Origin of the sequence: Flavobacterium sp. 22659 (assembly GCF_052044235.1) — a bacterium.
Taxonomy (GTDB): Bacteria; Bacteroidota; Bacteroidia; order Flavobacteriales; family Flavobacteriaceae; genus Flavobacterium; species Flavobacterium johnsoniae.
On sequence record NZ_JBQEMU010000024.1, the window covers coordinates 1 to 57671 of the forward strand.

Here is a 57671-nt window from a genome sequence, read left to right on the forward strand (position 1 = left end):
TAAACACTTTACGCGCTAATCTGCCCAATGCCATGGTTACTACCTATACCTACATTCCGCTTGTAGGGGTAAGCACCATAACTGATCCGAAAGGACAGACCACAACCTATACCTACGACAGTTTTGGAAGACTTGAATTTGTAAAAGACAACAAAGGGAATATCCTTTCTGAGAACCAGTACAATTACAAACACTAAACCAAAAGCATCATGAAAAACTTCTTAAAACTTCTTTTGGTTTTGTTTCCTTTATTGGTAAAAAGCCAGACACAAAGCGAGAATTACATTAAAGCTGTAAAATACAAAGTGCCCAGCACCACACCTATAACATCACCTTCCATTTCTCAGGCTTCGCAGGACATCACCTATTTTGACGGACTGGGCAGACCCGTTCAGCAGACTGCCTCACAGCAGTCCAAATCCGGCATGGATATCATCACTCATATCGAATACGACGGTTTTGGAAGACAGGCTGAAGAATACCTGCCTTTTAAAGCAGAAACCTCCAATATGACTTTTGACCCTTCGGCCAGAGCAAAAGTGATGTCTTATTACGGAAATCCTAACCCGGCTCTTAACGGAAACCCAGCCCTTGAAGCCACCTCTTATCCTTTCAGCAGAAAAGAGCTTGAAGCCTCTCCTTTGAACAGGGTGCTCAAACAGGCCGCTCCAGGAAATGCATGGTACTCTGGATCAGGACATGAAATAAAAATGGACTATCAGACTAATGCCTCTGCAGAGGTAAAACTCTTCTCTGCCAATACACAGTGGAATGCGGCATCAGGATTATATGATATTACCCTTTCTCTTAACGGCCATTATACTGCCGGGGAGCTTTATAAAACCGTTACCTATGATGAAAACACAGCTTCTGTTCCACTTGAAACAGACGGTTCAACGGTTGAATTTAAAAACAAAGAAGGACAGGTGGTATTAAAAAGGACTTATGATGTCCAGGTAAAGCACGACACTTATTATGTTTATGATATTTACGGAAATCTCACCTATGTTATTCCGCCTAAAGCGGTTGATTTAATAGAAGGCTCAGCAGGCCTGCAGGCAGATCTAACCTCAAATATTACTGTAACTCGGGAAACTTCCCTGCATTTAACGGCTTCAAACTCTATTAGATTAACAGATGGTTTTCATGCTCAGGCAGGAAGTACTTTTTCGGCTGTGATTAACAACGGCGCTCAGGCTGTTTTAAATAATTTATGCTATCAGTATAAATATGATTACCGCAATCGTCTGGCTGAGAAAAAACTGCCGGGAAAACAATGGGAGTTTATTGTCTATGATAAACTTGATCGTGTTACGGCCTCAGGACCTGCCTATTCCCCGTTTTCTGATTTAAGCTCTGCAGGATGGATCATTACCAAATACGATGTTTTTAACCGCCCGGTTTATACCGGATGGACGGCCTCTGCAATAGTAAATTCTGCACAGAGGGCCTCCATGCAGAATGCTCAGAACAATGCCTCTGTAATTAACGAAACCAGAGCGGCTTCTGGAACCTTGGACGGAATACCGGCTTATTACAGCAATACGGTGTCTCCTTCTGATTTTAAGCTTCTCTCGGTTAATTATTATGATAATTATGTCTTCCCGGGCGCCCCTGCTGTACCGGCATCCATAGAAGGACAGGATATATTAAACAGCACGCAGGTCAAAGGACTTGCCTCGGGTTCATGGACAAGGGCACTGAATTTGAGCACTGAAACGCAAGGTGAAACTGCTGTTACTCTTTATGACGACAAGGCAAGACCTGTCAGGGCATATCTGCAGAATCATTTAGGAGGTTATACCTATACCGATACCAAACTCGATTTTTCAGGAAAAACACAGTACAGTATCACCAGACATAAAAGAACAGCAGCAGATGCTGAATTCACTGTCAAGGATGCTTTTACCTACTCGGCACAGGACCGATTAATGACCCAGACCCATCAGATAAACAACGGACCTGTTGAGCTTATTGCCGATAACACCTATGACGAGCTGGGACAGCTTATCTCTAAAAAGGTTGGAAACAACGCCCAGAATATCAATTATACCTACAACATCCGCGGATGGCTCACAGGTATTAATAATGTATCTTCTCTCGCACAGACGGACGGACCCAAAGACTTGTTTGCCTTTAAGATCAATTATAATGCCCCTTCTTCTTTCAGCGGGGTAAACGGACTCTATAACGGAAACATATCTGAGACCCAGTGGGCCACAAACTCAGATAATGGTATTGTAAGATCTTACGGCTATAAATACGATAACCTGAACCGTTTAAAAGAAAGTATTTCTGCTAAAGCAGGCTCAGTAAACAATGCTTACAATGAAAATTTATGGTACGATAAAAACGGAAATATTACCGGTCTTATCCGTAACGGAAACAGTGAGAGTGCCCAGCAGATCGACAATTTAATCTACACTTATGCCAATGCTGATAACAGCAACCAGCTGGCTAAAGTAACAGACAGCAGTAACAAGGCACTTGGTTTTACTGATGGAGCCAATACAGGAGATGATTACAGTTATGATCTTAACGGAAACATGGTATCTGATGCCAATAAAAACATCACCTCTATTACTTACAACCATCTTAATCTTCCCGCAAAAGTAACCTTTGCCTCTGCAGGAAATATTGTTTATATTTACAATGCGCAGGGACAAAAATTAAAGAAGATTGTAAGCGAGGCAGGAAAAACGGTTATCACTACTGATTATCTTGGAGGGTACCAGTATGAAAACGGCGTACTGAAGTTTTTCCCAACAGCCGAAGGTTATATCGAGCCTTCTGCAGGTTCTTATAAATACGTGTACCAGTATAAGGATCATCTGGGTAATATCCGTTTAAGTTATGACAAAAACCTTGTCATTCAGGAAGAAAACAATTATTATCCGTTTGGTTTAAAACATATAGGATATAACAGCGGGATTAACTCAACTAATACTGCTTTAAAGTATAAGTACAATGGAAAAGAGCTTCAAGACGAGCTTGGGCTTAACATGTACGACTATGGAGCACGTAATTATGACCCTGCTCTCGGACGTTGGATGAACATTGACCCGTTGGCAGAAACATCAAGAAGATACAGTCCTTATACATATGCTCTAGATAATCCTGTGTTTTTCATTGACCCTGATGGTATGCAAGCTACATATAATTGGGAAGAACATGACAAAGGCAATAAAGGAGTTTATACTGACGGTGATAAAAATGTATCATTTGATGAGGCATTGTCACAAGCAACAGCAGAAAGTAGTTCAAATGATAGTGAAGACCCTCCAAAGAAGAAAGAGCCAGGTTTCTTTAAACAATTGTTATTAGCAGTTCCTGTTTTAGGAGCTACAATTGAAAGTAGTGACAAAATGGGAGAAGGAGATTATTTAGGAGCCGCATTAAGTTTTGGAGTTGGTGTAATGGATTTATTTACTTTAGGAACTGCTAATAAATATAAGACAGGTACAGCTGGGGTTGTCGCAGGAGTTGAAGGAATTACCGCTAAAAATGTTAGTAAAAATGCTGGAAGTCTTGTTAAGATACTACATGTTGAAGATGACGTAATGATGTTTTCTTCAAAGGTTGGAAAAGAAACAGTTGAAGGTATCTCAAACTTTACAGTAAAAGAGGGTAAGTTATACTTGAATCAGTTACACCTTCAAGGCTCTTCTGCTGGTAAAGTAGGTAGAGAATCTTTATGGGATATGGCAAGAGATTTAGGACGTCAATACAACGTAAAGGAAGTAATAATACAAGGAGGTAGAAGAACTACAGGTAAATATAAAGGACAAATACCGTCACCAATAACAATTAAAGTACATTAAATTATGGCAAAAGTAATATTAGAAAGCTGGAGAGAAGGACTTGAAAAAATTTCACTTACAAAGTTACAAATGGATAAATTAGGAATGTCGTTAAAGGAATCAAAATCAAATGTAGATGCTCTTTTAGAAGATGATAGAATAATTTTAGAGATTGATGACGAAAATTTAGCAATTGAATTTTTTAAGGAAGCTGAAAAAATTGGAGTTAATTGCAAATTGTTACCTAATTAAAATAAATTCAATACTATATAAAGCCATTCCATAACGGAGTGGCTTTTCTCTTTATAAGGAACATTAAAGTTTAAGTTTAGCACGTATTTGCTCCTGAGTCCTAGACATAATGTAAATCATAGCTTCCGAGCTCCTCCCTGCCTGTATCGGCTATTTCACTAATAAATTGCCAGATTTGAAGCGTCAAATTACCTCCCCGCACTATAAACTGTACACATATTACAGTCGATACACTCGATGTGATAAACGAAAAATCTCTTAATTCTTGACACAGATAAGACACAGTCTCATTTTGGAACACTTATTTATCCACAAAAAAAATATTTTTCAAAAAAAAGTGCCAAAAAGCTACACTTTTGAAAGTTTGATAGTATTTATTGTAAAGATGCTTGATTAATCTCCTTGTATGGAGTTCCTGTAAAAAGGTTAGAGCATTAAGTGACCAAATATTATTTGCCGGAGATACTTTAGGATATAAAGAGCTATATAGTATATATGCTTTAAGCGGTCATAAGGAAGAGTATTTATGTACATCTATATTAATGGCAAACAAATATGGTTACAAACAGGCTTGTTATGATGTTTATTCCATTTTATATGGTATGAATGAGTTTGTTAACAAAGAAAAAATAGTTAACAAAGAAAAATTAACTTTTCTTGATAACGAGACACAAAGATTCGCTTTTAAGTATCTAAAAAAAGCAGCAGAACAAGGACATCTTCAAGCAAAAGAGAGTTTATTACTTTATGATAAGAATGGTGGATTTCTGAAAAAATAAGTAGGCAAAACAAAGAAAAAAATCTTTCACTCTCTAGCGTGTTCAACAAAAAACTGCGCAAATGTCACTGGTTTTGCGCAGTTTTCACTTCTAATCCTGCTTTATAAAAATCAATTCTTCATTATAATTCGCAATGCTTACCAAGGCATTACAAATATATTTTGAAACCAAAGCGCCTCCTTCAAAATTAATTAATTCAATATCATCTTCGGGTGTATGATATTGCGGATGCCCGCCTGTGTGAAATCCTATGGCAGAAATCGAAGCTTTGTAAAAAGAAACGTGATCAGATCCGCCAACATCACCAGCGAATACAACTGGGTTTAGCCCGCTGTTATCTCCTAATTTTTTCATGAGTTCTATTCCATTTGGAAAAGTTCCTGCACCGCCCATATAGATTTGTTTCTCAGCATTTAATCTTCCTACCATATCCATATTCAACATTACTTTTACGGCCTCTTTTTTGACAGGTAAGTGATTCACAAAATATTTAGAGCCTAATAAACCTTCTTCTTCTCCGCTGAAAGAAATAAAAATAATACTCCTTTTAGGTTTAATTTTTAATTTCGAAACTTCTTCTAAAATACATAACAAAGCCGAAACTCCCGAAGCATTATCATCTGCACCGTTATGAATGGCTATGGTATCTTTTTTCTTGCTTCCAGATCCTTTTCCGCCCCAGCCCCAATGATCGTAATGTGCACCTATAACAATAAATTCATTTTTGAGTTTTTCATCAGAACCTTCAATAAATCCAAAAACATTTTGGGTCGAAACACTGTCGGATTTCATTTTATTGATTCCTTCTTTTACAAACACTTTAAAAGGCTGATCATAAGTATCATTGAACTTTTGCAAACCATATTTTTTAAAGTACTTTTTGATGTAAGCTGCTGCATCGTTATTTCCTTTCGTTCCTACGAAACGGCCTTCTAATTTATCTGAAGAAAGATATTTATCGTGTTTATAAAATGTCTGTGCTAGATTATTTTTTTGCGCATTGATAGTAAGGCTAAAAAGTAACAAACCATAAGCAAAGTTTATCTTTATAAAAAATTTCATAATTATAGTTGTCTAAAATTAGCAAACGGATGAAACGGATTTGCTTCGGAAAGCACAAATGCACGCAGATTTTTTTTATAAATCTGTATTTATCAGCTTTTTTTGCGAAGCAAATCCGTTAAATTCGTGTGCCATAAAAATTTATTTTAGTTCAAAAATCTTATCCATTAAAATCCATTTTTCTCCAGATTTGGCTTGGGGAAGTGCTTTTTGGAATTTCCACATTAAAGTTTCCCATTCCTGCACTTTTGGATTTTCTGCATCTAGTTTTGCTTTTTCTGCGAATGAGAAATTATCATCGGTTTCCATAATCATAAACAAACGATCGCCGACATTATAAATCTCTAAATTGATAATTCCAGAATCTTTAATGCTTTTCTGAATTTCAGGCCAGACATTTTTGTGGTAATCGATATATTCTGCAATTAAATCCGGGTGGTTATTTAAATCTAAGGCAAGACAGTATTTTTGCATAATTTCTGTTTTTATTTTAATTCAAATGCGGTGTGTTTAATGAACTTTCGATTATAAGTGTACAATATATGAACTTTTTTATCTGAAGTCTGGATAATGGCCGGATAACTAAATTCGCCTTCTTTTTGATTTTCCAGATCAAATAATTTCTTCCAGTTTACACCATCTTTAGAATATTCTACATCCAGAACATTTCTTCCGTTAAACCAGTCTTTTCCCATTTTTAGAGGATTGTTTACCAATAAAAATGATTTATTTGATAATGTTACAGCATCAACTCCAGAATTAGAATTTACGACATTTATGCTGTCTGTTTTCTGCCAGGTTTTTCCGTTATCTTCAGACCAGCTTGAAATTAATTTATTATGTCGGCTTCGTGATAAAATCTGAATTTCTTTATCAGAATGAACTAAAAATGTGGGCTGAATAATATCAAAATTTTTCTTGTCGTTGATATCTGCAATTGTCCAGCTGTCTGTTCCTTCTGTATAGGTTTCTATAAAAACCCTCCATTTATTATCGTCAACACTTTCGGTACTGCTGCCGCATAAAATAACGCCTGGAGTTGTTTCGATGGGCTTGTTTCGAATTGGCCCTAAAATACCTTTGGGAAGATATTTTGAATTACTCCACGTTTTTCCATCATCTTTAGAAACAATCATAGCACCAAACCATTCTCTTGGATTTTTTCCCACTTTGTAAAACAAATACAAATTCTGGCTTTTGCTTTTAAACAAAACCGGATTCCAGCAAGGCAGTGTGTCTCCGTCTTTAATTAAAGGTTTGATAAGTTCTTTAGGAACTGACCATTTTTGTTCTTTATAAGATGAAATATAAATGCCGACGTCTTTTGCTCCTTCGTATTTCCCGCCAAACCAGGCTGCTAAAAGTGTATTGTTTTCTAACTCTACTAATGTTGAGGCGTGGCTGGCTGCTGTAACAGGTTTCTCTGCAATATAATTTTGAGTGATATTAATTGCTTTCGGTTCATTTTTAGTTGAGGTACAAGAAACTAAAATCGAAATCAATAAAAATGCTGAATAATATTTTTTTAAATTCATAATCTAACTTTTATATAAAACAAAAGGAGAGTTTCCTCTCCTTTTGAATTTTTAAGTAAAGAGTGTGTGTCTCTTTACTCAACCAAATTAATTATTTAGTGTCCCACCAAAGTTTTGTTCCTCCGGTATCAGGGCCGCCTAGTTTTGTAACACCATCCTGAACAGCTTCTTTGTTTGAAGAATATTCGTTTGTTGTATAAATAATTCTTTTCATTAAAGATTTACCAACACCAACATCTGGATTATCTGTGTTTAATACTGGATATATAACTTTAGCATCGCTTCTTCTTAAATCTGCCCAAGCTTCCCAAGATTCAGGGAAAATAGCTAAGTATTTTTGAACTGCAATCTGTGTACGCTGATCAGCAGCAGATGCAGACCACGCTACAGGCAATTTAACAGGGATATCTTGTAAATCTAAAGTTGGATAAAGTGTTAAAATATTAGGTAATGTTGGTAATGTAGAACCATTGATGTAAGCATTAACTGCAGCTGCATCAGTAATTCCCCATTGAGCTAGAGATAATCTAATACCTGTTTCGTACAATGTTTTGGCATCACCGCCCATGTTCCATCCATTTAAAGCACCTTCTGCTCTGGTTAAATAGTTTTCAGAAGCCATAAAGATTTCAATGTTTTTTGTTTCACTAAGGTTATTAGCTGCACCATTTCCTAAAACATCATTATTAAAGGCTGAGAATTTAGTAGTTCCAAATTGATCTTCTAAACCTCCAACCGGATTACCTCTATACACTTTAGTTGCAGCGGCAGCATCAAGCGGTGCAAACCATTTTGCTAAACGCGGATCGTTATATCCAACTAAGATACTTTCCATAGAAGCTGTCATTACATAACCCCAGCTGTTTACAATCATGTTTAAATTGTTTGGAGTAATGTTACTTGCTTTAAAGAATGCGCTTTGATCATTTGTCTGCATAACTCCTGCAGCAACCGCAGCTTCTGCCTGAGTTTTAGCTTTTGCAGGCTCTTTATCAGAAATTCTCATTGCTAAACGAAGTCTCATACTGTTTCCAAAAACTCTCCATTTGTCTACACTTCCTGCGTAAACTCTGTCGTTTGGAGAAAGAGATGCAACTGTAGCTGTAGAAGAAGTAGACAATACTGCGTTTGCTTCATCTAACAATTTAAAGAAATCTTCGTAAATAAACTCTACACTATCGTAAGGTACTTTTTCTTTTCCGTTACCTGCTTCAGTGTAAGGAATTGGTCCATAAGCGTCAACCATTTGGTTATACATAAAAACTTTCCAGATTTTAAGTACCGCCAATGCTTCTGCATTTCCTTCAGATGCTTTAACAGCATTTGTTAATGCCGGAACAGCAACAGTGTAAAATCTTGTCCATCCTCTGCCCTCATATCCATTAACGAAAGCATTTCTTTCAGTACCATATCCACAGTTTAAATAGTGGATAAAAGTTGAAGACAAAATACCGGTTGCAATACCCCACGTACCTTGGTCATCTACTCCTGGAGACGAATACGATCCGTTGTGAATACCTGCATACAAAGCAGAAGCAAATGCTGGTCCCGCTAATGTAGCATCAAGCTGATCTTCTGTCAACGAATTAGGATCTTTGTTTATTTCATCAAAGTCTTTTGTACAGCTTGACAAAATAGAAACTGCCATCAATGCAACTCCTAATGTTTTTATTTTAAAACTATATTTCATGTTGTCTCTTTTTTTAATTAAAATCCAAATTTCACATTAACTCCATAATCTCTCGTTGAAGGAATGTTGAAAGATTCTATACCTTGCAAGTTTCCAGTTCCTGAACCTGCTTCTGGATCAAAATATTTAGCTTTATTTACGAAGAAGAATAAGTTTCTGCCTACTAAAGAAAAATCAATGCTTGAGAATCCTGAATCACCTAATAAACGTTTTGGTAATGAATAACCAAAAACAAGCTCTCTTAATCTGATATTTGTTGCATCATAAATAAATGGTTCTGCAACAGGAGTTCTTTGTCCGATAGCTGTCCAGTATTGCTCAGCTGTAATACTTGTAGTATTTGGAGTAAAACCAGTAGAAGTTTCAACCCAACCGTCAACAACGATTCCACCTTGTCTTCCTGCTAAGGTAACATTACTCACCCCTAAACCAGCTTGTCTTGCCTGAGTGTATGAAATAACTTCACCACCAATTCTGAAATCAACTAAGAAACTTAAAGAGAAATCTTTGTATTTGAAGTTATTTTTCAAACCACCAGTCCAGTCTGGATTAAAGTTTCCTGCATGAAAATCAAAACCATTTGTAGCTAAAGGAATACCTGCACTATTTACAAGAATTTTCATTTCACCAGTGTTCAAATCAAGACCTCTTTGGAAACCTTTGATGTATAGATCACCATATTCACCGCCAACAACAACTTTACTTCTAACTAAACGTCCTTCTCCAAGAACTAACTCATCTCTACCTTCGTAGATTGATTTTACTTTTGACTTATAAGAAGCATAGTTAGCAGTAATATCCCATGTAAAGTTTTGTGTTTGAATTGGAGTTGCTGTAAGTGTTACCTCAATACCTTTATTTTCAATATCACCACCGTTTACAACAGCTCTAGAGAATCCAGAAGACTCAGGTGTATTGATGTAGAAAATTTGATTCTTAGTTAATGAATTAAAATAAGTAAAATCTAATCCTAAACGGTTGTTGAAGAATCTCACGTCAGCACCAAATTCTGTAGAAGAAGAAATCTCAGGTTTTAAGTTTGGATTAGCCTGTGTGCTTTGTCCGTATAACATACCTCCATTCCCTCCAATATAAGAGAATCTTTGCTGTGTTTGATAAGGATCTGTATCGTTACCAACTTCTGCATAAGAAGCTCTAACTTTTGCAAAACTGATTGTTTCTGGTAGTTTAACCATATCTGAAATAACAGCAGACAAACCGAAAGATGGGTAGAAATAATCGTTTGGTAAAGTTGAAGACCAGTCATTTCTAGCTGTTACGTCTAAGAATAAATAGTTTCTAAAACCAATCTGACCAAATCCATAAACCGAATTGATTCTTTTTTCTGAAGCAGTTGAAGTAGATTGAACTGTTTGTACATTAGATAATGCAAAGAAGTTTCTTTTACTTAAAACACCGCCAGAATTTAAAGCTGAACTGTTTTGTTGCAATGCGTTTGCTCCAGCATTAAGTCCAATAGAAAAATCTCCGAATTTTTCATTGTAAGAAAGTAAAGCATCAACGTTTAACTCGCTAACAGTTTCGTAAGATTCACTGTATGAACCCATGTTGCTGTTAAATGCATTTGTAGCATATCTGTTTCTTACGTTTTTGTTCGTCATTTGGTCTAAACCAGCTCTACCTTGTAAACTTAAAGTTTTTGTAAATTCATATTTAAGAGACGCTAAACCAATAAATCTGTTTCTTTTATCTGTACGAGCGTCATCTCTTAAAGCTGACCAGAATGGATTTCCACCAGGAGCTCCAGTTTCGTCAAGAAAATAGTTTACTTGTCTTTGTCCGGCAGCATCAATATATTCATAGTTTTTGTAATCGTTATAAGCGATACTACGAGGTAACAAATAAGCAGATGTACCAATAGATTCTTCTCCTGTTCTTAATAAATTATCAATATCCTGAACAATGTAGTTTGTTTTTACATCTAATGATAATTTATCAGAGATTTTACTAGTCAGTCTTAAGTTAAGATTGTGTCTGTCCATTGCATTTCCTCCCACAATACCTTCAGCACGTGTGTTAGTGTAAGAGAAATATCCTTGTGCTTTTTCGTTACCAGCTGTTACAGTTAATGTGTTAGCTAAGTTGTAACCTGTTTTGTAAAAGTCGATTACGTTGTTTGGCTGTGGAGAATAGCTTTGTGTCGCCGGCCCTGTATAATTTGGGTTACGAACCAACTGCCATGCAGAAACCTGACGTCCGTCTAACGGTGCTCCCCAGCTTGAACTTGAATTAGAAACATAATTTCCATTTGTTCCTTGTCCGTATTCATTTTGTAAGTTCATCAAATTATAAGCAGAAGAAGCCATAAAATTAGATGATAACGAAACTGAAGTTTTTCCTGCTTTACCAGATTTAGTTGTAATTACAATTACACCATTTGATGCTCTAGAACCGTAAAGAGCAGCTGCAGAAGGTCCTTTTAAAACTGTCATCGAAGCAATATCCTCTGGGTTAATGTTCGAAATACCATCTGGCTGTGTTGTACCTCCTGTATCAATATCAGGGTTACCTGTTGTAGTACCATTACTAATTGGTACACCATCTACTACATATAATGGCTGGTTATTACCATTAAGAGATCTGTTACCTCTTAATGTAATTCTTGAAGAAGAACCAACACCATTTGATGTTGTAGAGAAGTTAAGACCCGCAACTTTACCCGATAGTGAGTTGGCAACGTTTAATGATCTTGCTTCTGAAAGCTCTCCTACTGCAACGTTTTGAGCTGAATACGTAATTGCTTTTTTCTCTCTTTTAATACCAAGAGCCGTTACAACTACCTCTCCTAATTGTTGGGTTGCTGCTCCCAAAGCCGCATTAATTGTAGTTTGAGTTCCTACGGCTACTTCTTTTGAAGCTGAACCAACATAAGAGAAAACCAAAACTGCTGATTGATTTGGAACTGTAATCGTGTACTTCCCATCAAAATCTGATGAGGTACTTGTTTTTGTTCCTTTAACAACAACATTTGCTCCAGGGATCGGAATTCCGCTTTGAGCATCTGTTATCGTTCCTTTTACTGTAGTTTGTGCCTGCATACTTTGGAATCCAAATAAGCAAATCACTAACAGTAATTTTAGTACGTCCTTGATCATATTTAGTTGTTTTTTGAGTTAATAACATGTTAAACTTAAGAATACATTTTGTTAACAAAATATAATTTCGACAAATGACAAGTTTGAAAAGGTGTTCGTCATACATTTATCTTTTTAGGGTACGAAAACGTTTTAAATTGTAGTCCTAATCCTCTATATTTCCTGACCTTACATCGAATTAATCTAAGTGATTTATCGTTTTTTTAACAGCATTCTTTTTTAATTATCTTAATCGTTAAACATATTATCCTTTTTAACTCTTTTTAGTTCAAAACCTTAAATTTCGTTTTCAGTAAATCTGTCGAATTTCCGCCCACCATAACTTCAAAATCTCCAGGCTCTACAACACGCTTCATTTCTCTGTTCCAAAGAGATAGCTCATCTGAAGTAAGTGTAAATTCGACATTTTTAATTTCTCCTTTTTTGATATTTAATCTTTTGAAACCTTTTAATGTCTTTTCGGGTGTCGTTACAGAACTATATACATCATTTATATACAACTGAACCACTTCGTCTCCATCTCTGTCTCCAACGTTTTTAACATCTACAGAAACTTTTACTTCTCCGTTTGGTTTAATTTCAGCAGTATTCAGTTTTAAATTAGAATATTCAAACTTCGTGTAACTTAATCCGTAACCAAATGAATATAAAGGATGTTCACTCTCTGCAACGTATTTATGAATAGCAGATGGTTTTTGGTTATAATATATAGGTAACTGCCCAACTGATTTTGGAACTGTAATTGGCAGTCTTCCACCCGGATTGTAATCTCCAAATAAAACATCAGCAACTGCTCTTCCTCCTAACTCTCCAGGAAACCATCCTTCAAGCACTGCTGGAATATTTTCAGCAATCCAATTTGTAGAAAGCGGACGGCCATTTAATAATACACAAACTACTGGAGTTCCTGTTTTTTGAATTTCTTCAATTAATTGCTGCTGGATTCCAAATAAGTCTAAAGAAGCAACATCTCTATTTTCCTCTACCAACTCGTTCGATTCTCCTAAAACCACAATTGCAACATCAGCTTTTTTAGCCGCTTCGATTGCCGGCTGTAAGTTTACTTTTTCTAAATTCCATCGGAAATGTGCTCTGGCTCCCCAGCCTCCTTCCCACATTTCAATGCGGACTTTGTATTTTTTACCTTTTTCGATGTTTTTTGGAGTCGTAACCATACTTGTCGCTCCTTTTGTCCAGTTGTCGATTACCAATTGGTCGTCGATATACATTCTAATTCCGTCATCAGAACTTAAACCTAACCAGCCGTCAAGAGCCTGATCTGATTTTAAGAATCCTGTCCATCTGATAGAAAAATCATCCACATTTACGCCATCTCCGGGAGCCCAAGGCCAGTCAAACTCTAACTGACTGTCGATACGAGTCAATGCCGGAGTTCCTTCCAGGTTTCTGTTATTAAAATATTCTCCTTTTAATCCGTTTTGAGATTCGTCTGGAGTAAATAAATATTTAGATGGAATAATTTGCCCTTTTACAATCAGCGGAACGCCTTCTTCATAAACTACATTAGCCGTTTTTCCAACCAATTCCTTAACTCCTTCGTAAACTGTCATACCAACACTATTTTTAGGAGCATAACCTCCCAATCTTGAAGCATTTGCATTTGGTCCGATAACGGCAATATTTTTTAAACTTTTGCTTAAAGGCAGAATGTTGTTCTCATTTTTCAATAAAACCATTGATTTCTGCGCCGCTTCAAGAGCAACCTGCTGATTTTCCGGAGTATGAAAACGCTCTTTAATCAGATTTTTTTCTGTGTATGGATTTTCAAATAATCCTAATAAGAATTTCAAACGTAAAACTCCTCCCGCAGCACGGTCGATGTTTTCCATTGTCAGTTTCTTTTCATTTACTAATTCAATGATTGTATTCTGCCAAAATTCATTACTAAAATCATAAAACTGCATATCAACACCAGCTGAAACTGCTTCTCTAATACTTTCTTTTGGAGAATCAGCAACTTTATGAGTTGTCTGAATGTATTTAATAGCACCTAAGTCTGAAACTACAAGACCTTTAAAACCCCATTCGTTTCTCAAAACATCAGTCAATAACCAATGGTTTGCTGCACAAGGAATTCCGTCTAATTCAGAATAAGCACACATTGTTCCTAATGCACCGCCTTTTCTAAAAGCTTTTTCAAAAGATGGCAAATGGTCTTCTCTTGCAGAACGTTCTCCAACCAAAATTGGCGAAGAATTTCCTCCCGCCTGAGGAATACCGTGAACGGCAAAGTGTTTCGGCTCTGCAATAATCGAACGATCTGATTTTAAATCGTCTCCCTGCATTCCTTTAATAAAAGCTAAACCAATTTCACTGTTTAAATATGCATCTTCACCAAAAGTTTCAGCAACTCTGCCCCAACGTGGTTCACGTCCTAAATCTAGGTTTGGTCCAAAACCAAAATGAACTCCATGCGCTCTTGCTTCCATACCAATTACTTTACCCACTTTGTCCATCACAGCAACATCCCAGGTTGCTCCAAGTCCAATATTCATTGGGAAAGCCGTACTTCCTTCGTCTAGATAACCGTGAAGCATTTCACACATAATCAGTGCAGGAATTCCCCAGCGGTTTCCTTTTATTACGTTTGTTTGAAGATCATTAATCATTTTAGCCGAACGCGGATAAAGATCATGTATAGCTCCAATTCCTAATTTCCCAATTTTTTCTGCCGATTTAGATTTAGCGAAATCTTCTTTGTCTTTAAAAAAGTCTCCTCTGTACATATCCATCTGGCGTGCTTTTTCTTCAAGCGACATACGACTTAACAAGTCTTTTACCCTATCTTCTACCGGTAATTTTGGATCTTGATACGGGTATTTTTTCTGCGCATAGGTTTGGTTAAAAAAACCTACAGCCATTACAAAAATAATGGCTGTTTTTTTGATTTTTAGTTGTAACATAATTGTGTTGTTTTAATTTTGAATCACTTTAAGCTTTGTTCCACTCACAAAATCATCGTGCGAAATAAAAAAGCTGTTATGTGTTTTTCCGTTTAGTTCAATCGAATTGATTTTCCCTCCATTATTTTCTTGTCTTTCAATTACGATACTTTCTTTTTTATAATATCTTGGATCTAATTTGATCGTCACTCTATGAAACATTGGCGTGGTAATGGTGTAAATTGGATCTCCAGGCGATATTGGATAAATTCCCATCATCGAATACACCAGCCAGGCCGACATTGTTCCTGTATCATCATTTCCTGGTAATCCTTTTGGTTCATTTTTGAAATATTCGCGAACCAATTTCTTAACCATTTCCTGAGATTTATATTCTTCTCCTTTTACATAATTGAATAAATACGGATTGGCAATATCTGGTTCGTTTGCCATATCAAATTGTTTGGTGTCGAATATTTTCTGCAATTGCGCCGAAAAAGCCTGATCACCTCCCATTAATTTCTTTAATCCGTTAATGTCATGCGGAACCATAAAAGCGTACTGCCAGGCATTTCCTTCGATAAAACCAACATTTTCTTCAAAATTAGCTCCAGAAGCAGGATCAAATGGCTCGTACCATTTTCCATCAGGAGTTCTTGGTCGAAGCAGATTTAAGTTTTTATCGAATAATTTTCTATAGGATAATGAACGTTCTTTAAAACGTTTTACATTGTCTTTGTCACCGAATTCGTTGGCCATAAGCGAAATAGAATAATCTGAAATATTGTATTCCTGAGTAGTAGAAACCGGGCCTTTATTATCGGTTGTCAAATATCCTTTTTTGATGTAATCTTTCAATCCTGGACGAAGCGGATTATTTTCAACCTGATCTGCTCCTTTCAGCATCGCATAATACGCTTTCTGAACATCAAAATCATGAATTCCTTTTAAATACGTATCTGTAATTACAATACTTGCAGGATCACCCACCATAGTAAAAGTTTCTGTTGAGTTCAATTCCCATTTGGGTAACCAGCCGTTTTCATCAAACATAGTCAACATACTTTTTACCATATCAGATTGCTGTTTTGGATAAACCAAAGACATCAATGGATGTACATTTCGGTACGTATCCCATAAAGAAAATACGGTATAACGAGTGTCATCGGTTTTAGCAATTCTACTTCTTTTGATTACGGGATATTGTCCGTTAATATCATTTAAAGTATTTGGGTGAATTAAAGTGTGATACAAAGCTGTGTAGAAAATCGTATTGTCATCTTTTGAACCACCTTCAACCAAAATTTTAGACAATTCTTCGTTCCATTCGTTGTAGGTTTCTTTATAAATTGCATCAAAAGATCTGTTACCAACTTCTTTTGCTAAGTTTTCACGGGCATTTTCGATACTTACGTACGAAATTCCAATCTTCACTTCAACCGTTTCTTGTTTATCGAATTTATAGGTAAAATAACTTCCAATACTATCCCCTACAACGGTTTTGATTGTATTTTCCATCATTCTGGCTTTTCCGTTGTAACCCATCCATTGCGCTTCAACACCGTTGTATTTCGCAGGTTTTTTCCAAACTCCAAATTTATCGGCAGGTTTAGAAAATTGAGCCACAAAATAAACTGGGTAAGCATCTTCTGGACTATTGTAACAAAATGAACCAACTGAACGCATTCCTTCAATTTCTGTAGAAGAAACGACTTTTACCATTGCTCCTTCTTCGTTTGTTAATCCTAAACCAAGATTTAATAAAATATTCGATTGCCCTTTCGGGAAAGTGAATCTGCTAATCCCAACTCGTTTTGAAGCGGTGAATTCGCCTTTTACTTTGTATTTATCGATGTTTACGCTGTAATACGCTGCTTTCGCCACTTCGTTAGAATAAGTAGAACCGTATTTTAAATGATCGATTTCTACATTTCCAGTTGTCGGCATCAATAAAATAACACCCAAATCTGGACAGCCGACACCGCTTAAATTCACTTGACTAAATCCTGTCAAAAAGGTATTTTCATTTACATACGGATTCGAAAGCCACTGACTGTCTTTTTCCATCGGTGTATTTTTTACTCCAGCCACATTAAACGGACTGATACTTGCCATACCGCGCGGAGCAATTGGGCCTGGATAAGCCGCACCATAATTGGAAGTTCCAATAAATGGATTAACAAAATCGGCAGGTTGCTGCGCAAAAATCATGATGCTAAAAAACAGCATGTATAAAATACATGCTGTTTTAAATTTGTTTGTATTTAAAACCATAGGTTTCATTTTTATCTGTTGATCGCTTCTATTTTTAAAGTCCACGCTTCTTTTGCAGGAAGATTATTTCTTAAGCTTTCTGGAATAATTACTTTAAATCCGTTTCCTTCTTTTGTCCATTTTAAAGAAGTTTTAGAACCTAACATGGTAATTTTTGTTCCTTTTTTCGGGCTGATCGATTTTACAGTAACTTCAGCAGGAATTTTATTTTCTCCTTCTTTAGCTAAATAAAATGCAAATACATTTCCTATTTTATTTTGTGTAAAGCAAATGTTTTCTTCTTTATAAGGTTCAATTGGTTTTGTGTTGTAAATCGCTGTGCTGTTTACTTTCATCCAATCTCCGTAAGCCTGTAATAAATCGTAAGCACCTTTATCCCATTCTCCTTCAGGACTTGGCGCAATGTTTAATAGCAAGTTTCCGCCTTTTGCCACAATATCAACCAACATGTGAATACCTTGTCTTCCAGTCATGTATTCAGCTCCTGGAGAATAAGACCATCCACCGCCGGCTGGAATACAAGATTCCCAAGGATAAGGTAATGTTTTTGCAGGAACACGTCCTTCCGGAGTTAAATAGTTTTGGTTTTTTCCGTGAACCGCTCTATCCACCACGATTAAACCTGGTTGTTTTTGACGCGCTTTAATAACCAATTCGTCCATTTTAGGATCCTGATCTACAACTCTGTGTTTGATGAAACCGTTTTTAGATTCGTTTTCAGTAAATTTCTCGTCGTAGTTTTCTTTGATGTTAACCTGATCTCTTTTTCTAACCCATCCTCCATCTAACCATAAAATATCAACTTTACCGTAGTTTGTTAAGATCTCTAAGATTTGGTTGTGTGTGAAATCAACATATTTCTGCCATTTTTCTGGATATAATGACGGATCGTAGTTTACGTTTCTGTCGAATGGAGGAAAGTATGGATCCCAGTAGTTTTCATTATGCCAGTCTGGTTTAGAGAAATAAGCTCCTGTTGAAATACCTTCTCCTCTAAACGAGTTGAAAATTTCTTTTAAAACATCTGCTTTTGGGTTGGTATGAAAAGGAACATCTTTGCTCGTGATTTTGTAATCAGAATATTTAGTATCATACATATTAAATCCGTCATGGTGTTTTGTTGTAAAAACCATGTATTTCATTCCGGCATATTTAGCTGCTTTTGCCCATTTTTCCGGATTAAATTTTACAGGATTAAATGTTTTTCTTAATCCTTCGTAATCTTTAATATAATCATTATAATTAGACGGATTGCTTCCTTTTTTACGTTCACACCATCCGTAATCTTCTGGACAGATAGACCAAGATTCTACAATTCCCCATTGGCTGTAAGTTCCCCAGTGCATTAACAGACCAAATTTTTTGCCCTGCCACTCGTCTAAGTTTTTCAACACTGCCGGATCTGTTTCCGGTACATATCGCTCATCTTCATAAATGGCCTGCGAAAACATTTGAACGGAAAATAATAATGCGATTATAAATATCCCTCTTTTCATTTTTATTCTATTTTAGGTTTTGTTTTTGTTTTTTTTAATTGTAAAATCAACATTTAACATGTTGAGACAAAGCGTCCTTGCCTTACTCAATTTTGTTAAAATTCATCTCTTAGATTTCTAAATTTTTATTTAACACATAGAGACATAGTTTTCATAGTTTTAAAAAGGCATTTCACTTGCATTAACACACATAGAAATATGTGTTAGAAACTAGTTTTTTTTTATACCTTTTTTATTCATTCAAGAAATAAATCTATGTTTCTATATGTTAGAAAATTAGTTTACTAGAATTTCATCTACGAATAACCAAGAGCTTTCTCCTTTAGGACTTTTCTTTAAGTTGCCTGCAATCACTTTAACAAAGCGTGCGTTTTGTTTCTGAAAATTGATTTTAAAATCTTTCAGTTCAGGAACAGCATTTACTGCATACGGACGTGTTATTTTTCCAACTTGCTTGTATTTAATTCCGTCATTAGAAACCAGTACTTTTACTTCGATTGGAAAATTAACTCCAGCGCCCTGACTTTCTAAAGTTCCTACGATTACCTGCTCGATACTTTCCTGTTTTTCGAAATCAATTACCAGCTCCATATCGTTTACAAGCCAAGCCTGCCATTGTCCGTCATGGAAATTTTTACTTCCTCTAATTGTATTAACCATCGTATTGGCATCTCCTTTGTAACTTTGATTAAAAGGCGTTAAGTACTTAACTTTGTGTGCAACAGCTTTATGGAAAATAATCGTGTCTGTGAATGTTTTTCCAACTGGTTTTTCATCCTGAAACAAAGAAGCTTTTAAAACAGTTGTTTCTTTAAACTCAATTGGACTTGTATATTTTACAGCGTGATGATCTATATTTTTATCTCCTAAAACATAACGGATATCCGGATTTGGAAATTCATTCTTTAATTCCACTTTCACTTGTTTGTTAGCTAAATCTGCAGTAGAAGAAGCGGTTACCAAATAAGCGCTTTTTGCATAATTTAATCCTTGATAATCATAACGCTTGAACATTGAGAATAATCTTGTTGTAAAATCATTCCAATTACGCTTTTCTTTCGGACTCCATAATGTTTCTGATAACGCGGCTAATCTTGGAAAAATCATATACTCAGAATCTTTTGGCCCAGAAATATGTTCTGCCCATAAATTTGCCTGTCCGCCTAAAACGTGTCCAGCTTCCTGAGGAGTCATAGTCGGCACTACAGGATCAAATTTGTAAACTTCATTTAACGGGTTATAAGCATCAAAAGCTAAAGGTTCTTCGTTTTGCGGACCTTGATAAAAGTTGAAATAACAAGGTGTTTCAGGAGTCATAATAACATCGTGTCCCTGATCTGCCGCTTCAATTCCGCCTTTTGTTCCTCTCCAGCTCATTACTGTTGCATCTGGAGCCAGACCTCCTTCTAAAATTTCATCCCAGCCAATTACTTTTTTGCCTTTAGAATTGATGTATTTTTCCATACGTTTTACAAAATAACTTTGTAATTCGTCTACACTTTTTAAGTGTTCATCTTTAATTCTTTTTTGGCAGTGCGGACATTTTGCCCAATTGGTTTTAGTCGCTTCATCTCCTCCAATATGAATATATTTTGAAGGGAAAATGGTAATTACTTCATCGATTACATTTTGTAAAAACTCAAACGTAGTTTCTTTTCCTGCACAATAAATATCTGTTAAAGGCCAAACTCCGCCAGAAGGAACTCCAATTTTCTGATCAAAACAAGCCAGTTCAGGATATGATGCAATGGCACTGCTTACGTGAGCAGGCATTTCGATTTCAGGAATTACTTCGATGCCTTTTGTTGCAGCATATTTTACAATTTCTCTTAATTCGTCCTGCGTAAAAAATCCCCCGTAAGTTCCTTTTTGATCTGCACTTACAGCAAGTCTGGCGTTCCAAGACAAGTTTTCCTGATCAACTCTCCAGGCTCCGACTTCTGTTAGTTTTGGATATTTTTTAATTTCGATTCTCCAGCCCTGATCGTCTACTAAATGCAAATGCAAAACATTCATTTTGTGCATTGCCAAACGATCAATTGTAGTCAGAATATAATTTTTATCGAAGAAATGACGTGATAAATCCAGCATTAAACCTCTCCATTTAAATCGAGGTTCATCATTTATCGTTAAACTTGGAATCTGCCATTTTGCAGATGTTACGGCATATTGGCTTTCGATTGCTTCAGGAAGTAATTGTCTGATGCTTTCCAGACCATATAAAAAACCTGTATTCCCTTTAGCCGAAATAACAATACTATTTGGATTTACATCTAAAATATAAGCTTCATTTTTTAGGTTTGGATCTGTTTTAAACTGAACAAAATTACTTGCCGGAGCTTTTGTTGTTGTTTCTGGTTTCCATCCCGCTGCAATGGCAAATTTAGAAGCCAAAGCATTGGCAGCATCTTTTTGGAAATCATTGCCGGTAACAAACTTTGTATCTTTATTAAATTCAAAAACACCGGTTTTTATTAGAGTCTGAGTTGGTTTTGGAATGATACGAATGTCTTTCTCTGTGAAAACTTTCTGCGCATACGAAGAAGTTACAAGAGCAAGAAAACCGATTATCAAATAAGATTTTATAATTCTCATATTCTAAATTATTTTAATGATGGTGTTATTTTAAATTGATACTGATAATTTTTTTCTCTCAAAAGATATTTTTCCATTGGCCATGCCTGCCAGCTGTCTATTCCTCCTACTCCCATTTGTTTCGAATCGATTTTTAAACTCGTTAAATCTCTTTCTTTCAATTCGGCAGCGTGTCTTTGGTCTTTCTGCAGTCCGTCGTCTAAATCTTCGTTTAAGAAATGTAAAGCAGTTACGGCCAATAATTCGTCAGATGTTACGGTTAATTTTAATTTATCTCCTGATAATTCTAAGAAACGCACATCGGTTTTATTTCCGGTTTCCTGCGGACGAATGTATGGATAATACTGCTCTGAAACCGTTTGCGTATACAATCCCACTTTTGAACTGTAATTTCTGTCGATGTAATTTTCGTGAGGACCTCTTCCGTAATACGTCATATTACTGAAATCTCTCGGAACAATTACTTCCATTCCAAATCTTGGCAAGATAGGCTGTTCTTTATTTTTATCAATATTTAAAACTTCTTTTACCGCTAATTCTCCGTTTCCGTTAAATTCATAATTCAATTCTAAAGTAGAAGAAACCTGCGGTAAGCTGTAAGTTGCTTTTACTACAACTTTATTGTCTTTAGCTGGCGTAAATGTCCAGTTTACCAATGTTGGATTTTCTGTTGCATCTTTCCATGCTTTTAAATTTACCTGAAAATTAGCGCCAAAATCATTATCATTTGGTGCTCTCCAGAAATTCGGGCGCAATTGGTATCCTTCTTTTATTATCGGCTGATTATTGAATGAATAACCACTGATAAATCCGGTTTTCTTGTCGAAAGTAATTTCAGTTTTATCGCTTTTAAAAACGGTTGCATTTACTTTTTTCTCAACTGTAATTTTTCCATCTCCTTTTACACTAATATCATTTTTCCAAGTTCCTTTGTAAGCCAGTTGTTCTGTTGCAATTTCGAAACCTTTTGGTAAAAATGGTTCTTCTTGTTTTAACTGATAACTAATGTTGATAAAGGCTTCCTGAAATTTTTTATCACCTAATTTAATTGGCAGTGTATAGGTTTTTGACTGCGTTGGATCAATGGCTAGATAATCGATAATTCCCGCTGCATCTTTAACTCCGTCTAAAAACAATTCCCAATGTAAAGTGACATTGCTCAAGTCTTTAAATGAAAATTCATTGTATACTTTTATAGTCGCAGTTTCCTGATTTTCCCAGGAAGTGTGAATATTTTGATGTACATTTTTTACTTCAAAAGCATGAGGATTTGGTTTTCTGTCTACTGTAAAAACTCCGTTGTTTACAAAGTTGTTATCGCTTTTTACGTCTTTAGGTCCAAAATCTCCTCCGTAAGCTAAAATTGTAGTTCCGTTATCCAGTTTTTTATAAACCGATTGATCAATCATGTCCCAAATGAAACCACCCTGAAAGTTTGGATATTTACGAATCACATCCCAATAATCTTTAAAATTCCCCATTGAATTCCCCATTGCATGCGCATATTCGCACTGAATGTAAGGTCTTGACGGATTTGGATTTGCCAGAATATATTCTTCCATTTTGTTTGGAGAACTGTACATTGGGTCGATAATATCAGAATCCCATTCAAATTTTAAATCTTTTCCGTCCCAAGCTCCCGCAGTTGCTCTTTCGTACTGAATTGGTCTTGATTTATCACGGTTTTTAATCCACAAATACCCTCTGTAAAAGTTGTAACCGTTTCCGGCTTCGTTACCCATACTCCAGATAATGATTGATGTGTGGTTTTTATCTCTTTCGATCATACGCTGCATACGCTGAATGTGCGCCAGTTCCCAGTCTGGTTTATTACCAAGTGTTTTGGTAATATCATAACCCATTCCGTGCGATTCTATATTGGCTTCATCAACCACATAAATTCCGTATTTATCGCATAATTCGTAGAAATATTCATCGTTTGGATAATGCGACATTCTCACGGCATTGATATTAAATTCTTTCATCAATTTAATATCCTGTTCCATTCTTTCTCTCGAAATTGTCTGTCCTGTAATTGGATCAACTTCATGACGGTTTACTCCTTTTATGTAAATCGCTTTTCCGTTTACTAAAAGCTGTCCGCCTTTAATTTCTACTTTTCTAAATCCAACGTTGTGATTGATAACTTCAATTATATTCCCTTTTTTATCTTTTAGAATAAAACGTATCTGATATAAATTCGGAATCTCTGCACTCCATTTCTTTGGATTTTCTACTTTAAAATCAAATGTTTGTTTTTCGTTTGAAGCTGTAATAACTTTTGAAGTAATAACTTTGTCTCCGTCTTTTAACTGAACGTCTAAAGTGTAACTGTCTTTTGTATTTAGATTTGAAAATTGAGTTGAGATTTTTAAACTTCCGTTTACGTAATTTTCATCTAAATCAGGAATAATTTCAAAATCGTTTAAATGCGCTTTATTTCTGGCAACTAAATAAGAATCACGGGTAATACCGCTCATTCTCCACATATCCTGACATTCTAAATACGAACCGTCATTCCATTTCATTACCTGAAGTGCAATTGTATTTTTTCCGGTTTTTACGTATTTGTTTAATTTGAATTCAGATGGTAATTTTCCGTCTTCGCCATACCCTACATAAACACCATTTACCCAAACGGTAAGATTTGATTTGGCTGTACCAATATGAAGAAAAATATCTTTTCCTTCCCATGATTTATCAATGTTGATTTCTCGTCTGTAAACTCCTGTAGGATTATATTTTGTTGGCACAAACGGCGGATTTGGCGCCATTAAATAATCAAAATCGTAAGTTGTATTTACATAAACCGGATATCCATATCCGTTTACATCCCAGCTTGCCGGAATTTTAAAATTATCCCAGCTTTTATCGTCAAAATTGGTTTTCTCAAAATCTTTTGGAAGCGCAGCCGGATTTTCAACATATTTAAATTTCCAGGCTCCGTTAATATCTAAGTAATTTTTAGATTGTCTCCATTCGTTTTTAGCAGCTAATGTTTCATTTTCAAAAACATAATAGGCGGCGTGCATGGGCTCTCTATTATCTTCATTAATTTTCTCATTCTGCCAAAACGGAACTTTTTCCTGTGCGTTAACAGATAATGCTGTAGTAAGTAATAAGGTTAATATGAATATAGTTTTTTTCATTTTTGTTTTTGTTTTAACACATAGCCCTGTCCCGAAATTTCGGGATTGGGATAGATTGTGAGAGAAAAATCTATTTCTATGTGCTTCAAATTTTAATCGCCAATCTTTGTCGAGTTACGTTTGTCATTTCTCCTTCGTCGAAATGACAAACAGGTCTATTTATCCCACGACATTTTAAATTTAGCGTCTTCCATTCTGTGTCCCTTTTCATCATCAGAAACGGCATAATTAAAACCAGATCTCAAACTGTAACCTGCATATTCGCCGTTTTTATTTAAGGCAATAAATCCAACCTGCAGATACTCCATGTCTTTGTGGTTTTTGTGTTTGTTGTAAATACGCTCTGTGATTTCTTTGCAGGCATCATAAGGCGATTTTCCCTGACGCATTAATTCTACAACCATGGCACTTCCAGCTGTTCTAATTACAGCTTCGCCCAAACCTGTAGCTGCGGCAGCGCCTACTTCGTTATCCAGAAAAAGACCCGCGCCGATTATTGGGGAGTCACCGACGCGGCCGTGCATCTTCCAGGCAGCACCACTGGTGGTACACCCTCCCGAAAGATTTCCGTCTTGATCCAACATTAGCATGCTTATGGTATCGTGATTTTCTATATTAATAACTGGTTTGTATTTAGAATCTTCCAGCCATTTTTTCCAGTCTTTTTCAGATTCCGGAGTTAGTAAATTTTCTTCTTTAAAACCTTCTGATAAAGCAAACTGCAATGCGCCTTGTCCGGCAAGCATTACGTGAGGCGTATTTTGCAATACTCTTTTGGCTACAGAAATAGGATGCATAATACCTTGTAAAAAACAAACCGAACCGCAGTTGCTGTTGTGGTCCATAATACAGGCATCAAGAGTTACTTTTCCTTCGCGATCCGGATATCCTCCATAACCAACACTGCGGACATTCGGATCTGCTTCAGGAATTTTCATACCGGCTTCAATCGCGTCTAAGGCAGATTTTCCGGCTTTTAATTCTTTCCAGGTCTCTTTATTCGCAGGTAAACCGTGGTTCCATGTCGAAATAACAACCGGTTTTTTTACTTTTTTTGAAGGAAATTCTAATGCGCCTTCTTTTTCATCTTCTTTCTCTTTTGCAAATCCGCTAAATCCTACTGAACTTACGGCTGCTGCGCCTAAAGCTGCTTTTTTGATAAAATCTCTTCTATTTGACATGCTGCTTACTTTTATCTTAATTTATTTAAACACATAGAAACATAGTTTTGGAAACTAAATAAAGACGTTTCACTTTCATTAGCAAACATAGCTATATATTAGAAACTTGTTTCTTTTGTATTCTTTTTATACACACTTAAGAACCTATGCTACTATGTGTTTAAAAATATTATTTTAAACTTGCTTTTGTTTCTTTGATTGTCTTTAAGTTACTTTCAGACAATGCATTTCCGTCAAAAAATGAAACTCCAACCGCTCCATTCTCTTTTGCTTCTAAAATAGCTTGTTTCAATTCTGCATCGTTTTTCAAGCCCGGAATATAAATTCCTGTATTGATTTTCGTTTTCTTATCTTCTAGATCTTCTACACCTTGTTTTGTAGCATAACCAACCCAGTCAATTTCTTCATTGTAAAAGCTGTGGTAAATCATTGGATATACTTCGTCAATATTCCATTTGTCCCAACGCTGGCGCACCATGTGATCTGCCATTTCAGGGTAAGGAAATACAGCAGCTGTTAATTGTTTGTTGTGTTTGTGTGCAATTTTATAAGCATCGTCAACAACAGCTCTTATGGCATTTAAACGGAAGTTTTTCCACTCCATATCGATAGAAGTGTTGTGGCTTTCTTTTGGGTTTTTATGGTGGATTTTTTCGAATGCTTTTACACATTCGTCACAATAACAAAAATCGAATTGTGGTAATTCTACATCCTGAACCAAGTTGTATTTTGGCAGTAAACTGATTGGTAAAAAGATGTCCGGGAAACGAATATAATCTAAGTGAACACTTTCGATTCCTTCTACTTTTGCCAGTTCTTCAACTAAATGTAAAACGTGTTCTCTAGATTCTTTTCTGGTTGGGCATAACCATTGGTAGTAATCGACATAAGGACGATTGTCAAAGCATGATTTTCCTTCTTTACTTACCTGATACCATTCCGGGTGCTGTAACGCAACTGAATCTCCGGGTCTGTTCATCGCCATAATCCAGGCGTGAACTTTTAAGCCTTCTTTAGTGGCAAGAGGCACTAATCTTTTTAAAAGCTGCGGGTCTGTTGTTGTATTGATTAATACTTCGTCGATACCGCCGTCTTTGTATTTTTTGAATTCTTTAGTGTAATCTGCATCTGATTTTTTAGCATCTGCGGTTGTCCAGACTCCAAATTTAAATGCTGCAGCTGGTTCTTCTTTTTTGGCGCAGGAAAAAATGGTAATTGCCAATAAAAGAAGTAATGTTTTTGGTAGTTTCATAGTGTGGTTTATTTTGTTATTATTTTCCCGTCCTGCCTTATAATAAATGTTTCATTAGAAAATGGACTTTTTACTGAAATATTATAACCGCTGGAATGGTTTTCTAAAATAGGTTTTAAAATTTTATTATCAATGCTTATCACTTCTTTTGTTAGATTCGCCATTGATTTTGCCCAGATTTTATTCTTTTGGAAATATTCTTTTTGGGCTCTGTATAAATTGTAAAGTTCCCATTTTACTTTTTCATCCTGCGGAATGGTAAAGTTATCTTTTCCTTCTTTGGATGAAAAATAAACATAGCCCCATTTTTCGGGTTCATGCATATTGATTACGCCCATTGGCGACCAAACCCAGTTGTACTCTGGCAGAAATTTTCCGTCAGCATCTTTTTTGCGTTCGTATTTGCCGTCAATAAGTGAATGCTGCCAGTTGACTCTGGAAAAATTGACTCTCCAAAATTTATCTGCAGGTACGTTTTGATCGAAATAAGAGGTTTTGTAAGCTGCCCACGGAATCGCCATTTCTAAAACCCATCCCTGATCTACATCATTGGGGTTATTAAGTGTTCCATGAATTTTTACTGCTGATTTTAAACCTGTAAGATTCCAGTCGTTTAAAACCACGAGATCATTTTCTCTGTAAGGTTTTGATAAAAATAGATCCCAAGCAGTGTTCAAGGCGTTTATTTCTAATTCGTAATAGTTAAAAGTATCGCTGTCGGGATCTATAAAAACTTCAAAGTCATTGTTGTAAAAAATAATGGTATCTCGCTGCTTTAAATTGGCCCAAACGTGCGGTTCGTCAATCTTTGCTAATATATAAAAATTGGTTTCGTCCCACAGCATTTTAACTTTTGTTGCATATTTTGGCTTAACGTCATTTTCTATATCCTCAAAAAGATCTGTCCATTCTGCTCTGCTCCATGAAGCGTCAGATTCGTCTCCGTCTATTGTTATTGGAGATGTTGTTTTTGCCGCGACGTATGTTTTAGGAATAATCGTATTTTTCTTTGACTGCGCAAAACCTGCCGCCGAAAGAGAAACTAAAACAACTGTTAACCATTGGAATTTTAAACGCATGCTTTTTCTATAAACTGTTATCTTTTGTAAACTGAATTACTTCACTTAATTTACCAAATGCAATGGCTACAGCAGTATCGGCTGCACCGTAATAAACAGCCAGTTTATCTTCCTCTGTATCGTGTAAAGCGGCACATGGAAAAACTACGTTTGGCACGTCTCCTACCATTTCATAAATTTCTGCTGGACCTAATAAATAAGGCTGTGTTCTGTATTTTACTTTGTCTGGTGAATCAACATCCAGAAGTGCAGAACCCATTGCATAACGGAAACCGTTGCAGGTATTGATAACTCCGTGATAGATCATCAGCCAGCCTTCGTTTGTTAAAATAGGAATGGGTCCTGCTCCTACTTTTGTACACTGCCAGGCGCTTTGCTCAAATGGACTTGGTTTCATTACCAAACGGTGTTCTCCCCAATATTTCATATCCGGGCTGTAGCTGATCCAGATATCTCCAAACGGCGTATGTCCGTTATCACTTGGACGACTTAACATGGCGTATTTTCCGTTTATTTTTTGAGGGAATAAAACTCCGTTTCTGTTGAATGGTAAAAAGGCATTTTCGCATTGAAAAAACTCTTTAAAGTCAAAAGTATATCCAATACCAATAGTTGGTCCGTTGTAACCATTACACCATGTAATCCAGTAACGGTCTTCGATGAAAACCACACGTGGATCGTATTTGTAAGCAGATTCGATCATGTCTGTATTACCAGACTGCATTACGATTGGTTCGTGGTTAATGTCCCAATCGATTCCGTTTTTACTAAAGCCGGCAAAAATATTCATTTGAACCGCTTTGTTATCACATCTGAAAACTCCCGCATAACCATCTTCAAAAGGAACTACAGCACTATTAAAAATACTGTTTGATGACGGTATTGCATATCTGTCGATAATTGGATTTTCAGAATATCTCCACATCACATCTTTACTGTTTTCGGGTCTGTCTTGCCAAGGAATACTGCTCATTTTTTTTTGTTTTTTATTGTTTGTTTTATTCTCTCACTTTTGTCATTTACTAAACACATAGGAACATAGTTTTTGAAAATCGCTTAAAGGCGTTTCACTTGCATTAAAAATCATAGCTATGTGTTAGAAACTAGTTTCTTTTTGTATTCTTTTTTATACACACTTAAACCTATGTTTCTATGTGTTTAATTTTTTTCTCAATCTTGTCATTTCGAGGAACGAGAAATCGCACTAGAAATTCCGCAATCTAAATCGTCAATCTTTGTCGAGTTTCGTGTGCGATTTCTCGTTCCTCGAAATGACAAACTGTATGTCTTATCTAATCTTCAATTTTTCTAACCTTATCTAACCACGTAAACTTCAATATCGTAGTCGTTACTAAAAACACAATCAAAGCCGTAATTGCTTTTGGATAATCTCTGATGATGAAGAATATTGGAAGCAGAATCATACTTGACTGCCAGATAATTCCAATTGCGCAGTTCATCATATCTCTCCAGAAATCATTATTTTTCTCGAAAGTATAGTCTTCAACTTTTAATTGTTTATAAACCGGGCCCCAGAATCCCCAAGGTCTAACATTTGAATAGAATGATTTTAAAACTTCCATATCCGTTGGTTTACTTAAGAACGTTCCTAACAGACATCCTAAAATTGAGAAACCAAATATTAACGGAAACAAATAAATTGCCTGTACTTGTGCTAAATCATATAAGAATGAACCTTCGGTTAAACTTCCTTTGGCCTGACCCAAAGCAAATTGTAATGAAGCGACAATTAATCCGGCGAACATTCCCCAGAAATACCCCCAGCCATTAAAACGCCACCAAATCCATTTTAGGAAATTGGCTGCTACATAACCTCCGTACAAAGCACTTGTAATCCAAAGGGTTAAAGAGTTGATTGAGTCTGCAAAGAATCCCATAAAAACACCTAAACCAACTACAAGGAAAGAAGAAATCTGACTTACTTTAATATAATGTGCATTAGATGCAACTGGTTTAAAGTATTTTTTATAAATATCGTTTACGATATAAGCCGGTCCAGCATTTACGAAAGCTGAGAATCCAGACATAAAAGCGGCTAATAAACCTGCTAAAAGAATTCCTTTAATTCCAACCGGGATATATAAATTGACCACTTTTGGCATTAATAATTCCAGATCGGCTCCGGTTAAACCAGTATTTGCATTTAATTCTGGAGCTAAGTTTACCAGCGCAATTACTACGATTCCTGTAATTAATAAATATCTAGGAATGAATAAAATTAAGTTTGTGAAACCACTCATATAAGCAGCTTCTTTAACCGATTTTGTAGAAAGAACTCTTTGTAAATCATAACTTGGCGTTGGCCCGGCAACACTCGCAAAAAACCCTTTAAACAATGTCATCCCGATGAAAGCGCCAAACATTTTATAACCTTCAGAATCAATTAAATTATTGAAGGTTTGGAATTTATCACTCCATTGGGTTTCAAACTGCCAGCCAAAGAAAACATTTTTCCATTCTGGCGTAATAATCGAATTAATCTGAATATCAGTATAATTAATAAATGCATATCCGGCAATTAAAACTCCGGCTACAATCATAATTAAATATTGCACCACTTCTGTCGCTACTACCGAGAACATCCCGCCTTTTACAGTATAAATTGTAGTTAAAAAGATGATTAACAACGCATAAGAACGTTCAGAAGTCAATAAAATCATATCTCCGTAATGAAGCGTTAAATCCCACGGAAGAATAATGGTTACAAATTTTCCAATTCCTTCAAAGAAATAAGCGATAAAACCAATTGTAGAAATAATAGCAAAAATAGCCACAATAATATGCGATGCTTTTCCGGCTCTGTCACTTCCAAAACGGGTTAAAATCCACTCAGAACCTGTCATTACTTTTGATCTTCTAATCCAGACCGCAAGGAACATCATTACAAAAATCTGGTTCCAGATTGGCCACAACCACATGAACATAAAGCTTTTTACACCATACAGAAAAAGTACGCCAATCATCCAGGAAGTTCCGGAAACATCAAACATTCCAGATCCGTTACTTAGACCTAAAAAATACCATTTGATTGTTTTTCCTCCAAGAAAATAATCATCTAATCCTTGTTTTGCTTTTCTTGAAATCCAAATTCCGATACTCACCGAGAGCAGAATGTAAGCTACGATTATCGATACGTCAATAATATCCATTTAATTTTTTTTGTTAGTAGGTTAGTTTTGTTTTTTGTTTTGTTTATTTTTTTGTTCCCCAGCTTTTATTTGGCTGCGATCCCATTACAAAATGTAAAACCCCGCCTTTTAAAATCTGTTGATGTGTAATTGCTGTTTGATTGAATTCGACTCCGTTTAAAGTCGCCGACTGGATATAAAAGTTTTTGTCTGAAACATTCTCAGCTTCAATTACAAACGTTTTCCCTTTTTCAAGATTGATAGTTGCTTTTTCAAAAATCGGACTTCCAATTTCGTATTCGCCAGAAGCCGGATTCATAGGATATAATCCCATTGAACTAAAAACATACCATGCAGACATTTGTCCGCAGTCTTCATTACCGCTTAATCCGTTTGGTGTTGTATTATATTGCGTATCAAGAATATGACGAACCCAATATTGTGTTCTCCAAGGCTGGCCTGCATGATTGAACATATACGCAATATGGTGGCTTGGCTCGTTTCCGTGTGCATACTGCCCAATTAATCCTGAAATATCTGCCGAAACATTGTTTCCCGTAATTTCTGAACTCTCTGTAAATAACTGCTCTAAGCGTTTCGTAAATACTTCAGTGCTTCCGTGAAGTTTAATAAAATCTTCTACATTATGAGGTACAAACCAGCTGTGCTGCCATGCATTTCCTTCGGTATAATCTGTATGTTCTCTGTGATTCGAATGTTTTGGATCGAAAGGCTCGTTCCATGATTTCCCGTCTTCAGATTTTCCTCTCATGAATCCTGTTTTCGGATCAAATAAATATTGGTATGCCTGAGAACGTTTTAAGAAAAATTCGTAATCGGCATTTTTTCCTAAAGCTTTTGCCATTTGGGCCACGCACCAATCGTCATAAGCATATTCCAGAGTAATTGTAACTGATTCGTCTAATAAATTATAAGGTATATAACCGTATTTTTTGTAGAAATTTAAACCACGTTCGTCCTGCATCATCGTAGTTTTCATAGCTTCGAAAGCTTTTTCGGCATCAAAACCTTTTATTCCTTTTAAATATGCGTCAACAATTACCGGAATGGAATGGTAACCTGTCATTGTATTCGTTTCATTGGCGTATAGTGTCCAAACCGGTAATATTTTTTTGGTATCGTAATACGCTAACATTGAGTTTACAATATCTGAAGCTTTATCTGGCGCCAGCAGAGTCAATAATGGATTTTCGGCTCTAAAAGTATCCCATAGTGATAAGGTCGAATAAGCGGTATAATCTTTTGCTGTAACAATTTGATCATCCTCTCTCCTAAATTGACCGTTTTTATCACTATAGGTTACAGGGGCAACTTGTGCGTGATACATCGCAGTATAGAAAATCGTTTTTAACGAATCTACTGGTGTTTCAACTTTAATTTTACTTAATGCTTTATTCCAAACAGAAGAAGCTTCTGATTTTGTATTGTCGAAATTGGCTTTTTCTCCGTCTAAATTTTCTTTAGCATTCGCCGTACTTACAGATGAAAGTGCCACTTTTACAAAAAGCTGATCGGAGTTTTTCGAATCAAAAAATAATTGTGCCGAAGTATTTTCTCCGTCAGCTTTTTCACCATTAACAATTTGTTTATCAGCAATTAAAACTGACTCAGAAATAGGTTTAGAAAACTTAGCCACAAAAAATACTTTCTGATTTTTTGCCCAGCCCATACTATAACGATAACCACTTATAGTATATTCGTCTTCAATTTTAATTTCTGTCTTTAAAGCTTTATCCCAATTAATAGCAAATCCTAAATCGACTACAACAGATTGTTTGTCATTTTTAGCAAATGTATATTTGTGATAAGCTGTTCTTTGTGAAGAAGTTAATTCTACATTGATCTTAGGATCCTCAAGAAAAACCTGGTAAGAACCTGGTGCTGCTTTTTCGTTAGCATGACTGTATAATGATTTATATGGTAATTGATCGCGTGATGTTGTTTTAGCTGTTAAATCGACTTTTTTGTTTGTCGGCATAAATAAAATGTCCGCCAAATCGCCAATTCCGGTTCCGCTTAAGTGCAAATGACTGAAACCAGAAACAATAGAATCTGAGTAATGATAGCCTGAACACCAATCCCAGCTTGAGATTCCGTTATCAGGACTTACTTGTAACATTCCAAAAGGAACTGTCGCTCCAGGATACGTATGGCCGTGTCCACCTGTCCCAATAAAAGGATCAACATGGCTTACAAAAATATTTTCTTGATTATTATTTTTGTATGACTTTATTTTACAACTTGTAACCAGAATTACAAATAAAGCAGGCACGAAAATTTTCTTCATATAAAACAACCTTAATTTAACTTTAAATTTATATAAACTGACTTTTTATTAAAACTTATTTAGACGGACAACATATAAACTTAGATAAACATCAAAAAAAGTCACAAAACACACTCATATTATGAATTTCAATTCTAATAAATTATACCGCGTACCTTTGTATTATCATGTAGTTTTTTGGCTGACTTATTTCTTATTTAATACTTTTAGGTGGGGAAGCTATTTTAACGATTACTGGTATTCGATCAAAACCAACTTACTTGGATTTCCTATTCACATGACACTTTGTTATTTGAATATCCTGATTTTTATGCCGTATCTGGTGTACCGAAAAAAATATGTTTTGTATGTACTTGCGGTTTTATCTGCCATTTTTGTTATGGTATTGATAAAATTCAACCTTACTTATCTTTTAATCACACATGAAGTATGGCCCGAAGGCCCTCAAACAATCGACAAATTAACACTGAATTACACGATTGATATGATGATGGGTGAATTGTATGTAATGACTTTTGTTACAGCAATCAAAATCACTTTAGACTTTTTAAAGGAACAAAAAAGAGTAACTGATTTAGAGAAATCACAATTAGAAACAGAACTGCTTTTCCTGAAATCTCAAATTTCGCCGCACTTTTTCTTCAATACATTAAATAACATTTATTCTTTATCTGTCGAAAAATCGAATAAAACACCAAAGATTGTTTTAAAACTTTCTGAACTGATGCGTTACATGCTTTATGACACAAGCGGAAAAAAACAGAGTTTAGAAAACGAAATTTTGTGTATTCAAAATTACCTTGATCTGGAGCGAATTAGAAATGACGAACGTCTGGAAGTAAACATGGAAGTTTCGGGAGATATTCATGATAAAGAGATTTCTCCGGTGATTTTACTGACTTTTATTGAAAATGCTTTTAAACACGGCGTAAATAAAAACACAGGAAAAGTAAAAATTGATATTAAATTTAAGGTAAAAGATGATTTTCTATACTTTTCAATTTCAAATCCAACGCCAGAAATTACGCAGCATCATGATAATTTTAACAAGTCAAGTGGTATAGGGATTGAAAATGTTAAAAAAAGACTGGAATTAGGTTATAATAAAAGTGACTATAAGCTTTCATTTAAAAATAAAAAAGATATTTTTGTCGTAAAGCTGGTGATTAAAGTATCCTAATACCATTTTTCCTCGTATATAAGTTTACCTGCTAAATTATTTCGCTCAAATAACTAAGATTATAGAAATGAGAATAAAATGTTTGATTATTGACGACGAGCCATTGGCAATCAATGTTATTAAAAATTACTTAGAGCCGCTTGAAAATTTTGAGGTAATAAATACTTTCAGTAACCCGATTGAAGGCTTGAATTTTTTGAAAAATAACAAAGTCGATGTTATTTTTCTGGATATAAACATGCCGGTTCTTGACGGAATTAATTTTATAAAAAGTCTCGAAAATCCGCCTTTATTAGTAATTACAAGCGCCTATAGTCAGTTTGCAATTGAAACTTATGAATTGGACGTTTTAGATTATCTGGTAAAACCAATCGAATTTCCAAGATTAATGAAAACGCTCAATAAAATCAGCAAGAGGTTAGAAAACAAGGCCGCTTCTCCGCAGGAAAACAATCCAGACAGCCCTTTTATTTTCGTAAAGATTGACAAAAAGAGAATGAAGAAAATTTTCTTCAACGAAATTTTGGTTATCGAAAGCCTTAAAGATTATTTAAAAATCAACACCACTACAGGTAAATATATTATTCACAGCACATTATCTGACTTTACAGATTTACTGCCAGAAAAAAACTTCCTGAGAATCCACAGATCCTATACCATTGCAATCGACAAAATCGACGCAGTTGAAGGAAACAGCATTGAAATTGAAGGACTTCGATATGTGATTGGAAGATCGTATATCGATCATGTAAAACAGAGAATTTTAAATTCTTCTATATAGTATTTAACCGCAAAGAGCGCTAAGGTTTACGCAAGGTTCGCAAAGTTTATTCACAAAGCTTTGCGAACTTTTTTATATTCTTTTTTTTCACCAAGCAAAAAAAACTTTGTGTTCTTTGCGTAAACCTTAGCGCTCTTTGCGGTTAAACTACGTCGTCGTATAAAAACAAAAAAAATGCAGCCAACCACGGCTGCATTTCAAAACTTGGTAACTAACCAAATAAACCACATGAAAATAGTTTATTATATTTTAAAGATTTTCTTAGAAGAAATATCGCTTGAAGGCTTCAATTGCTGAATAGTCAGCTAAACCTAGAGCGTGATATTTTTCTGCAGTTAATCTATTTCTGTCTTCTGCTCTAATCCAGAATTCTCTGCTGTCATCACCCTGGAACATTACACCGTCTTTTTGAGACTGGTGATAGAAAATCGCGTGACGTTTTTTAAGCACCTGATCCGGACTCATTGGAACCGCCATTTCAATTTGGTAGGTTTCCCATTCGTGCCAAGCACCTCTGTACAGCCAAACCCAGCAGTCATCCATAAAACTCTTGTGTTTCAATCGTTTCAAAGCTTCAAACAAACTATCCAGACACACTTTGTGTGTTCCGTGCGGATCTGCTAAATCTCCTGCTGCGTAGATTTGATGAGGTTTTATTCTTTCGATGATATCACACATAATTTCGATATCTGCCTCACCAAGATTATTTTTCTTTACCGTTCCTGTTTCATAAAAAGGAAGATCAAGGAAATTTACATTAGAATCCGGCAAGCCTAAATATCTTGTTGCTGCTAATGATTCACTTCTTCTAATTAAACCTTTCAGCTTTCTTACTTCTAATGAATCGATATCATTGCTTTTTTTGTTTTTCAAAAAGTCAATAATAGTCTCTGCCGTAACAGAATCAGCATTTAATGCTTTTGTAATTTCAGCAAACTTTAAAGCTTCCTGATTCGAAACCGCAATATTTCCAGAAGTCTGGTATGCAATATGAACATCATGTCCCTGCTCTACCAATCTGTCAAAAGTTCCTCCCATTGAGATAACGTCATCATCTGGGTGCGGACTAAAAATGATAATTCTTTTTCTTTCCGGAGTTGCACGTTCTGGTCTGTAGGTATCATCTGCATTTGGTTTTCCTCCCGGCCATCCTGTGATAGTCTGCTGCATTTTGTTGAACATTTTAATATTCAAATTGTATGCAGTTCCTTCTTCTGTCAAAACGCTAGACATTCCGTTATCGTTGTAATCTTTGTCAGTCAGTTTTAAGAAAGGCTTTTTAGTTAATTCACTTAACCAAGCCACTGCTTTCAATTTTAATTCGTCTGTCCAGATTACAGATTTTACTAACCAAGGCGTTTTTACTCGAGTTAATTCTGATGAAGCTTCGGTATCTAAAACAAAAGTTGTGTTGTTGTGCTGTTGTAAATACGTTGCCGGAACTCGAGATGAAATTTCACCTTCGATTGTTTTCTTTATAATATCTGCTTTGCTGATTCCCCATCCAAGAAGTACAATTCTTTTGGCATTTTTTACGGTGCCAATTCCCATTGTAATCGCTTTTCTAGGCACATTATCAATTCCTAAAAATGATGATGCAGCATCAACACGTGTTAAGTGATCTAATGTAATGCTTCTGGTTCCTGAATTTACGTGGGATCCCGGTTCGTTGAATCCGATATGTCCCGTTCTTCCAATTCCAAGAAGTTGAAAATCCAATCCGCCGTAAGCTTTGATTTTCATTTCATAATCGATGCAATATTGCTGAAGGTCTTCATTGCTGATGCTTCCGTCAGGAATATTGATATTTTGAGGCGGAATATTAACATGATTAAATAGGTGCTCATGCATAAAGTACCAATAACTCTGAATGTCGTTTTTATCCATTGGATAATACTCATCTAAGTTGAAAGTTACCACATTTGCAAAGCTTAAGCCTTCTTCTTTATGAAGACGAACTAATTCTTCGTATACTTTTATAGGAGAAGATCCTGTTGCCAAACCTAAAACACAAGGTTCGTTTAATTCTTCTTTTCTCTGAATTATATTGGCTATTTCCTGAGCGACTAAAATTGAAGCTTCTTTAGACGAATCAAAAATTACATTGTGTATCTTTTCAAAACGCGTTTCTTCAAACTTTCCTGCTTCTTTGAAATTTATACTTTCTTTAATCATTTGCCTGTTGTTCTAATTATTTAGTATAAAATTAAATATTACATAATGTAAATAATCAAAAATTCGACTAATAACCTGTTACCTTCGCTATAGGACAAAATTTGAAACTTTAACCAAAAAGTTTACAATTCAAAAGGCAATTATAATGTTTCGATAACATTTAATTCTGCAATAGAAACAGTAGATCCCTTTGCCACTGCTGACTTGGCAACAAAACGAATATATCTCGCTTTGGCTTTTTTGAAAGTCTTAATCTGTTCGATTGGGTTGTGTTTAATATTCGAAAATTCACCTTGAGACTGCAATGTCCAGTTTACATTATCAGTGCTTGTGTAGAATTCATAATTTGAAATTAAATTAAGATTGTTTCCTACTTGCTGCGGTATATAAGTAAATCCGTTTAAGTTTAAAAGGCTTCCCATATCTATAATTATTTCCTGTGGAAGTTTGTTTTGATCATTACCAAAACTCCAATCGGTATCTGGGTTTCCGTCGATAACACGATCAGCTGATTTTAAATCTCCGCTTGAAGCCGAAACTATTTTCCAGTTTTCTTTTGATGCGCCGTATTTTGCCGTTTTTACTGCGCTGCTAATATTTTCTACAGCATCAATTGCTACAGCTTTTATGGTAACCGCTTTATTAACCCGAAATACTCCTTTATATAAGGTGCTTTTTTTCGTTGGATTTTTTCCGTCAAGCGAATAATAAACAGGATTTCCATCTTGAGATTTAATCGTAACATCGCCGTTTTTATCACGGCTGATTTCCGGCATACGCACAAAAGTTGGTGCATTGTAAGCCTGAATATTTGAAATAACAATGTTTGCTTTTGAATCTGTGATATTGATTCTTAATGCCGATGCTTTAACCCGGTCGATTCTTAGAATTCTTTTGTAACCAATTGTCGTTTCGTTTGCAGCAGTTTTCCAGTTTCCATCTACTTTAACCTCAACATTAAAAGCTTTTACACGCTGCCCAAGTGCAATATATTCCTGAAGTAGAATTCGGTTTATGTCTGTAGGTTTATCAAATTCAAAAGTTATTGAAGCGGTTTTTACATTATCATCTGTTGCCCAATACGTATTTTTATTTCCGTCGACAGCATTTTTTCCTGCAAATGTTTCGCTGCTGCCTCTAACATTCTCAGCTGTAATTTTTGTTTTAGGTAATAATTCGGTTTTAAAATCAGCTTTTACAGTCGCTACCAATTCTTTTAATCGGGCTTCGTCATTTTCGTGAACCAAACCTCTCTTGTCAACCGGAAGATTTAATAATAAAGTGGCATTTCGCCCAATTGATTCGTAATAAATATCGACCATTTCATCCAGCGGACGTACTTTATCATCTTCAACTGAATGATAAAACCATCCCGGTCTGATCGAAACATCGGCTTCGCCGGGAACCCATTTTTCTCCGTCTTCATGCCCCGACATAAATTCGGTATAATGTACTTTTCCGGCCAACTCATCTTTTTGGCGCAAAAGCGACCAGTTTGTTTTTCCGGCACGGCCTTCTTCATTTCCAATCCATCTTGCTTCAGAAGGGCCTACGCCCCAAACCAAAGTTTTTGGTGCAGTTTTGTAGATTAATTTATAGGTTTCATCCCAATTGTAATATTCAAGTGTATTGATTTTTCTCGTTTCATTGGCTCCGCCATAATAACCGTCACCGCCGTTTGCACCGTCAAACCACATTTCAAAAACATCTCCGTAATTGGTCAATAATTCTTTCAGCTGGTTTCTGAAATAGGTAATATATTCCGGCTTGCCATAATCTGCACGGTTTCTGTCCCAGGGAGAAAGATATAATCCTAATTTTAAATCGTATTCTTTACAGGCTTCTGCCAATTCTTTAACCAAATCACCTTTTCCGTTTTTCCACGGAGAATTCTTCACAGAACGTTCTGTATATGCCGAAGGCCATAAACAAAATCCGTCGTGATGTTTGGCTACCAAAATAATTCCTTTCATTCCGGCCGCTTTTACAATACGCGCCCATTGGCGAACGTCTAAATTTGTCGGGTTAAACAAAGCTGGAGATTCGTCTCCGTAACCCCATTCTTTATTGGTAAATGTATTTAATGAAAAATGTACAAAAGCATAAAATTCCATTTCCTGCCAGTCCAGTTGTTTTTGTGTAGGAAGCGGACCAAAAGGTTCCGGAGCTTTTACAGTATTTTGACTGTTTGCAGAAATTGTGATACATAGAGAACACAAGAAAAGAAAAATGTTTTTCATCGTATGGTGATTCATAACGTATTAATAAAATAGGAACAACACAATATTAATGTAAATTACTATTCTAAATGTTATTATTTCGACCAACAACGATTTTGAATTGTTAAGTGTATGCTGTAAAAAAAATCAGGTTTCAAATTTCAGGTTAAAAACCCGGAACTTGAAACCTGAAATAAAAAAAACTTATTTCACATTTAAGAACTGAAAACTTGCAGGATCAGCCACAATTTTCCCGTCTTTAAATTCAATTGAAATAATTCCGGCTTTTCTTGGTGAAACACCGCTTTCGCTAAAATGTGTATGCAGTACATAATGCATTTTGTTGTTTTTATCCCAAAAAACATCACCGTGGCCAATTCCGTTTTGTTTGGTGTTTTTTCTGCTGATGATTGGGCTGTCTGCTGCTTTTTCCCAAGGTCCAAGCGGACTTTTACTGGTCGCGTAACCTACAGCATAATCTATATTTCTGAAATCATTTGCCGAATAAATCATGTAATACAAACCGTTGTGTTTTAAAACTGTCGGGCCTTCTGTAACCGGCCAGCTTACATTTTGTGTGTTTTCCCAAGGCAAAATTCCCGAAATACATTCAGTTAAAGTTTCTGGTTTTATACTTTGAAAATCGTCATTGATTTCTGCTGCGAAAATTCGGTTTCCGTTAGTTAAACGCACATGATATAAATATTTTTTTCCATCTTCATCAATAAAAATGAACGGATCGATTTGGTTTCCGGTTTTGATAATTGGTTCTTTTGATTCGCTTTTAAACGGCCCAAGCGGACTGTCACTTACTGCGACTGCAATATTTTCATTTGCAGTGTAAATCATGTAAAATTTATTTTGATACGAAAGTATCTGCGGTGCCCAGAAACCTTTGTCACCAAAAGCATCTCCTTTTTTTAAAGCCAGACCGCTCTGAGCGCCATTTGGACCTTTCCAGTCTTTTAAATCTGTTGAGGTATATACCTGAAATCCTTCACCGTTGGGAAAATCTCCTGTTGTGGTTCCGTATAAATAATAGGTTCCTTTGTTGTAAAATATAGTTGGATCGGCCAGTAAGATGGTATTCGATTTTACTTCTTTTGGTTTATCTGTGCTTTTTTCTTGTGAGCAAGCTGTAAAAACACAGAATAATGTTATTACTGATAGTATTTTTTTCATGTTTTATGTTTTAAATGCTTTTTTAACCGCAAAGAGCGCAAGGAATTACGCAAAGGGCGCAAGAGTAAAAAAAAAATAAGGAATTACTTTGGGTTCCTTCGACTTCGCTCAGGGTGACAAAAGTGAGAAAAAAACTTTGCGACCTTTGCGTAATTCTTAGCGCTCTTTGCGGTAAAAAAACTTTGCGGTTAAACTACTTTTTTACAGAAAACTGATAATAAGAAACTGTATGATATTTTTCTCCGGGTTTTAAAACAATCGGAGCAAATTTTGGCTGACTTGGCGCGTCTGGAAAATGCTGTGTTTCTAAAGCAAAAGCAGTTCTAAAATCGTCTTTTGCACCACTTTTAAAGGTGTTTTTTGACTGCATGAAATTCCCGCTGTAAAACTGTAATCCCGGTTCTTGTGTAAAAATATCAAGCGTGATTCCCGATTTATCACCAGAAATTGTTGCAGCATGATTTAATCCGTTTTTCTTAGTTCCGTTTAAAACGTAATTGTGGTCGTAGCCTTTTCCAAATTTCAACTGTTCATCTTTGGTTTCGATTCTTTCGCCAATGGTATGTTTTGAAGTAAAATCAAAAGGCGTATTTTTTACTGGCTTTAATTCACCACTTGGAATCAAACCTTCATCAACAGGAGTAAATTTGTTGGCATAAATTTGTAATTCGTGATTTAAGATTGTACCGCTTCCTTCTCCATTTAAATTAAAAAAAGCATGATTGGTTAAATTGACAATTGTTGTTTTATCTGTAGTTGCTTCATATTCCATTTGAACCGAATTATCATCAGTAATCGTATAAGTAACTTTTACAGATAAATTCCCTGGAAAACCTTGTTCGCCGTCTGGTGAAACATAGGTAAAAACCAGAGTATTTCCATTTGTTTTTTCAACATTCCAAACTACATCCTGAAAACCTTTTACACCGCCATGCAAGGCATTTTTCCCATTGTTTAACGGAACTTGATATTGTTTTCCTTCTAATGTAAATTTTCCTTTTCCAATTCGGTTTCCAACTCTTCCAATCGTTGCTCCAAAATAAGGTTCTGTTGAGGTTTTAAAACCTTTCGCACTGTTCATTCCCACCACAACATCGGTTGGTTTCCCGTTTTTATCGTTTATCCAAAGTCCGATTAATCTTCCGCCGTAATTGGTAAAAGCGGCTTTAATACCTTTGTTTTCGATCCAGTATAAACCAACTTTTTTTCCGTCGATTATGGTATCGAAATTTTTAGTTTGTAAAACAGCTTTTGTTGAATCTGATTGTATTGCAGCAGTTTCTTTTGAAGTGTTTTCTTTTTTATTTTCCTTACAATTAAACTGAAAAAGCGCCAGTAAAACGACAGCTGTTATTTGGATATTTTTCATTTTGTGAATTTTAAAATGTTTGTATTATTTTGAAGGAATTGCCAGTTTGGTTTCTTCACTTACCGGTTCTCCCAAAACTGGAAATCCGTTAGCATCCCAATCAATTTTCTGCATTCTTGGCGATCTTTTATTACCGCATCCTTCGCCCGGATTTGAGTTGGCGTGATACAAAATCCAATCTTCTTTTCCATCTGGAGATTTAAAAAATGAATTATGTCCTGGCGCATACACCTTGTTTTTATCTGATTGTTTGAAGATGGGTTCAGGAGATTTTTTCCAAGCATTGGCATCTAATAAATTATCACCTCCGTTAAATGTTAATAATCCTAAAGCGTAAAAATCTGTCCAGCATCCGCTTGCCGAAAACACGATAAAAATTTTACCGTTTCTTTCTAAAAACTGTGGGCCTTCGTTTACGTTTACCTGAGGCGGATTTACATCATCATGCAGCGCTCCGTGCGTTTCCCAGTCATTTGTTGGTGCAGAAATCATAAAGCGGTCGCCTTCAATTTCAAGCGGATTTTTCATTTTAGCGATGTAAATATTCTGCTGTCCGTTTGTGTCGCCTTCCCATCCGGCCCAAATCATATAGAGTTGCTTTTTATGTTCGAAGACATTTCCGTCGATTGCCCATTTATCGGTTTTAGCAGCAATTTTTCCTTTAAATTCAAATTTTCCTTTAAACGGATCTGAGGATTTGTTTTCTAAAACATACATACGGTGCGTATTGTTGTCGCCATTATCTGCTGCAAAATAACAATACCATTTTCCGTTGATGATATGAAACTCCGGTGCCCAGATTTCAGCCGAATAATTGGTGTTTTGGGGCGGTGTCCAGATTACTTTACTTTCCGCATTTTTAATATCAGACAAGTCTTTTGTTTTCCATAAAACCAGTTTATTCCCCAATGTATTGGTGTAATAATAATAGCCTTTGTAATAGGTGCTGTATGGGTCTGCACCCGCTGGAAGAATTGGGTTTGTAAATGTTTTTTGCTGCGCAAAACTTATAATTGTGAACAGAAAAAGTATAAGGTATTTTTTCATTTTTAGTTTTTTTATTGTTGGCGTGATTTTTAAAACACATAGAGACATAGTTTTTCTTTGTCTGTAAAAAGGCATTTCATTTTTCTTAAACAAACATAGCTTTCCATGGTCTTGAAAAAATACTTTTTACAGTACCTCTGTACAACTATATGTAGAAACTAGTTTCTTTTACTTCCACTTTTTTAAGATAAAAATATCTATGTCTCTATGTGTTTAAAAACAAATCACTATTTAATGATTCAAAGTATTTATAACTTCAGAATTTATGTTATTTACGGCTTTGAAATCCATTTTATCTACTTTTCTGTCGTAGGTCATGAAACCGTTTACTTCTCCTTCAACATCGGTTGTCTGCGTGTAAACTGCGGCTGAAAATCCTGTTTTTACATAATTTTTTAAAATTTTAGCATACTTGATATATTCTGCCGTTACTTCAGCTTCATTTTTAAATTTAACGTAACCCCAATTGTCATTTGCTCTCCATAAATGCCCTTCCAGCGGAAGACCAATTCCGCCGTATTCGCCTAAAACAGTAACTCTTCTGGCATCATACAAATACATTTCCGGTCCGGGATAATTGTGTAAATCTAAAATATCTCCGGTTTGAAAATGATTCCCGCCGCTTGACGAATTTGTTAATCGGCTTGAATCGTGATTTTTAGTCCATTCTGTAATTTCTACGGTTTTGAATTGTCCCCAGGCTTCGTTAAACGGAACCCAAACCACAATACTTGGATAGGAATACAAATGATCCATAATTTCTTTCCATTCTTTTCTGTAGATTTCTTCTGATTTTGCCGAACGCTGTAATTCTGTTCCGGTAAAATATTTTGTGTTTTGCCAAATCGGCTGATCATCTCCGCTTGGCATGTCCTGCCAAACCAAAATTCCTAATTGATCACAATGCGTATACCAGCGTTCCGGTTCTACTTTTACGTGTTTACGAATCATATTAAAGCCTAATTCTTTGGTTTTAATAATATCGTATTTTAAAGCTTCATCAGTTGGTGCAGTGTATAATCCGTCTGGCCACCAGCCTTGGTCTAAAGGTCCGAATTGAAAATAATCTTTATTGTTTAACTGCATTCTCATGATTCCGTTTTCATCTCGTTTAGATGAAATTTTTCGCATCGCAAAATAACTTTTCACCTCATCAACCACTTTATTTTTGCTGATTAAACGAACTTTAGTCTGATATAAAAACGGACTTTCAGGCGACCATAATTTTGGGTTATTCAAAACAATATCGTTGCTTTCGCCAACAACAGCTTTTTCTTTTGCAATTTCTTTACCACCGTCAAAAACAGAAATTTCAACTAAATCTCCTTTTTCTGCTCCGTTTATATCTGCCTTAATGCTGATTGTATTTTGGTCAATATTTGGTGTTATTTTTAGTTCTGTAATATTTTTAGCGTTTACTGGCTCAATCCAAACGGTCTGCCAGATTCCAGTAACAGGCGTATACCAAATTCCTTCTGGATTTTTAACTTGTTTTCCTCTTGGCTGAGGTCCGTCGTTTGATGGATCCCAAACTTTAACGACTAGTTTTTGATTTTTTCCTTTTTGAATAAATGGCGTAATATCAAATGAAAATGGAGTGTATCCGCCTGTATGTGAACCTACTTTGATGTCGTTTACAAAAACTTCTGTTTTCCAGTCAACAGCGCCAAAATGTAAAAGAATATTTTTGCCGTTCCAGCCTGATTCAATCGAAAAATTAGTTTCGTACCAAAGTTCATTTTTTGCACCGACTTCTTTCATCACACCAGACAGACTTGATTCTGCAGCAAACGGAACCAGAATCTGCCCGTCATATTTTGAAGGCGCAGTTTTGCCAAATTCCTGAATGGCATAATTCCATAAACCATTTAGATTTTTCCATTGGCTGCGCTCCATAATCGGACGGGGATATTCTGGCAGCGGTTTCTTTGCATCAACTTGTTCTGCCCATTTTGTTTTGATTTTATCTCCCTGAGGTTTCCATTGCGCATTTACTGCAAACATGGATAACAAGGCTAAAAAAAGGATACTTTTTCTTTTCATGCTTTATATATTTTAGGCACTTTTTGATAACAAAAAATGCCGTGATTCTTCTAAATCAAAATGAATTACCAGACTTATATCCACATAAGTCTGGTAACTTCTTCAAACACTTAAACTAACTTAACTAACCGTATCTTTAATTGTGAATTGTTAATGGTAAATTGTTAATGATTCACAATTGATAATTCACAATTCACCATTATTTTTTGAACTTTTTCACCAAACTGTCGTATTCTTTTTTAGAGATTGTAATCATGCAGCCGTGGCGTACTTTTTCCGGAAGACTGTATTTATCCCAATCTGAGAAAAAAGTGTAACCTGAGGCTTGGTACCAAGGTCCGTTTAGGTTATCTGCAATTGATAATCCGTAGGAAACTCCCGGATATTGTTCGTAATACATGTACCATATTTTGTCATCTGGAGAAGGAATCAGCATTGGCGCTTCTCTAAAGTTTGGACTGATAGACTGCTGGGGCAAAGAATAAGGTCCTAAAAGATTTTTTGATTTGGCAATTCGGATGGTTTTTCCGGTTGTCCAATATAAAGTTGGGTAGGTTTCGTCTTTAATTATGGCATAATAAGAATCGCCGACTTTACGAATAAAAACATCAATGGTTCCCATATCCCAGTCGAATAAACGATTTGGTGTTCCTTCAAAAGTTTTTAAATCTTTCGACAAAACATATAAAGTTCTTTGACTTGCCCAATAACGTTCTCCGTCTTCTTTTGTTCCTTCAAGATGCGGCGTATGCCACGTCATGATAAACTTTTCTGAATCTTTGTCGTAATATAATTTTGGAGCACCAATTCGCTGTAAAGCATTAGAATAATCAGGCGTGCTTTTTAAATCCGGTGTATAATCTGAATGTTTTTTCCAGGTAATTAAATCATCCGAAACCCAGATGTTAATGCTTTTAGCATCGTCGCCTGTATTTCCTGCGATGTAATATTTCCCGTCTGGTCCTTTGCAAATATCGGGATGTCCTTTGTAATCTTCAAAAACGCGTTTTCCGCTGTTGAGGTTTTCCCAATGTAAACCGTCTAAACTTACAGAATAATACAATCTGCCGTAATCGTTGTGCGTCATGTGCGCAAAAAGATAGGCTTCGTTTTTTGGTTTTTCATTTCCCTTAACTTGTCCCGGCGGATCTGGCTGTTGCGCTTTCGCAGAAAATCCAGCCAAAATTACCAGCAGAAAAAAGAGCTGTTTTATTGTATTTTTTTTCATGTTGCTAAAAATTAAAATGTTTTTGCCACAGATTCCACAGATTAAAATGATTTTTTAAACACATAGAGACATAGCTTTACTTTGTCTGCAAAGGCATTTCATTTATTAAAATACACATAGCTATGTGTGAAAGCGAGCTTTTTCTATACCCTTAAAAAAAAATAATAAAATCTATGTTTCTATGTGTTTAATTTTTCTGCCACAGATGTTAATCATTTTAGTCTGTGAAATCTGTGGCAAAAAATCTAACTTTCTAAAAATCTAAGAAGTCTAACCATCTATTTCTTATTCGCTTCTGCTGTCATTTTTTTAATCAAATCTGTTTCAGCTTTTATGTATGGTGTCCCGTCTGTGTGTAATACTTCGTGAAACCATAATTTTGGCTCTGAACTGTATTCTTTCGTCCAGCTGTCCCAGGCATATTTGGTTTGTGTTTTTCCGTCAACAAATCCCCAGTTAATTATGCCCACATTGTATTTTCTGGCTACTGGTAAAAATCCTTCGAAAGTACTTCCGTTTGGTCTAGCCATATATTCTGTACACAATAAAGGTTTTCCGTAACGCTGTAATTGTTTGATTACTTTTTCGAAATCTTGTGGTGTATTGTAGTTGTGAAAAGAAACTACATCTGATTGTTCAATCTGCATTTTGTGCATTGGTTTCATTTTCGCTTCATCGCTCCAGTCTCCAACCCAAACTCCAGAAGTTAAAGGCTGTGAAGGATTGCTTTCTCTTGCCCACACAAAAACATTTTTTAAAAGAGGCAGAACTAAATCGACTTTGTTTTTGATTTCTACTTTTTCATAAGAAGGTCCTGTCATATTATCCGGCTCGTTCCAAACGTCCCAGCCCAGAATACGTTTGTCATCTTTAAATTTGGCAACCGTTTCTTTTACATATTTCTCTAAACGAGGATATTGTGTAGAATCCTGCAGTACTTTTTGTCCCGGACTCTGCACCCAGCCTGAATTGTGTTTGAATGGTTTTGGAGCGCGCTGTTTTCCTAAAGCAGGAAACGGATCCCAGCAGGAATCAAATAAAACGAAAAGGGTTTTAATGTGATGTTTGTCTGCAATTTCAAGAAACTGATCCATACGTTTGTAAAGTCCTTCTGCATCTTGCTTGTGCAATAAATCGTGCAGGTAAACGCGCATTACATTCATGCCTAAATTTTCTGCCCAGCCCAATTCCTGATCGATTCTTTTGGGGTCAAAAGTATCTTCCTGCCACATCTCTAATTGATTTACAGCTGTGCTAGGATAATAATTTGCGCCCACTAACCAAGGCTGTTCTGCGTACCATTTATTGGCCTGGTCTTTTGTCCAGATTTCTCTTTTTTCGATTACAGCAGTTTCATTTTTTTTCTCTTCAGAATTACTTTTTTTGTTGTTGCAGCTTAGCAATACTAATCCTGCCAACATAAATGTCAGACACAATTTTACTTTTCTCATTATAAATTTTGTTATTATGAACAATCGTTCTTTATGATAAGGGAATCAGATTAATACATCTGATTCCCTCAAAAAATCAGTTTTAATATCCAGAGTTCTGCTCCAGATTTGGATTATTATCTACATCACTCTGCGGGATTGGCATTCTATGATTTTTACCTACCGTGAAGTTTTTAAAATCCGGATCACGAAGCGCAATTTTATCAACTGAAGCCTGAGAATTTAAATCTCCCCAGCGTTTTAAATCTTCCCAGCGTACACTTTCGCCGCATAACTCCAGAACTCTTTCCATTTTCAAACGTTCTAAGAATTTATCGTGATCGTTTCCAATTTCAGGATGTGCAGCTGCTAATGTGTTCATGTTTGCACGAGCTCTTACCTGATCAACATATTGATAAGCATCTGAAGTATTGCCTAATTCATTTAAAACTTCGGCATAACGCAATAAAATGTCTGCATAACGAACTAATCTGTAATTTACCTGATTGTAATAATCTTCGTTATTTCTGTAGTAGTCACGGCTTCCTTTTCTAAACCATGCTTCATCATTATTCCATTCCCAGTTTCTATCGTATGTTTTGTCTCCAAAATCAGCCAGTAATTGAGGGTAGTATAAAGTCCATCTTAAACGAGTATCCAGATTACCATCTTTATTTTTTTCCTGTTTAAAAGCATTTACTAACCAAAAACGAGCCTGACCGTCTGACCATCCGATTCCTCTTGGTGCAAAAAACTGCGAACGATTGCTCGAAACTGCTGCATTTTGTGACTCATCTGTTCCTCCCTTTCTTTGATCTCCAAACTGGATTTCAAAAACAGATTCGCTGTTGTTTTCATTTACATCTGTAAAATTGTCTCTGTAGTTAGCAACTAAACTATACTTTGCTCCTGCACCGTTAATTAAATATTCTAAAGCGGTTTTGGCTTCCGGCCATTTGCGCTGCTGCATATACGTTTTGGCAAGAAAAGCTTTTGCGGCACCTTTATCCGGTCTTCCCAATTGATCTGATGACCAGTCTCTTGGCAGATCTTCGTAGGCTTCGTTTAGGTCTTTTTCAATTTGTGCCCAGATTTCGTCAACCTTTTTCTGCTGAGGTAAATCTGACGGCGTAGACGGATCTAAAACCAATGGAACATCTTCCCAGATTACTGCAGCATAATAGTAATGTAAGGCTCTGAAAAATTTAGCCTGCGCAATAATTTTCTTTTTATCATCTTCATTTTGAAAAGCAATATTTGGAACATTTGCTAAAACCTGATTACATCTAAAGATGGCTTTGTAAGTATCTCTCCATGTTACGGCATTTCCTTCCCAAAAATTATAATTGATGTAATTAAATCTTGTCCAGTCTGCTAATTCTGTCCACGGACTTACACTATAACCTTCATCAGAAGTAAGGTCTAAACGAAAATAAATCCATCTTGCCCACAATCCGTCTTTATAAAACATGGCGTAAATTGAGTTTACACCGGCTTGTGCATCACTTTCAGTTTTCCAATATTGATCTACTGTTATATCATTTGGGCTGTTCAAATCCAATTCGTTTTCACAAGCTGTAAAAACCAGACCCAGAAAAGCTGCTGTTATTATTATTATTTTTTTCATTACGCTGTTTTTTAAATTAAAAGCTAAACTCTACACCAAAAGAATATGTCTTTAGATTTGGGAAAGAACCATTATCAACACCTCTTTCAAAAATTCTGTTATCTCCCGTATTACTAAATTCAGGATCTAAGCCTTTGTATTTTGTAATCGTAAGAATGTTTTGTGCAGATAATGTTAATCTTGCTCTTGTAATTCCTGAATTTTTTAAAACACTGTCTGGCAGATTATATCCAAAACCAATGTATTTCAGCCTGATAAAATCACCGCTTTCTAAGAAACGGTCGCTGTCTCCTCTTGAGTTTAAGGTTGAACCTTTTGTAATTCTAGGAAAATCAGTATTTGGATTTTCTGGTGTCCAAGGCTGGATACCTGTTCTGTAGTTACTGTTATCGTCAAAACGATCTACAACACTTCTAAATCCGTTATAAACAGTAGCTCCGTGTGAAGCGATCCAGTTCATAGAAAAATCAAACCCTTTGTATTCTGCTCCGGCGTTTAATCCCATTTCAAATTCAGGCCATGGGCTTCCTACGATAGATTTATCTTCATTTGTAATTTGTCCGTCACCGTTCACATCTTTAAAACGAATATCTCCCGGAACCGCATTTGGCATAATTACTTTTCCGTCTGCGTTTTTGTAGTTCTGAATTTCTTCCTGAGACTGGAATAAACCATCTGTCTGCAATACGTACCACATACCAACAGGTTGTCCGCTGCGGGTCATCGTGTTTCCAATAATGTTTTCATTTTGACCGTTACCCAAAGAAACCAGCTTGTTGTTTATTTTTGTAAAGTTTACAGAAGCATTAAATGAAACTTCGTTGATTTTTTTGCTGTAAGCCAGTTCTAATTCAAAACCTTTATTTTCTACAGTTGCAGCATTAGAAATTGGGTTTCCGCCATCGTTACCAGTAGTCAGTAAAATTGGAAAACCAAATAATACATCTTCTGTACGGGCAATAAAATAATCGGCAGTAAGACGCAGATCATTATTTAAAACTCCTAAATCTAATCCTAAGTTGGTTTGTTTTAATTTTTCCCAGCGCAATTGTGAATTTGATAATTTTACCTGAGCTGCAGATGGATATAAGTTTTGGTCTTTACCTAATACAATTTGTCCGAAATTATTAACAAAACTTCTTGACTCGTATTCTCTGATATTTCCAGAACCTAATTCTCCATAACTTGCTCTTAATTTTAAATCTTTAATAAATTCTGATTTAAAGAATGATTCGTTGCTTATTCTCCATCCTGCAGAAAGTGACGGGAAATTACCCCATTTATTTCCATCGCTGAATTTTGATGAACCATCACGTCTGATTACCGCATTAAATAAATAGCGATTATCGTAATTGTATTCTAATCTTCCTAAGTAGGATGTTAAAGCGGCTTCGTTTATAAAACCTCCAACAACTGGTGAATCTCCCTGATTTAAAACTTCATAATACTGACCTGTTCCAGAATTCATTGGCAGATTTCTCTTTGTTCCATAAATCTGATTGTAAGTATCTTTTTGGAACGTCTGACCTACTAAAACTGTAATATCATGTTTCCCAAATTCTTTTTTGAAAGTCAGTGTATTTTCAAATAACATCGTTTCTGATCTTCCTTTATTTTGATCGGTCTGAGATGGATCCTGAGGCTGGTTTAATGTCCAGCTTCCTTTTTTTCTCATGTATTTATAAGAATCAAAACTAGTTTCATATCCAAAATTGAAACGGTATTTCAGCCAAGGCACAAATTTTAACTCTGACCAGATGTTTCCTCTAATTCTAAAGTTTTCGTTTGTTGTATTAGAAAAATCAGCAAGTGCCAGAGGATTTGTTCCAAAAGTATCTGCAACACCTTGTTTTCCATATCCGTATCCGCCCGGATTAGAAGCGTCGTAAAGCGGAATTGTCGGCGTCATTCTGTAAACATCAATAATTGGGTTTCCAGACATTTCATCTGTTTTGGCATTACTAATGGCTAAGTTTTCTCCAATACTAAAAATTCCTTTTGTACCGCTTGAGTTTACACGAAATGAAATTCTGTCGAAATCAGTTCCAACAACAGTTCCTTCATTTCCAAAATAATTTCCAGAAAGGAAAAATGTAGAATTCTCGTTTCCTCCGGAAAAACTTGCATTATAATCCTGAATCATTCCTGTTTTAAAAACCGCGTCCTGCCAGTCAGTATCAACTGCCATATTAAGGTTTTGTCTCGGAAGTCCGGCATTGTCATACGCCATATTGTTGTATTTGGCAAACTCTTCGGTTCCCATCAAATCGTAACGAGGCATAACCTGAAAACTTGTTTTTGCCGAAACTTCAACTTGCAGCGGTCCTTTTTTACCTTTTTTAGTCGTAATAATAATTACCCCATTTGCTGCTCTGGAACCATAAATAGCAGCGGCAGAAGCATCTTTTAAAACCTGAATCGATTCGATATCATTTGGGTTAAAATCACGATTTGCCGTTGTTACCAAACCATCAATTACATAAAGCGGATTGGCATTTTGAAGGTTCTTTAAACCACGAATTTCAATATTAGCTTCCTGTCCGGGACGTCCGCCGCCGCGAACTTTTACTCCCGTAACTAAACCTTGTAATCCGTCTGCAACTGTAGTTACCTGTCTTTTTTGAATTTCAGTGGCTTTAACCAGTGCTACAGCTCCTGTAAGGTCTTTTTTCTGCTGAGAGCCGTATCCTACTACTACAATTTCGTCTAGTTTTGTAGCATCTTCTGCTAAAGCAGCATTTATTGTTGTTTTGCCGTTAATCGCGATTTCGGTTGTTTTATAACCCTGAGAACTAAAAACCAGTGTCTGGTCTGAGCCTGCGGTTATTTTATACGTTCCATCGAAATCGGTTACAGCGCCGTTTTTAGTGTTTTTAATGACAACGTTAGCAAACGGAATTGGTTCTCCTGCTGCAGAAGCTACTTTTCCCGTTATGGTTATTTGCTGTTGTGCATACGATTGTTGTAATAATAAACTAAAGAAAAACAAGAGGTAATATCTCTTCTTTAAAATTTGAGTGATCTTTGTTTTCATTGATTTGTCATTTAGATAGTTTTCTTTTTTGGTTGGTTTTACGATTGTTTTTTTACTAATTCTAGTCGGCTCTTATGCGCACAAAAAAACAAATACTTTTACTAGTTGCTAATAATTCGTTCATTTTGTTTCAAAATTGTTAATGGAATATTTTTTCAAACTTTATTTTAAAGACAATGTATTTTTTAAGCCTAAAAATTGTCAATATCATTTATTTGAAAATCCAAAGTAGATGATTTTAATTCAAAATAAAATGCTTCTTTTGTGTCAATTTCTATCTCAAATGATTCAAATTGTATAAAAAAGACGAGAAAAACAGAGGCTTGCAACATTTTGTTGAAAATTGACACGATTTGAATAAGTCCTTGTTTTATCCTAAAAAACACAGCTATGCGTAAATTCTTTCTTTTTGTATTTTTTTTGATTTTTTCAATAAATTTTATTGAAGCACAAGAATATTATTTCAAACATTTTCAGGTTGAAGAAGGACTTTCTAACAACACCGTTTTGACCTCTTTGCAAGATGATGACGGCTTTATGTGGTTTGGAACAAAAGACGGTTTAAACCGATTTGACGGCTATCGTTTTAAAACTTACAGGAGCAATGCCGATCCAATTCATAGTTTAGGAAGCAATTATATTCAGTCTTTACACGAGCATAAAGGCGTTATCTGGGTAGGGACAGATAAAGGTTTGTACCAATACGATAAAAAAACAGATCAGTTTACGGTTTTAAACGAAGCTATTAACGATCGTATCAACGATATTAATCATGATAAAAACGGAAATATCTGGTTTATTTCAGGAAATATTCTTTATAAATATTCGACTTCAAAAAAAGAAACCAAAACTTTTAATCCAAATAAGTATTTTATTGCCACTTCGATTTCCAGAGATGCAAACGGGCAGATCTGGGCTTCTTCCTTAAATAAAATTTACCGCTATTCTGAAGAAAATCTTTCGTTTGAAAATATTCCTGTAACGCCTCCATCCAATTCTGCTAATTTCAGGATTACGGTTATTTATGCTTTAGACCAAAACAATATTGTTATAGGAACGCAAGACGACGGCGTTTTACTTTATAACATTCAAAACAAAACAACTTCGAGTTTAGAATTTTCGACAAAAAAACCTGTTTATGTCCGCCAGTTTAAAAAGAAAGGAAACGACGAACTCTGGATTGCAAGCGAATCTGGGGTTTATGTTTATAATCTAAAAACGAAGTTGAGCGTTAATCTCAAAAAAAATTACAATGATCCGTATGCAATTTCAGATAATGCGGCGTATTCTATAACCATTGATAAAGAAAACGGAATTTGGGTTGGAACGTATTTTGGCGGTATCAATTACCATCAAAAACAATACACGCAGTTCAAGAAATATTTTCCGCAGAAAGGGCAGAATTCTATCAGCGGAAGCGCCGTTAGAGAAATTCATAAAGATGATAAAGGCGATTTGTGGATTGGAACCGAAGATGCAGGCTTAAACCGATTTAATCCGAAAACTCAAATCTTTACTTCGTATTTGCCAAACGGAAGTAAAAGCAGTGTTTCGTATTATAATATTCATGCTTTAATGCCCAGAAAAGACAAAATCTGGGTGGGAACTTTTGAACATGGTCTGGATGTTTTAGACCGAAATTCGGGCGCGGTTATCAAACATTACAGCGCCAATAATCCGGGTTCAGGATTGCGAAGTAATTTTATTTTTTCTTTTTATGTAACCAAAAAAGACGAATTAATTGTAATTACGACAATGGGACTTTATGTGTATAATGAGCAGAAAGATACTTTTGATACTTTAAAAACATTTCCGGAAACCACACATTATACGACTTATAAAGAAGACAGCGACGGAAATCTCTGGGCGGGAAGTTACCGCGATGGTTTATTTTATTACAATCCGAAAACCAAAAAGAAAGAGGTTTTTATTTACGATTATAAAAATCCAAACGGAATCAGCAATAACTCTATCAATTATATTTTTGAAGACAGTTCTAAAAATTTATGGTTTGCTACCGAAAACGGATTGGATTTATTCGATAAAAAAACAAGAACGTTTAAAAAATTTACAACCAAAAACGGATTCCCGAGTAATGTCGTGTACTCGATTCTAGAAGACGATTCTAAAAATTTATGGCTTACGACTTCAAAAGGTTTGGTAAAATTTGGCCCGGATCATAAAAGCATTAAAATTTATACAACCGCAAATGGTTTATTGAGCGATCAGTTTAATTATGCATCGGCTTTTGAGGATGCAAACGGCGATATGTATTTTGGAAATTTAAACGGAATGATCAGTTTCAACCCTAAGAATTTTACCAAAAACAAATACACGCCTTCGATTTTCATCACCAATCTTCAGATTAATAATAAGGATATTGATGCCAACGGAAATGATTCGCCAATTAAACAATCAATTTCGCATATTGATGAACTGGAATTAGACAACAGTCAGTCGTCATTTAACCTTGAATTTGCTTCTCTAAATTACACAGCGCCGGAACTTACAGAATATTGGTATAAACTGGAAAACGTTAACAACGACTGGGTTTATCTGGAACGCAACAATAAAGTTTTCTTTACAGAATTAGCGCCTGGTGATTATGTTTTTAAAGTAAAATCGCTGAATAGTTTTGGTGTCTGGAGCAAAGAAGTAGAACTGAAAATCAGAATTCTGCCTCCGTTTTGGGCGAGTTCTTATGCTTATTTCTTCTATTTTCTGCTGATATGCGGTTCGTTTTATTACATCATTCGTTATTCGCAGAATTTAACGCAGATTAAAAACAACCGAAAAATAAAACATCTAAACGACGAAAAAGAAAAAGAAATCTATCAGGCCAAAATTGACTTTTTTACCAATGTAGCACACGAAATTAGGACGCCTTTGACGCTGATAAAAGGGCCTTTGGAAAAACTTTTGGTTATGGAACACAAATCTCCTGAAGTACCTCAGAATCTTTCTATAATGAAGAAAAACACGTCTCGTTTATTAAAACTGGTAAACGAATTACTGGATTTTAGAAAATCTGAAATTGGCGGTTTAAAACTCACTTTCGTAGAAGCCAATATTTCGTCGATGGTTCGGAATTTACATTTGAGATTCAGCCAGTTGATTGAAGAACGCGGAATTGAATTTGAACTTGAACTGGGCGAAAAAGACATTTTTGCTTTTGTGGATAAAGAAGCTTTCAAAAAAATCCTAAGTAATTTGATGAGCAATGCTATTAAATATTCTACACATAAAGCTTCGATTACGCTTTTTAGAGATGAAAAGAAACTGACTTTAATTGTAAAAAATGACGGAAATCTGATTCCGTTTCATTTAAAAGATAAAATTTTTGAACCGTTTTTCAGGGTTGATAATATGGATACGACTTCGGGAACGGGAATTGGGCTTTCACTGGCACATTCGTTAACGCAGCTGCATAACGGAAACCTTCAGGTAATTCCGGATTCTAAGATTAATATTTTTGAACTTGTGGTGCCGCTCCGTCAGGAAGAAGAATTTATGTTTTATAATGAACCTGAAAAAGAAGAAGTTGAAACGGAATCTGAAACAATTGAAGTTGAAAATAAACACGAAAAAACACAGCTTTTAGTAGTTGAAGACAATGAAGATTTATTGAATTTTATTACGACTGAATTAGCGCCGTTTTATACCATTTTAAAAGCGGATAATGGTGAAAATGCCTTAAAAATAATTCATAACGAAAATATTCAATTGGTTATAAGCGATGTTTCGATGCCGGTTATGGACGGAATTACATTGTGTAAAGAGATTAAAACAAATCTCGAAACAAGTCATATTCCGGTGATTTTGCTTACCGCCAAAAACTCGCTGAAATCCCAAATTGACGGTCTTGAAGTGGGTGCCGATGCGTATATCGCAAAACCTTTTTCAATGGATTATTTAAAGGTTCAGGTAAATAATTTGATTGAAAACAGAAAGCAGATTATGAATTATTATGCGAGTTCGCCGCTTTCGCACATTAAAAGTATTGCACACAACAAAACGGATGAAAAATTCCTGAAAAAACTCGACGAAGAAATTCTGAAAAACATCACCGATTCTGATTTAAGCGTAGAATCTCTGGCTGAAATCATGAATATGAGCCGTTCAACTTTATACCGAAAAATTAAAGACATTTCGAATCTGAGTCCGAATGAGCTGATTAATATCGTACGTTTAAAACGTGCTGCTGAGTTACTTTTAAACGAGAATTACAAAATGTATGAAATCGCCGAAATGGTAGGTTATAAATCGCAGACGAGTTTCGGACGTAATTTCCAAAAGCATTTTACGATGACGCCTTCGGAGTATATTGCGATGAATAAGTAGATTTGAAATTACTTAAATTGTTTATTAGATTCAATAAAAAAATGCGCAAATCAAACATAATTTGCGCATTTTTTATTAATCAAAGTTTAAACTGCTTCGAGTAAATTACGATAATCGTATTTTTTATACTTCTCTACATTTTTCTTTTCTTTATTTAATTCTATCAATTCATTCTTTATTTGAACACGATACCAATATTCAGGTTTTGTATGTGAAAAAGAACTTAATTTTAAAACTAATTCTGCATTAAGTTTTCTCGTCCCCGTTAAATATTTATGCAGATTACTATCTTCCATACCAAAATATGCAGCTAATTCTTTTTTGGTCAAATTAAGAACTTTTAAGTACATTTTTACAAAATCAAGTACTTTTAAAACTTCAATATCTTCTGTTTC

34 protein-coding genes (1 of these 34 running past the window's edge) are annotated in these 57671 nt (G+C 35.6%); 7 read left to right on the top strand and 27 right to left on the bottom strand.

Translation table 11 applies throughout. The annotated features are described in order from the left end of the window. The 4 genes from ACTJIW_RS19900 to ACTJIW_RS19915 form a co-directional block, all read left to right on the top strand. Nucleotides 1-197, top strand: a 197-nt coding sequence (locus ACTJIW_RS19900) for a hypothetical protein (protein WP_440718477.1), incomplete at its 5' end; no start/stop codon positions are given. A 12-nt stretch (nt 198-209) separates the two neighbouring features. Continuing rightward, on the top strand, nt 210-3821 hold the full coding sequence (locus ACTJIW_RS19905; RefSeq protein WP_440718478.1) for a DUF6443 domain-containing protein: 3612 nt from the start codon (nt 210-212) through the stop codon (nt 3819-3821). Nucleotides 3822-3824: 3 nt separating this feature from the next. Beyond that, entirely contained in the window at nt 3825-4052 is a 228-nt protein-coding gene (locus ACTJIW_RS19910; protein WP_440716809.1) for a hypothetical protein, read from the top strand. Nucleotides 4053-4441: 389 nt separating this feature from the next. Further along, nucleotides 4442-4831, top strand: a complete 390-nt coding sequence (locus ACTJIW_RS19915) for a hypothetical protein (RefSeq protein WP_440716810.1) — start codon at nt 4442-4444, stop codon at nt 4829-4831. 90 nt (nt 4832-4921) lie between these two features. On the opposite strand, the gene ACTJIW_RS19920 is transcribed toward ACTJIW_RS19915, so the two are convergent. From ACTJIW_RS19920 to ACTJIW_RS19995, 16 genes are all read right to left on the bottom strand, one after another. Continuing rightward, a complete protein-coding gene (locus ACTJIW_RS19920) occupies nt 4922-5893 on the bottom strand; it encodes a M20/M25/M40 family metallo-hydrolase (RefSeq protein ID WP_440716811.1) in 972 nt (323 codons plus the stop codon). Nucleotides 5894-6034: 141 nt separating this feature from the next. Then, on the bottom strand, nt 6035-6367 hold the full coding sequence (locus ACTJIW_RS19925) for an L-rhamnose mutarotase (protein WP_012024117.1): 333 nt from the start codon (nt 6365-6367) through the stop codon (nt 6035-6037). An 11-nt stretch (nt 6368-6378) separates the two neighbouring features. Continuing rightward, nucleotides 6379-7428, bottom strand: coding sequence for a sialidase family protein (locus ACTJIW_RS19930; RefSeq protein ID WP_440716812.1), 1050 nt, complete (start codon nt 7426-7428; stop codon nt 6379-6381). 91 nt (nt 7429-7519) lie between these two features. Continuing rightward, complete coding sequence (locus ACTJIW_RS19935; protein ID WP_440716813.1) at nt 7520-9118, bottom strand: SusD/RagB family nutrient-binding outer membrane lipoprotein; 1599 nt, start codon at nt 9116-9118, stop codon at nt 7520-7522. 17 nt (nt 9119-9135) lie between these two features. Further along, the gene (locus tag ACTJIW_RS19940; protein WP_440716814.1) at nt 9136-12234 is read right to left on the bottom strand and encodes a SusC/RagA family TonB-linked outer membrane protein; all 3099 of its coding nucleotides are present in this window, start codon (nt 12232-12234) and stop codon (nt 9136-9138) included. A 263-nt stretch (nt 12235-12497) separates the two neighbouring features. Further along, complete coding sequence (locus ACTJIW_RS19945) at nt 12498-15158, bottom strand: glycoside hydrolase family 3 N-terminal domain-containing protein (protein WP_440716815.1); 2661 nt, start codon at nt 15156-15158, stop codon at nt 12498-12500. Between the two features lie 12 nt (nt 15159-15170). Continuing rightward, nucleotides 15171-17411 (bottom strand): GH92 family glycosyl hydrolase, encoded by a 2241-nt coding sequence (locus ACTJIW_RS19950; protein WP_440716816.1) that lies wholly within the window; start codon nt 17409-17411, stop codon nt 15171-15173. An 11-nt stretch (nt 17412-17422) separates the two neighbouring features. Continuing rightward, nucleotides 17423-18907, bottom strand: a complete 1485-nt coding sequence (locus ACTJIW_RS19955) for an alpha-L-fucosidase (RefSeq protein WP_440716817.1) — start codon at nt 18905-18907, stop codon at nt 17423-17425. 276 nt (nt 18908-19183) lie between these two features. After that, nucleotides 19184-21502 (bottom strand): glycoside hydrolase family 20 protein, encoded by a 2319-nt coding sequence (locus ACTJIW_RS19960; RefSeq protein WP_440716818.1) that lies wholly within the window; start codon nt 21500-21502, stop codon nt 19184-19186. An 8-nt stretch (nt 21503-21510) separates the two neighbouring features. Further along, nucleotides 21511-24651 (bottom strand): glycoside hydrolase family 2 TIM barrel-domain containing protein, encoded by a 3141-nt coding sequence (locus ACTJIW_RS19965; RefSeq protein WP_440716819.1) that lies wholly within the window; start codon nt 24649-24651, stop codon nt 21511-21513. 155 nt (nt 24652-24806) lie between these two features. Next, entirely contained in the window at nt 24807-25832 is a 1026-nt protein-coding gene (locus ACTJIW_RS19970; protein WP_012024108.1) for an isoaspartyl peptidase/L-asparaginase family protein, read from the bottom strand. 169 nt (nt 25833-26001) lie between these two features. After that, complete coding sequence (locus ACTJIW_RS19975; protein ID WP_149208249.1) at nt 26002-27084, bottom strand: putative glycoside hydrolase; 1083 nt, start codon at nt 27082-27084, stop codon at nt 26002-26004. 8 nt (nt 27085-27092) lie between these two features. Then, on the bottom strand, nt 27093-28163 hold the full coding sequence (locus ACTJIW_RS19980) for a carbohydrate-binding family 9-like protein (RefSeq protein ID WP_440716820.1): 1071 nt from the start codon (nt 28161-28163) through the stop codon (nt 27093-27095). A gap of 7 nt (nt 28164-28170) precedes the next feature. Further along, nucleotides 28171-29136, bottom strand: coding sequence for a glycoside hydrolase family 130 protein (locus tag ACTJIW_RS19985; RefSeq protein ID WP_274252623.1), 966 nt, complete (start codon nt 29134-29136; stop codon nt 28171-28173). Nucleotides 29137-29455: 319 nt separating this feature from the next. Further along, a complete protein-coding gene (locus ACTJIW_RS19990; RefSeq protein ID WP_149208251.1) occupies nt 29456-31333 on the bottom strand; it encodes a sodium:solute symporter family protein in 1878 nt (625 codons plus the stop codon). Between the two features lie 43 nt (nt 31334-31376). Then, nucleotides 31377-33620 carry a GH92 family glycosyl hydrolase gene (locus ACTJIW_RS19995; RefSeq protein ID WP_440716821.1) on the bottom strand — a complete coding sequence of 748 codons (2244 nt, stop codon included), beginning with the start codon at nt 33618-33620 and terminating at the stop codon, nt 31377-31379. Between the two features lie 121 nt (nt 33621-33741). Between ACTJIW_RS19995 and ACTJIW_RS20000 the strand changes: the two genes are divergently transcribed. Both ACTJIW_RS20000 and ACTJIW_RS20005 read left to right on the top strand, forming a co-directional pair. After that, on the top strand, nt 33742-34800 hold the full coding sequence (locus tag ACTJIW_RS20000; RefSeq protein WP_440716822.1) for a sensor histidine kinase: 1059 nt from the start codon (nt 33742-33744) through the stop codon (nt 34798-34800). A 67-nt stretch (nt 34801-34867) separates the two neighbouring features. Further along, nucleotides 34868-35581 carry a LytR/AlgR family response regulator transcription factor gene (locus ACTJIW_RS20005; RefSeq protein WP_440716823.1) on the top strand — a complete coding sequence of 238 codons (714 nt, stop codon included), beginning with the start codon at nt 34868-34870 and terminating at the stop codon, nt 35579-35581. A 261-nt stretch (nt 35582-35842) separates the two neighbouring features. Here ACTJIW_RS20005 and nagB read toward each other — a convergent pair whose 3' ends face one another. The 10 genes from nagB to ACTJIW_RS20055 form a co-directional block, all read right to left on the bottom strand. Then, on the bottom strand, nt 35843-37756 hold the full coding sequence (nagB, locus tag ACTJIW_RS20010; protein ID WP_012024100.1) for a glucosamine-6-phosphate deaminase: 1914 nt from the start codon (nt 37754-37756) through the stop codon (nt 35843-35845). Nucleotides 37757-37896: 140 nt separating this feature from the next. After that, nucleotides 37897-39996 carry an alpha-L-fucosidase gene (locus tag ACTJIW_RS20015; protein WP_440716824.1) on the bottom strand — a complete coding sequence of 700 codons (2100 nt, stop codon included), beginning with the start codon at nt 39994-39996 and terminating at the stop codon, nt 37897-37899. Between the two features lie 183 nt (nt 39997-40179). Next, nucleotides 40180-41157: a glycoside hydrolase family 43 protein gene (locus tag ACTJIW_RS20020; protein WP_440716825.1), complete on the bottom strand. Its 978-nt coding sequence runs from the start codon at nt 41155-41157 to the stop codon at nt 40180-40182. Between the two features lie 193 nt (nt 41158-41350). Continuing rightward, nucleotides 41351-42526, bottom strand: a complete 1176-nt coding sequence (locus ACTJIW_RS20025; RefSeq protein WP_440716826.1) for an aldose epimerase family protein — start codon at nt 42524-42526, stop codon at nt 41351-41353. 24 nt (nt 42527-42550) lie between these two features. Next, a complete protein-coding gene (locus tag ACTJIW_RS20030) occupies nt 42551-43573 on the bottom strand; it encodes a glycoside hydrolase family 43 protein (protein ID WP_440716827.1) in 1023 nt (340 codons plus the stop codon). A 231-nt stretch (nt 43574-43804) separates the two neighbouring features. Further along, nucleotides 43805-45616, bottom strand: coding sequence for a glycoside hydrolase family 2 protein (locus ACTJIW_RS20035; RefSeq protein WP_440716828.1), 1812 nt, complete (start codon nt 45614-45616; stop codon nt 43805-43807). A 199-nt stretch (nt 45617-45815) separates the two neighbouring features. After that, nucleotides 45816-46844, bottom strand: coding sequence for a glycoside hydrolase family 43 protein (locus ACTJIW_RS20040; protein ID WP_121362017.1), 1029 nt, complete (start codon nt 46842-46844; stop codon nt 45816-45818). A gap of 278 nt (nt 46845-47122) precedes the next feature. Next, a complete protein-coding gene (locus ACTJIW_RS20045; RefSeq protein WP_440716829.1) occupies nt 47123-48295 on the bottom strand; it encodes a 1,4-beta-xylanase in 1173 nt (390 codons plus the stop codon). An 82-nt stretch (nt 48296-48377) separates the two neighbouring features. Beyond that, complete coding sequence (locus tag ACTJIW_RS20050) at nt 48378-49901, bottom strand: RagB/SusD family nutrient uptake outer membrane protein (RefSeq protein WP_121362019.1); 1524 nt, start codon at nt 49899-49901, stop codon at nt 48378-48380. Nucleotides 49902-49917: 16 nt separating this feature from the next. Further along, complete coding sequence (locus ACTJIW_RS20055; protein WP_121362020.1) at nt 49918-52935, bottom strand: SusC/RagA family TonB-linked outer membrane protein; 3018 nt, start codon at nt 52933-52935, stop codon at nt 49918-49920. Between the two features lie 390 nt (nt 52936-53325). Here ACTJIW_RS20055 and ACTJIW_RS20060 point away from each other — a divergent pair, with 390 nt between their 5' ends. Continuing rightward, nucleotides 53326-57276, top strand: a complete 3951-nt coding sequence (locus tag ACTJIW_RS20060) for a hybrid sensor histidine kinase/response regulator transcription factor (RefSeq protein WP_440716830.1) — start codon at nt 53326-53328, stop codon at nt 57274-57276. 86 nt (nt 57277-57362) lie between these two features. On the opposite strand, the gene ACTJIW_RS20065 is transcribed toward ACTJIW_RS20060, so the two are convergent. Beyond that, nucleotides 57363-57671, bottom strand: partial view of a helix-turn-helix transcriptional regulator gene (locus tag ACTJIW_RS20065; protein WP_183044606.1) — the 3' portion only. The gene runs 162 nt beyond the window's last position; only the last 309 of its 471 coding nucleotides appear in the window; the start codon falls outside the window, past its right edge; it ends in the stop codon at nt 57363-57365.

Coding starts and splice junctions, on each gene's coding strand:
- ACTJIW_RS20030 (WP_440716827.1), bottom strand. CDS start 43,573: ATGAAAAAATACCTTATACTTTTTCTGTTCACAATTATAAGTTTTGCG.
- ACTJIW_RS20060 (WP_440716830.1), top strand. CDS start 53,326: ATGCGTAAATTCTTTCTTTTTGTATTTTTTTTGATTTTTTCAATAAAT.
- ACTJIW_RS20000 (WP_440716822.1), top strand. CDS start 33,742: ATGAATTTCAATTCTAATAAATTATACCGCGTACCTTTGTATTATCAT.
- ACTJIW_RS19995 (WP_440716821.1), bottom strand. CDS start 33,620: ATGAAGAAAATTTTCGTGCCTGCTTTATTTGTAATTCTGGTTACAAGT.
- ACTJIW_RS20040 (WP_121362017.1), bottom strand. CDS start 46,844: ATGAAAAAAAATACAATAAAACAGCTCTTTTTTCTGCTGGTAATTTTG.
- ACTJIW_RS20005 (WP_440716823.1), top strand. CDS start 34,868: ATGAGAATAAAATGTTTGATTATTGACGACGAGCCATTGGCAATCAAT.
- ACTJIW_RS20015 (WP_440716824.1), bottom strand. CDS start 39,996: ATGAAAAACATTTTTCTTTTCTTGTGTTCTCTATGTATCACAATTTCT.
- ACTJIW_RS20035 (WP_440716828.1), bottom strand. CDS start 45,616: ATGAAAAGAAAAAGTATCCTTTTTTTAGCCTTGTTATCCATGTTTGCA.
- ACTJIW_RS20020 (WP_440716825.1), bottom strand. CDS start 41,157: ATGAAAAAAATACTATCAGTAATAACATTATTCTGTGTTTTTACAGCT.
- ACTJIW_RS19930 (WP_440716812.1), bottom strand. CDS start 7,428: ATGAATTTAAAAAAATATTATTCAGCATTTTTATTGATTTCGATTTTA.
- ACTJIW_RS19920 (WP_440716811.1), bottom strand. CDS start 5,893: ATGAAATTTTTTATAAAGATAAACTTTGCTTATGGTTTGTTACTTTTT.
- ACTJIW_RS20055 (WP_121362020.1), bottom strand. CDS start 52,935: ATGAAAACAAAGATCACTCAAATTTTAAAGAAGAGATATTACCTCTTG.
- ACTJIW_RS20025 (WP_440716826.1), bottom strand. CDS start 42,526: ATGAAAAATATCCAAATAACAGCTGTCGTTTTACTGGCGCTTTTTCAG.
- ACTJIW_RS19935 (WP_440716813.1), bottom strand. CDS start 9,118: ATGAAATATAGTTTTAAAATAAAAACATTAGGAGTTGCATTGATGGCA.
- ACTJIW_RS19905 (WP_440718478.1), top strand. CDS start 210: ATGAAAAACTTCTTAAAACTTCTTTTGGTTTTGTTTCCTTTATTGGTA.
- ACTJIW_RS19950 (WP_440716816.1), bottom strand. CDS start 17,411: ATGGTTTTAAATACAAACAAATTTAAAACAGCATGTATTTTATACATG.
- ACTJIW_RS19960 (WP_440716818.1), bottom strand. CDS start 21,502: ATGAGAATTATAAAATCTTATTTGATAATCGGTTTTCTTGCTCTTGTA.
- ACTJIW_RS19940 (WP_440716814.1), bottom strand. CDS start 12,234: ATGATCAAGGACGTACTAAAATTACTGTTAGTGATTTGCTTATTTGGA.
- ACTJIW_RS19955 (WP_440716817.1), bottom strand. CDS start 18,907: ATGAAAAGAGGGATATTTATAATCGCATTATTATTTTCCGTTCAAATG.
- ACTJIW_RS19925 (WP_012024117.1), bottom strand. CDS start 6,367: ATGCAAAAATACTGTCTTGCCTTAGATTTAAATAACCACCCGGATTTA.
- ACTJIW_RS19980 (WP_440716820.1), bottom strand. CDS start 28,163: ATGCGTTTAAAATTCCAATGGTTAACAGTTGTTTTAGTTTCTCTTTCG.
- nagB (WP_012024100.1), bottom strand. CDS start 37,756: ATGATTAAAGAAAGTATAAATTTCAAAGAAGCAGGAAAGTTTGAAGAA.
- ACTJIW_RS19970 (WP_012024108.1), bottom strand. CDS start 25,832: ATGTCAAATAGAAGAGATTTTATCAAAAAAGCAGCTTTAGGCGCAGCA.
- ACTJIW_RS19910 (WP_440716809.1), top strand. CDS start 3,825: ATGGCAAAAGTAATATTAGAAAGCTGGAGAGAAGGACTTGAAAAAATT.
- ACTJIW_RS20050 (WP_121362019.1), bottom strand. CDS start 49,901: ATGAAAAAAATAATAATAATAACAGCAGCTTTTCTGGGTCTGGTTTTT.
- ACTJIW_RS19985 (WP_274252623.1), bottom strand. CDS start 29,136: ATGAGCAGTATTCCTTGGCAAGACAGACCCGAAAACAGTAAAGATGTG.
- ACTJIW_RS19975 (WP_149208249.1), bottom strand. CDS start 27,084: ATGAAACTACCAAAAACATTACTTCTTTTATTGGCAATTACCATTTTT.
- ACTJIW_RS19945 (WP_440716815.1), bottom strand. CDS start 15,158: ATGTTACAACTAAAAATCAAAAAAACAGCCATTATTTTTGTAATGGCT.
- ACTJIW_RS19990 (WP_149208251.1), bottom strand. CDS start 31,333: ATGGATATTATTGACGTATCGATAATCGTAGCTTACATTCTGCTCTCG.
- ACTJIW_RS20045 (WP_440716829.1), bottom strand. CDS start 48,295: ATGAGAAAAGTAAAATTGTGTCTGACATTTATGTTGGCAGGATTAGTA.
- ACTJIW_RS19965 (WP_440716819.1), bottom strand. CDS start 24,651: ATGAAAAAAACTATATTCATATTAACCTTATTACTTACTACAGCATTA.